Origin of the sequence: Enterobacter cloacae complex sp. CDL013, from assembly GCF_049238805.1 — a bacterium.
Classification (GTDB): Bacteria; Pseudomonadota; Gammaproteobacteria; order Enterobacterales; family Enterobacteriaceae; genus Enterobacter; species Enterobacter hormaechei_C.
The window spans coordinates 538414-594536 of record NZ_JBMKGT010000001.1 but is presented as its reverse complement, the minus strand read 5'-3'; the positions used below and the strand labels follow the sequence as shown (position 1 = coordinate 594536).

The following is a 56123-nucleotide window of genomic DNA, read 5'->3' as shown; positions in this document are numbered from 1 at the left end:
GCGGCGTGGCATTTGAGATGGTCAATATTGATCAGGTGCCCGACGCGGCAGACACCCTGCGGGCGCAGGGTTTCCGTCAGCTTCCGGTTGTGGTTGCCGGCGACACCAGCTGGTCTGGCTTCCGTCCGGACATGATCAACCGCCTTGCCGCTCAGGGCGTCAGTGCATGAGCACGCTGGTCTACTTTTCCAGCAGCTCGGAAAACACGCTTCGGTTTATGGAGCGTCTCGGGCTGCCCGCGATACGCATTCCGCTGAACGAGCGGGAGCGTATTCAGGTAGACGAACCCTACATTCTGGTGGTGCCCAGCTATGGCGGTGGCGGCACCGCAGGGGCTGTGCCTCGTCAGGTGATCCGCTTTCTGAACGATCCCCATAACCGACAGCTTATTCGCGGCGTGATCGCCGCAGGCAATCGCAACTTCGGCGAGGCCTTTGCCCGCGCCGGGGATGTCATCTCTCAAAAATGCGGCGTGCCGTATCTCTATCGTTTTGAACTGATGGGGACACAGCAGGACGTAGAGAACGTGCGTAAAGGAGTGAACGAATTTTGGCAACGACAACCGCAGAGCGCGTGATTCAGGCAACGCCGGATTACCACGCATTAAACGCCATGCTAAACCTCTATGACCGGGAGGGGCGCATTCAGTTTGATAAAGATCGTGAGGCGGTGGACGCCTTTTTTGCCGCTCATGTGCGCCCGAACAGCATCGTTTTTGGCAGCCAGCAGGAACGTCTCGACTGGCTGGTAAAAGAGGGTTATTACGAAGAGCGTGTCCTGACCCGCTACGACCGCGCCTTCGTGGTGGCATTGTTTGAACGGGCGCACGCCAGCGGTTTTCGCTTCCAGACGTTTCTCGGCGCGTGGAAGTATTACACCAGCTACACCCTGAAAACCTTTGACGGCAAACGCTATTTAGAAAGCTTTGAAGATCGGGTGGTGATGGTGGCGCTGACGCTGGCGCAGGGCGATGAAGTGCTGGCCGAAAGTCTCACGGAGGAGATCCTCTCCGGCCGCTTCCAGCCCGCCACGCCAACGTTCCTTAACTGCGGGAAAGCCCAGCGCGGCGAGCTGGTCTCCTGCTTCCTGCTGCGTATTGAAGACAATATGGAGTCGATTGGCCGTGCGGTAAATTCGGCGCTACAGCTTTCGAAACGCGGCGGCGGTGTGGCATTTCTGCTTTCGAACCTGCGGGAAGCGGGCGCGCCGATTAAGCGCATCGAAAATCAGTCCTCCGGCGTCATCCCGGTGATGAAGATGCTGGAAGATGCCTTTTCGTACGCCAACCAGCTTGGCGCGCGTCAGGGCGCGGGTGCGGTTTATCTGCACGCGCACCACCCGGACATTCTGCGTTTTCTGGATACCAAACGTGAAAACGCCGATGAAAAGATCCGCATTAAAACCCTGTCGCTCGGCGTGGTGATCCCGGATATCACGTTTAAGCTGGCTAAAGAGAATGCCGACATGGCGCTCTTCTCACCGTATGATGTTGAGCGGATTTACGGCAAAGCCTTTGGCGACGTGGCGATAAGCGAGCTGTACGACGAGCTGGTGGCCGACGATCGCATTCGTAAAAAAACCATCAACGCCCGGGATTTCTTCCAGACGCTGGCTGAAATTCAGTTTGAATCCGGTTATCCGTACATCATGTACGAGGATACGGTGAACCGCGCCAACCCGATTGGCGGGCGCATCAACATGAGCAATCTGTGCTCGGAGATTTTGCAGGTCAACAGCGCGTCCAGCTACGACGAGAACCTCGACTACGCGGACGTGGGCAAGGATATCTCCTGTAACCTCGGGTCGCTGAATATTGCCCACACCATGGACTCTCCCGATTTTGGCCGCACGGTAGAGACCGCCATTCGCGGACTGACGGCGGTATCAGACATGAGCCACATCCGCAGCGTACCGTCTATTGAAGCGGGCAACGCCGCGTCGCATGCCATCGGCCTTGGGCAGATGAACCTGCACGGCTATCTGGCGCGGGAGGGCATCGCCTACGGCAGCCCCGAAGGGCTGGATTTCACCAACCTTTATTTCTACACCGTCACCTGGCATGCGGTGCATACCTCGATGATGCTGGCGCGCGAACGCCACCAGCGGTTCGCAGGCTTTGAGCAGTCCCGCTACGCCAGCGGAGAGTATTTCAGCCAGTATCTGGAAGGCGACTGGCAGCCGAAAACCGAAAAAGTACGCGCGCTGTTTGCCCGCGCTGGCATCACCCTGCCGACGCGTGAGATGTGGCAACAGCTGCGTGAAGAGGTGATGCGCTACGGCATTTATAACCAGAACCTTCAGGCGGTGCCGCCAACCGGCTCCATTTCCTATATCAATCACGCCACGTCGAGCATCCACCCCATCGTGTCGAAGATTGAAATCCGTAAGGAAGGCAAAACCGGGCGCGTCTACTACCCTGCCCCGTATATGACCAATGAGAATCTGGCTCTGTACCAGGACGCCTATGAAATTGGCCCGGAAAAGATCATTGATACCTACGCCGAGGCGACTAAACATGTGGATCAGGGGCTGTCGCTGACGCTCTTCTTCCCGGACACCGCCACCACGCGGGATATCAACAAAGCGCAGATCTACGCCTGGAAGAAAGGCATCAAAACGCTGTACTACATTCGCCTGCGCCAGCTCGCGCTGGAAGGCACCGAAATTGAAGGCTGCGTGTCCTGCGCGCTGTAAGGAGAAAGGATGAAACTGTCACGCGTAAGCGCCGTTAACTGGAACAAAATTCAGGATGATAAAGACCTGGAGGTATGGAACCGCCTGACCAGCAACTTCTGGCTGCCGGAAAAGGTGCCGCTCTCCAACGATATTCCGGCCTGGCAAACTCTGAGCCATGCCGAGCAGCAGCTGACAATCCGCGTCTTCACCGGCCTGACGCTGCTGGACACCATTCAGAATACCGTGGGTGCGCCCGCGCTGATGAGTGATGCGCTGACCCCGCACGAGGAGGCGGTAATGTCGAATATCAGCTTTATGGAGGCGGTGCATGCCCGCTCTTACAGCTCGATTTTCTCCACTCTGTGCCAGACCAGGGACGTGGACGCCGCCTACGCCTGGAGTGAAGAGAGCGCGTCATTGCAGCGCAAGGCAGATCTGGTGCTGGAATATTACCGGGCCGACGAGCCGCTGAAGAAGAAGATCGCCAGCGTATTCCTGGAATCTTTCCTCTTCTATTCCGGCTTCTGGCTGCCTATGTACTGGTCGAGCCGGGGCAAGCTCACCAACACCGCCGATTTGATTCGCCTCATCATCCGCGATGAAGCGGTACACGGGTATTACATCGGCTATAAGTACCAGAAAGGACTGGAGAAAGCCACCCCGGAAAAACGCGAGGAACTCAAAGGTTTTGCCCTCGATTTACTGATGGATCTGTATGACAACGAGCTGAGCTATACCGAGGAGCTGTACGCCGGAACGGGCTGGGAAGAGGACGTAAAAGCCTTCCTCTGCTACAACGCCAACAAAGCGCTGATGAACCTGGGCTACGAAGCGTTATTCCCACCAGACATGGCGGAAGTGAACCCGGCGATCCTCGCGGCGCTGTCGCCCAACGCCGATGAAAACCACGACTTCTTTTCCGGGTCCGGTTCGTCGTACGTGATGGGTAAAGCGGTGGAGACGCAAGACGAGGACTGGGATTTTTAATGAATGAATTAACGTTCATTAATTAACTCTGCATTTCATTATTTCCAGCCAAATATTCCACCAGGTACTACACTGTAATTTCCCCATCATATTCGCCTGAAACACACCGATTCAGGCGAAATTTCCCCATGCAGCAGCAAAAAATTGAGAAAAATTCAAACCGCCCTCAGCCCTTTATTCATGGGAAATTCAGCCGTTTCGCTTGCGGCAAAATTCTGGCCTTCGGCTGGCCCAGGGTTGTCTCAGATTCTGAGTATGTTAGGGTAATGCCAGTTAACTATTTACCATGGTAATCATATCGACATAAACAAATAACAGGACACTCTCTATTGCATGGCAATTAAATTAGAAGTGAAAAATCTTTATAAAGTATTTGGCGAGCACCCGCAGCGTGCTTTCAAATATATTGAGAAAGGCCTTTCGAAAGAGCAAATTCTGGAAAAAACCGGGCTATCGCTTGGCGTTAAAGACGCCAGTCTGGCCATTGAAGAAGGCGAGATTTTTGTCATCATGGGATTATCCGGCTCGGGTAAATCCACTATGGTTCGCCTTCTCAATCGCCTGATTGAACCCACCCGCGGGCAGGTGCTGATTGACGGCGTGGATATCGCCAGAATATCCGACGCTGAGCTTCGCGAGGTGCGCAGAAAGAAGATTGCGATGGTGTTCCAGTCATTCGCGCTGATGCCGCACATGACGGTGCTGGATAATACCGCCTTTGGCATGGAATTAGCCGGTACGCCCGCTCAGGAACGTCAGGAAAAAGCCCTTGATGCGCTACGTCAGGTTGGGCTGGAGAATTATGCACATGCCTACCCGGATGAACTTTCCGGCGGTATGCGTCAGCGTGTGGGATTAGCGCGCGCATTAGCGATTAATCCGGATATTTTATTAATGGACGAAGCCTTCTCGGCGCTCGATCCCTTAATTCGCACCGAGATGCAGGATGAGCTGGTAAAATTACAGGCCAAACATCAGCGCACCATTGTTTTTATTTCTCACGATTTGGATGAAGCCATGCGTATTGGTGACCGTATCGCCATTATGCAAAATGGTGAAGTGGTGCAGGTCGGCACACCGGATGAAATTCTCAATAATCCGGCGAATGATTATGTGCGCACCTTCTTCCGCGGCGTGGATATTAGCCACGTATTCAGTGCGAAAGATATTGCCCGTCGAACACCAAACGGCATTATTCGAAAAACGCCAGGTTTTGGTCCGCGCTCCGCGCTGAAGCTGTTGCAGGACGAAGACCGTGAATACGGTTATCTGGTTGAACGCGGCAATAAATTTGTCGGCGTGGTCTCCATCGACTCCCTGAAAACCGCCCTGAGCGAAAACCAGGGAATCGATGCAGCGTTGATTGACGCTCCGCTTGCCGTGGACGCCGAAACGCCGCTCAGCGAGTTGCTCTCTCACGTGGGTCAGGCGCCGTGCGCCGTGCCGGTCGTCGGTGAAGAACAACAGTACGTTGGCATCATCTCAAAACGGATGCTGCTACAGGCTTTAGATCGCGAGGGGACAAACAATGGCTGATCAATCAAACCCATGGGGCACCACTGAAGCAGCGGACAGCGCGGCGCAATCTGCCGATGCGTGGGGTTCGACGCCTGCGCCTGCCGATGGCGGCGGCGCGGCAGACTGGCTCAACAGCGCACCAGCGCCTGCCCCAGAGCATTTCAATATTATGGATCCGTTCCACAAGACGCTGATCCCGCTGGATAGCTGGGTAACGGAGGGGATCGACTGGGTCGTTACCCACTTCCGTCCGGTGTTCCAGGGGATCCGCATCCCGGTGGATTACATCCTGAACGGCTTCCAGCAGCTGATGCTGGGCATGCCCGCGCCGGTGGCGATTATCCTGTTCTCGCTGTTCGCATGGCAGTTCGGCAGCGCGGGTATGGGGATCGCCACGCTGATCTCCCTGATTGCCATCGGCGCGATTGGCGCGTGGTCTCAGGCGATGATCACCCTGGCGCTGGTGCTGACCGCCCTGCTGTTCTGCGTGGCGATCGGCCTGCCGATGGGGATCTGGCTGGCGCGCAGCCCCCGGGCCGCGAAAATTATCCGCCCGCTGCTGGATGCGATGCAGACCACGCCAGCGTTCGTTTACCTGGTGCCTATCGTGATGCTGTTCGGCATCGGTAACGTACCGGGGGTGGTCGTGACCATTATCTTCGCCCTTCCGCCAATTATTCGTCTGACCATTCTGGGCATTAACCAGGTGCCTGCGGATCTGATAGAGGCATCGCGCTCGTTCGGCGCCAGCCCGCGTCAGATGCTGTTTAAGGTTCAGCTTCCGCTGGCGATGCCGACCATTATGGCAGGTGTTAACCAGACGCTGATGCTGGCGCTGTCGATGGTGGTGATCGCCTCAATGATTGCCGTTGGCGGGTTAGGTCAGATGGTACTGCGCGGCATTGGCCGTCTCGATATGGGGCTGGCGACCGTCGGCGGCGTCGGGATTGTGATCCTCGCCATCATTCTTGACCGCCTGACCCAGGCTGTCGGTCGTGATTCACGCAGTCGCGGCAACCGTCGCTGGTACACCACCGGCCCTGTCGGGTTACTCACCCGCCCATTCACAAAATAAGGAACAACGATGCGACATAACGTACTTTTTGCCACAGCGTTTGCGACCCTTGTCTCCACCAGCGCAGTTGCCGCTGACCTGCCGGGCAAAGGCATTACCGTGCAGCCGGTGCAGAGCACCATTTCGGAAGAGTCCTTCCAGACCCAGATTGTCAGCCGTGCGCTGGAGAAACTGGGCTATACGGTGAATACCGCCAGCGAAGTGGATTACAACGTGGGCTATACCTCCATTGCCTCCGGCGATGCCACCTTTACCGCCGTGAACTGGCAGCCGCTGCACGACGATATGTATGCCGCCGCAGGCGGTGACAAGAAATTCTACCGCGAAGGCACCTTTGTGACTGGCGCTGCGCAGGGATATTTGATCGACAAGAAAACCGCCGATAAGTATCACATCACCAATATTGAACAGCTGAAAGATCCGAAGATCGCCAAACTCTTTGATACCAACGGTGACGGCAAAGCCGACATGATGGGCTGCTCGCCGGGCTGGGGCTGTGAAGCGGTAATTAACCACCAGAACAAAGCCTTCGATCTGGCGAAGACCGTCGACGTGAGCCACGGCAATTACTCTGCGATGATGGCCGACACCATCGCCCGCTTTAAAGAAGGCAAGCCGGTGATCTACTACACCTGGACGCCGTACTGGGTGAGCGACGTGCTGAAGCCGGGCAAAGACGTGGTGTGGTTGCAGGTGCCCTTCTCTTCCCTGCCGGGCGAGCAGAAAGATATCGACACCAAACTGCCAAATGGCATGAACTATGGCTTCCCGGTGAATACCATGCATATCGTGGCGAACAAAGCCTGGGCCGAGAAAAACCCTGCGGCGGCGAAGCTGTTCTCGGTGATGAAACTGCCGCTGGCTGACATTAACGCCCAGAACGCGATGATGCACGCGGGTAAATCATCCGAAGCAGATATCAAAGGCCACGTGGATGGCTGGATCAAAGCCCACCAGCAGCAGTTCGATGGCTGGGTGAAAGAGGCGCTTGAGGCGCAGAAGTAAAGTACTTTCCCCTCACCCCAGCCCTCTCCCGAAGGGAGAGGGTGTTAGCGTTCCCTCTCCCTTCGGGAGAGGGTTAGGGTGAGGGGCTTAACCGCACAAACACACACATAACAATTCCCCAACATTCACCATCATTGGTTATTATGTTTCCGGAAAAATAATCACTTAACTCACGATTCCTGAAACTAATGACAAAAACAACTCAAGGGCTTAGCCCCGCACTCATCCTTTTAATGTCCGTGGCAACGGGTCTGGCCGTCGCCAGCAACTATTACGCACAACCACTGCTCGACACCATCGCACGCGCCTTCGATCTTTCAGCCAGCTCCGCCGGCTTTATTGTCACCGCAGCACAGCTCGGCTATGCGGCCGGGCTGCTGTTCCTGGTGCCATTAGGCGATATGTTTGAGCGCCGGATGCTTATCGTCTCCATGACGCTGCTGGCGGCGGGCGGAATGTTGATCACCGCCAGCAGCCAGTCGTTAACGATGATGATTATCGGCACCGCGCTGACGGGGCTGTTCTCGGTGGTGGCGCAAATTCTGGTTCCCCTCGCCGCGACGCTGGCTTCCCCGGAAAAACGCGGCAAAGTGGTCGGTACTATCATGAGCGGCCTGCTGCTGGGCATCCTGCTGGCGCGAACCGTTGCCGGGCTGCTGGCGAGCCTCGGCGGCTGGCGCACCGTTTACTGGGTGGCGAGCGTGCTGATGCTTATCATGGCGCTGGCCCTGTGGCGCGGCCTGCCAAAGGTGAAGCAGGAAAATCACCTGAACTATCCGCAGCTCCTCGCCTCCGTTTTCAGCCTCTTCACCCGGGATAAACTCCTGCGCACGCGCGCCATTCTGGGGTGTCTCACCTTCGCCAACTTCAGCATCTTATGGACGTCGATGGCGTTTCTGCTCGCCGCGCCACCGTTTAACTACTCAGAAGGCGTGATTGGCCTGTTCGGGCTGGCAGGCGCGGCTGGCGCACTGGGCGCGCGCCCGGCGGGTGGGCTGGCCGATAAAGGTAAATCTCATATGACCACCTCCGCAGGGCTGGTTTTACTCCTGCTCTCCTGGGCGGCCATCTGGTACGGACACGTCTCCGTGCTGGCGCTGATTGTCGGTATTCTGGTGCTAGACCTCACCGTGCAGGGCGTACACATCACCAACCAGACCGTGATTTACCGCATGAAGCCGGACGCCCGTAACCGTCTGACGGCCGGGTACATGACCAGCTACTTTATCGGCGGCGCGGCGGGCTCGCTCATCTCAGCCTCCGCCTGGCAGCATGCGGGCTGGACGGGCGTGTGCGCCATCGGCGCCATCGTCGCGGCGATAAATCTGCTGGTATGGTGGCGCGGCTATCACCGTCAGGAAGCAATTCACTAAGTTTTACATTGCTTTGGGCCCCCCGGGGTGTAAAGGGGGCCTGCATCTGTTAAGGTAACAGCAATCATTTATCCCAGAAATTTTACTGTGTGTGACATATTTACTACCGGCATGAATAGTTCAGACCCCTGTCCTCACATCCCCTCTTTCGCGGGTACACACCCCACACTCTCTGTGCTCACCGGGTCACGGATTTACCCGGCGCTTTCTGATGGTGACATACGTTTGGCGGATATAACCGCACAAATAATTCATTTACATTATTTGTCACTGTCGTTACTATATCGGCTGTAATTAATGAGGTTATGCCCAAAATGGATAGTTCGTTTACGCCCATTGAACAAATGCTTAAGTTCCGCGCCAGTCGTCATGAGGACTTCCCGTATCAGGAAATTCTGCTGACCCGCCTGTGCATGCACATGCAGGGTAAGCTGCTGGAAAATCGTAACAAGATGCTGAAAGCGCAAGGGATTAACGAGACGTTGTTTATGGCGTTGATTACGCTGGAGTCTCAGGAAAATCACAGCATTCAGCCATCGGAACTGAGCTGTGCGCTGGGGTCATCCCGTACCAATGCAACCCGTATCGCGGATGAACTGGAAAAGCGCGGCTGGATTGAACGCCGTGAAAGCGATAACGATCGCCGCTGCCTGCATCTGCAACTGACCGAGAAAGGTCACGAATTCTTGCGCGAAGTGCTGCCACCGCAGCACAACTGCCTGCACCAGCTCTGGTCTGCCCTCAGCACCGCCGAGCGCGACCAGCTTGAGCATATTACTCGCAAGCTGCTCACCCGTCTGGACCAGATGGATGAAGATGGCGTCATCCTTGAGGCGCTGCGCTAACGCGACGATCCGCTCAACATTCCAGATTGCTAAAAAGAAAAACTGACAGGCCAGCACGTGAAACTGCTGGCCTTTCTGACAACAGGTCGGCTCAGCCGATGTGAAAATAAAAAGATCGTGGAGAACAACAATGAGCGCAAATGCGGAGAACACCCCCCCGCAGCAACCGGTCAACAAAAAGGGCAAACGTAAGAGCGCCCTTATTCTGCTGACCTTGCTCTTTATTATTATTGCCGTGGCATATGGGATCTATTGGTTTTTAGTCTTGCGTCATGTTGAAGAGACAGACGATGCATACGTGGCAGGGAATCAGGTTCAAATCATGGCCCAGGTGTCAGGCAGCGTGACGAAAGTCTGGGCTGATAACACCGACTTTGTGAAAAAAGGCGATGTGCTGGTCACGCTCGATCCTACCGACGCCCAACAGGCTTTTGAAAAAGCACAGACGGCGCTGGCCTCCAGCGTTCGCCAGACCCGCCAGCTGATGATCAACAGCAAGCAGCTTCAGGCCAATATCGACGTGCAGAAAACGGCGCTGGCTCAGGCGCAGAGCGACCTCAATCGTCGTGTTCCTCTCGGCACCGCCAACCTGATTGGCCGTGAAGAGTTGCAGCACGCCCGCGATGCGGTGGCCAGCGCACAGGCGCAGCTGGACGTGGCGATCCAACAGTACAACGCTAATCAGGCGATGGTGCTGGGTACTTCTCTGGAAAACCAGCCGGCGGTGAAACAGGCGGCGACCGAAGTGCGTAACGCATGGCTTGCCCTGCAACGTACCAAAATCGTCAGCCCGATGACCGGCTACGTTTCCCGTCGTTCCGTACAGCCAGGGGCGCAGATTAGCACCACCACGCCGCTGATGGCGGTCGTTCCGGCGAACAATCTGTGGGTCGATGCGAACTTCAAAGAGACCCAGCTGGCGCATATGCGTATCGGCCAAACCGCAACTGTGGTCAGCGATATTTACGGCGATGACATCAAGTACACCGGGAAAGTGGTCGGTCTGGACATGGGGACCGGCAGCGCGTTTAGCCTGCTGCCTGCACAGAACGCCACCGGCAACTGGATCAAAGTGGTACAGCGCTTGCCTGTGCGTATCGAACTGGATCCTAAGCAGCTGGCAGACCATCCGCTGCGAATTGGCCTTTCCACGCTGGTGACGGTCGATACCGCCAACCGCGACGGTCAGATCCTCGCAAGCCAGGTGCGCAGTACGCCAGCTTATGAAAGTAACGCCCGTGAAATTAGCCTCGATCCGGTCAATAAGCTGATCGATGACATCGTGAAGGCAAACGCCGGTTAAGCCGAAGGTGAGCGTTATGCAACAGCAAAAGCCGCAAAAACCGCTGGAGGGGGCGCAACTGGTCATTATGACCATTGCGCTGTCGCTGGCGACATTCATGCAGGTGCTGGACTCCACCATCGCAAACGTGGCGATCCCTACGATCGCCGGGAACCTTGGCTCATCGCTGAGCCAGGGGACCTGGGTCATTACCTCGTTCGGGGTGGCGAACGCCATCTCCATTCCCATCACCGGCTGGCTGGCGAAGCGCGTCGGTGAAGTGAAGCTGTTCCTTTGGTCGACGATCCTGTTCGTGCTGGCCTCCTGGGCCTGCGGCATGTCCAGTAGCCTGACGATGCTGATTTTCTTCCGCGTCATCCAGGGGATTGTCGCCGGGCCGTTGATTCCGCTGTCGCAGAGTTTGCTGCTGAACAACTATCCGCCCGCCAAACGCTCCATCGCGCTCGCGCTGTGGTCGATGACGGTGATTGTCGCCCCAATTTGCGGGCCAATCCTCGGCGGCTATATCAGCGATAACTATCACTGGGGCTGGATCTTCTTCATCAACGTACCCATCGGTGCGCTGGTGGTACTGATGACGCTACAGTCTTTGCGTGGTCGCGAAACGCGGACTGAACAGCGGCGGATCGACGGCATCGGGCTGGCACTGCTGGTTGTCGGCATCGGCAGCCTGCAAATCATGCTCGACCGCGGCAAAGAGCTGGACTGGTTCGCCTCTACGGAAATCATCGTGCTGACGGTGGTCGCTGTGGTGGCCATCAGCTTCCTGATTGTCTGGGAGCTGACGGACGATAACCCGATAGTCGACCTCTCGTTGTTTAAATCGCGAAACTTCACCATCGGCTGCCTGTGTATCAGCCTCGCCTATATGCTCTACTTCGGCGCGATTGTTCTGCTGCCGCAGCTGTTGCAGGAGGTGTACGGCTATACCGCAACCTGGGCGGGGCTGGCCTCCGCGCCGGTGGGGTTAATTCCGGTTCTGCTGTCGCCGATTATTGGCCGTTTCGCCCATAAGCTCGACATGCGCAGGCTGGTGACGTTCAGCTTCATCATGTACGCCGTGTGCTTCTACTGGCGCGCGTATACGTTTGAACCGGGAATGGACTTTGGCGCCTCCGCGTGGCCACAGTTTATTCAGGGCTTCGCCGTAGCGTGCTTCTTCATGCCGCTGACCACCATTACGCTTTCCGGCTTGCCGCCTGAGCGGATGGCGGCGGCATCGAGCCTGTCGAACTTCACCCGTACGCTGGCGGGCTCCATCGGGACATCGATCACCACCACGCTGTGGACCAACCGGGAATCGATGCACCATGCTCAACTCACCGAAGCGGTGAACCCGTTCAACCCTAACGCTCAGCAGATGTATAGCCAGCTTGAGGGGATGGGGATGACGGAGCAGCAGGCGTCCGGCTGGCTTGCCCAGCAGATCACCAACCAGGGGCTGATTATCTCGGCAAACGAGATTTTCTGGATATCGGCGGGGATCTTTATCGTCCTGCTGGGGCTGGTGTGGTTTGCCAAACCACCGTTTGGGGCCGGTAGCGGGGGCGGTGGGGCGCATTAGCCCTCATTACAGGACGCCTTACCCGGCCTACGATCGTAGGCCCGGTAAGCGCAGCGCCACCGGGCAACTTCTACGGTTGTCCAAAACGCGACAGCGATTGTCAGTTCCGATAAAGCAGCGCGCCTGAAATCGATTCACGATAGTGAAAAGACAACAGGAGCGCACCATGCTGAACACACCCGCCGACAAATACCAGCCTTACCCCACCCTTTCGTTGCCCGACCGCCGCTGGCCGGAGCAGATTATCACCTGCGCCCCGCGTTGGCTCTCGACCGACTTACGCGACGGTAACCAGGCGCTGGCCGAGCCGATGGACAGCGCGCGCAAGCTGCAATTCTGGGATCTGCTGCTGACCTGCGGGTTTAAAGAAATAGAAGTCGCCTTCCCGTCCGCCTCGCAGACGGACTTTAATTTTGTACGTCAGCTGATTGAGGAGAACCGCATCCCGGATGACGTCACCATTCAGGTGTTAACGCAGGCGCGGGACGATCTTATCCATCGCACTTTCGACTCCCTGCGCGGCGCGAAGCAGGCCACCGTTCACCTGTATAACGCTACCGCCCCGCTGTTCCGCCGTCTGGTATTCGGCATGGAGAAAGCGCAAATCGTCGAGCTGGCGACGCGCGCGACGCGCCTGATTCGTCAGCTGTGTGAAGAGAACCCTGACACCCGCTGGCAGTACGAATACTCCCCGGAAACCTTCTGCTTTACCGAACCGGAGTTTGCGCTGGAGATTTGTGAAGCCGTGGCGGAGATCTGGCAGCCGTGCGCGGCGCGTCCGATGATCGTCAACCTGCCCGCTACCGTCGAAGTGAGCACGCCGAACGTCTATGCTGACCAGATCGAGTATTTCTGCCGCCACTTCAGCCGCCGCAGTGACGTCTGTATCAGCGTACATCCGCATAACGATCGCGGAACGGGCGTCGCCAGCGCGGAGCTGGCCGTCATGGCCGGGGCTGACCGCGTGGAGGGCTGCCTGTTTGGCAACGGTGAGCGCACGGGCAACGTCTGCCTGGTGACGCTGGCGATGAACCTCTACAGCCAGGGCATTAGCCCGAATCTGGATTTCAGCGATATGAATCGGGTGGTTGAAACGGTAGAAACCTGCAACCAGCTGCCCGTCCATCCGCGCCATCCGTGGGCGGGTCGTCTGGCTTACACCGCCTTCTCCGGCTCGCACCAGGATGCCATCAAGAAAGGTTTCGATGCCCGTAAGCCTGGCGAACGTTGGGAGATGCCCTATCTGCCCGTCGACCCGCAGGATATTGGCTGTACCTATGAAGCGGTGATCCGCGTGAACAGCCAGTCAGGAAAAAGCGGAAGCGCCTGGCTTATTGAGCAAAACCACGGCCTGAAATTGCCTCGCGCCCTGCAACAGGATTTTAGCCAGCACGTGCAGCAGGAAACGGATAACCATGGAAAAGAGATGACGCAGAATGCGCTCTGGCAGCTGTTCCGCGCCCGTTACGGCCTGGTGGCGAGCCCGCCATTAGCGCTGCAATCGTACCGCAGCGACAGCCAGCAGGACGGCCAGCTGCGGCTGACGGCAAGCGTCGCCACGCATGGGGGCACCCGCCAGCTGGAAGGCCAGGGAAACGGTTTGCTCTCCGCCGCCGCTCACGGCTTAAGCCGCTGGATCAACGCGTCGTTTGTGATCAAGGATTATCACGAACATACGTTAGGCGAACGCAGCGACAGCCGCTCGGTGGCCTATATCCGCTGCCTGTTCCAGGATGGGACCAGCCGCTGGGGCGTGGGCATCGACAGCGACGTGGCACGCGCGTCGATTCAGGCGCTTTTTAACGCGGTCAGTCGTTCCTGAAGTAATCGCTGGGTGAGAGACCCATTACCCGGCGAAACATTGCCGTAAAGGCGCTGTGGCTGCCATACCCCAGATCCAGCGCCACGCGTAATACCGGCTGGCCCTGCGCCAGCCGCACTAAGGCTTCCAGCAGTCGCGCCCTTCTCACCCATTCGCCGTAGCTCAGGCCTGTCTGCTGCTGAAAATGACGGTTCAGCGTGCGTTCGCTCATCCCCACAATACCTGCGGCCTGGGCGCTGCTCCAGCTTTCTCCCGGGGCCATTCGAATCTGCTGGCAGAGATGGCGCAGCGCTTCGCTTTCCGGCTCGGGCAGGTGAAACGGCAGCACCGGCATGAGACGAATTTCATCGAGGATCAGCTCATAAACACGTTCATCGCGGCTTCCGGGTGCGTAAGATTCAGGAAGCGTAAGGGAGGTCAGGATCAGCTCGCGCAGCAGGGGCGAGATCTGCACGATCTGGCAGGTCGCCGGGAGATCGGCGCGCGCCAGCGGGTCGATAAACAGCGTGCGGGCGGCAACGTTGCCGGTGATGCGCAGGGCGTGCTGCGTACCCGCAGGTAGCCAGACGCCGCGACCGGGCGGCACCACCCAGCAGCCGGATGCGGTATCCACCCGCACGACGCCGGTGAGGCTGTGCAGGAGCTGCGCGCAGTCGTGCTGATGCCACGGCTCGCTGTCGCCATGAGCATAATCATGCGAAAACGGCACAAGCGGGCGATGGGTAAAGGAGAAGGTGGTGGTTGTCGTCATCAGGATTGTAGGCCCGGTCAGCGAAGCGCCACCGGGCATCCACAGGCACGATACTAAATGTGCAGTTCCTGAAGTTTTTCTTTTGGCAGGGCCAGCTCGTCGTTGCTGTTTACACGAACATCACGTTCGATGATATGACGGGCAATCTCCTGAGCTTCTTCCAGAGAGTGCATCTGGTAAGTGCCGCACTGGTAAACGTTCAGCTCAGGGATCTGGTTCTGCTCTTTCACCTTCAGCACGTCTTCCATCGCCGCTTTCCACGCATCCGCGACGCGTTTTTCTTCAGGCTGACCAATCAGGCTCATGTAGAAACCGGTGCGGCAGCCCATCGGAGAGATATCGATGATCTCCACGCCGTTGCCGTTCAGGTGGTCGCGCATGAATCCGGCGAACAGGTGTTCCAGTGTGTGAATGCCTTTCTCTGGCATCACTTCTTTATTCGGCACGCAGAAGCGCAGGTCGAAAACGGTGATCGTGTCGCCGTGCGGCGTGTTCATGGTCTTCGCCACGCGGACTGCTGGTGCTTCCATACGGGTATGGTCGACAGTAAAGCTATCTAATAACGGCATACGTCACCTCCGATAGTGATTTTTTTTAAAATAAACTGAACTCTTCTACAGAATGCGCGTCTGAGTATATGAAAGACGCGCATTTGTTATCATCATCCCTGAATTCAGAGATGTATATTTTGGCCACAGCGATGTGGCCTTTTTCTTTTGGTTCAGGCCTGCTTCGCCAGAAACGCCTCAAACGACTCAGTATCTGCCGCTTCGACCTCTTTCTGACGCACAACGGACGCATCGCGCTCTGCCACAAAATCCGCTTCGCTCAGGATCTCTAACGGCTCCTGCATCAGCATCTCACGGTACTCCGCTGAGAGTGAACGCCCTGTGCCACCAATTCCCTGCTCAATCATAGAACGCAGAATACGTGCTGAGAATGTCCGTTCCGGGTTATCAAAGCTTTCAACCAGTTCGTCGCAGACCTTCTGGTAAGCTTCGCCGCCGTACACGCTATCCAGCGTCTGGGCTACGCGCTTCAGGTCATGGAACAGATCCTTCCCTACCTTAGACAGTGGGAACTGAGCCGTTTCACAGCCAATACCTAACGTCAGGCCCGGCTTGCGCCCTTCCAGAATCACGCGATTCCAGTTGGCACGGGTACACAGCAGTTCGTCGGAACTCATTTCCGGCGCATCCGCCAGTACGCACCAGACCATAAACAGGTCAAGGAAACGAACCTGCTGCTCGTCAACGCCAATCGGTGAGAACGGGTTGATATCCAGCGAGCGCACTTCAATGTATTCGATCCCGCCGCGCTGTAGCGCATCCGACGGCGTTTCACCGCTGCGCGTCACGCGCTTCGGACGAATCGGCGCATACAGTTCATTTTCAATCTGCAACACGTTGGTGTTAATTTGCAGGCGTTTGCCGTCTTTTTCGAGGCCGATTTTTTCGTACTCTTCCGACGGGGTTTTTATCGCCCGCTTCAAGCCTGCCACATATTCGTGCAGATCGTTAAACGTAATTCCGAGATTGCTTTGCGATTTATTGGTATAGCCAAGGTCGCTCAGGCGCAGGGAGGTCGCGTATGGCAGGTAATACATGCCACATTCGGTCTTCTCGAACGGTAGCGTGGTCGGTTTCCCTTGCAGGAACGATGAACAGATAGCCGGGGACGCGCCGAACAGATACGGAATAACCCAGCCAAAACGGTAGTAGTTGCGGATCAGGCGGAAGTAGCCCGCGGAGATCGCTTCTTTATCCGTTTCACCGCACTTCGCCTGCCAGAACGCCATCGGCAGAGAAAAGTTGTAGTGCACGCCAGAGATCGTCTGCATCAGTGCGCCGTAGCGGTTTTTCAGTCCTTCGCGATACAGCGTTTTCAGCCGACCAATATTCGAGGTACCGTACTGCGCCAGCTCGATATCCTGCCCCTGCTCGATATAGCACGGCATGCTGAGCGGCCACATACGCTCGTCGCCGAGGTTGCGGGCGGTGAAGCGATGCACGTCGCGCATGATCGTCAGCATATGATCAATATCACCGTCTACTGGCGTGATGAACTCCAGCAGCGCTTCGGCGAAATCGGTTGTGATCCATTTATGTGTCAGCGCCGAGCCTAACGCCTTCGGGTGTCCCGTAGTCGCTAAGCTACCATCCGCATTTACGCGCAGCGTTTCGCGCTCAAGCCCACGCTGAATCCCCTTCAGTGCCTGAGGGTGATTTTCCAGCCAGGCCAGCGCCTGTGATACGTCCGGGATCAATTTGACCTCCCGCCTGTCAAAAAATTGTCACTCAGCATAATTGTAATGGTTGACGATTGAAGGTCGCGAATTCATTCCACCAATTAGTGCCACCACGTCATACCCTGTAGTGTTACCCATGCCAGTAAAACATAGCGTAACGCCTTGCCAAGGCACAAAAAAAAGAGCACCGGTCCCCAGGAGATGCGCATCCATCCCGCCAGCAGACACAGTAAATCGCCTATTACAGGCATCCAGCTTAATAACAGCGTGGCAGCGCCATAGCGTTTTAGCCAGCCCACTGCCTTTTCCTGCCAGCGAGATTTTTCGCGTAGCGGAAAGAAACGTCCAAGAATAACGTTAGTCAGCCCTCCAAGGCTATTACCCATTGTTGCTATTAAGACCAGCAACCAGGGCTGACTTACGCCGGACAACAGCATCGCCACCAGCACCACTTCCGAATTCCCCGGTAAGAGGGTGGAGCTTAAAAAACTGCTGGCGAATAATGAAGCGAGTGACAGCGCGTCACTCACAGTAAGCGAACGTCCACCGCCGCCATTCCGGCATCACGCGCGGCCTGAATACCAAAATCAGCATCTTCAAACACCACGCATTTTGCAGGTGGAACACCCATTAATTCTGCACAGAGCAGGAAGGTATCCGGTGCGGGTTTATGATGTTTAACATGATCGGCGGCAACGACGGCAGAAAAATAGTGGCGCAGGCCAAGGTGATTGAGTAGCGCTTCAGCAATCGCGCTCTCGCTGCCCGTACCGACAGACATAGGACGACGGCCGTGCCACTCCTTGACGACGTCAATGAGTGGTAAAGGCTGCACGGTGTCTAACAGCATGGCTTTTACCGCGTCGGTTTTTTCACGCGCGAGCTGATGAGGGTCGAGATCGGCCTGATTCAGCTCAATCACGGCCTGTGCGATACGCCAGGTGGGCGATCCGTTGAGGGCAATCATCGCCTGTAAATCGAAACGCATACCGTAACGGCCCAGGACTTCGGTCCAGGCCTGACGATGCGTGGGTTCGGTATCCAGGAGGGTGCCGTCCATGTCGAAGATCAAACCGTCATACTGTGCGTACATCGTGCTCTCGCTAAACGATTAACAAAGCATTACTTTATCGTAAAAGGGGATTTTTGTCGCTGACAGAGAGCGTGATTGCTGACGGAACGTCGAAGGAATAAACAAAGGGGGGAGAAGATGGTGCATCCGGGAGGATTACTCGGCTTACGCCTCGCCCTGCGGGCCGTTGCTAAAGCAACGTTATCCTCCCTGGTGCTTGCGATTAACTCGCATACCTTAAAACAACAGCATCGCTGTTATCCAGGAGAATATGGTGCATCCGGGAGGATTCGAACCTCCGACCGCTCGGTTCGTAGCCGAGTACTCTATCCAGCTGAGCTACGGATGCATCGGGATTTACTACTGTTACTGCTGATACTCGGTATCGCTTCAAAAGCAACACAAAGTAAAATATGGTGCATCCGGGAGGATTCGAACCTCCGACCGCTCGGTTCGTAGCCGAGTACTCTATCCAGCTGAGCTACGGATGCATCGGGATTTACTGCTGTACTTCTCGATACTCATATCACTTCAAAAGCAATATGAAGTAAAAAATGGTGCATCCGGGAGGATTCGAACCTCCGACCGCTCGGTTCGTAGCCGAGTACTCTATCCAGCTGAGCTACGGATGCATCGGGATTTACTACTGTACTGCTCGATATTCATATCACTTCGAAAGCAATATGAAGTAATAGATGGTGCATCCGGGAGGATTCGAACCTCCGACCGCTCGGTTCGTAGCCGAGTACTCTATCCAGCTGAGCTACGGATGCAAAATGGCGGTGAGGCGGGGATTCGAACCCCGGATGCAGCTTTTGACCGCATACTCCCTTAGCAGGGGAGCGCCTTCAGCCTCTCGGCCACCTCACCACACAACGCCTCTTTCGAGTGCTTCGAGCAACTCGTTAAGAGCTTCTCGTCGCTGCGTGGCGCATATATTACTTTCTGGGACTTATAAGTCAAACAATTTTCCACATGCTTTTTTCGTTTGCACAATTCGCACGCAATTCGCATGTAAAAGCCGCAAAGAGAGTGTTTTATAAGCGGATTTTGCAGACATCTTCACAGAATTCTGTTGAGAGAAGCGCGTCATTTGGATGAGATAAGGTTATGAGAGTGGTCAAAAACGAAGCGTTTGAAATAGAACGGTAACTTTATGCAGGAAAAATAACAGGAGGGTTGCGTCTCGCCCGACAGCGAGACGCGACAATATCAGTAACTGGACTGCTGGGATTTTTCAGCCTGGATACGCTGGTAGATCTCTTCACGGTGGACAGATACTTCTTTAGGAGCGTTAACACCAATACGTACCTGGTTACCCTTTACCCCTAAAACTGTCACGGTGACCTCATCCCCAATCATGAGGGTCTCACCAACTCGACGAGTCAGAATCAGCATTCTTTGCTCCTTGAAAGATTAAAAGAGTCGGGTCTCTTGTATCCCGGCATTATCCATCATATAACGCCAAAAAGTAAGCGATGACAAACACGTAAAGTGTAAGCAGTCACGGCATCACATTCTGTTAAACGTAAGTTTAGCCGATATACACAAACTCAACCTGACTTTATCGTTATCGATAGCGCAGTGAGCAAGACGCCATAACGTTACCGCTATGGCGTCTGCTTGTGCTTTGTAGTTATTACAGTTTCGCGCTTACCCAGCTTTCAACGCTGGCTAATGCCGCGGGAAGTGCCGCCGCATCCGTACCACCGGCTTGCGCCATGTCCGGACGACCGCCACCTTTGCCACCCACCTGCTGGGCGACCATGCCAATCAGTTCCCCTGCTTTGACACGATCCGTCACATCCTTAGAGACGCCCGCAATCAGAGAAACCTTACCCTCTGCGACCGTTGCCAGCACGATAACCGTCGAACCAAGCTGGTTCTTCAGATCGTCGACCATGGTACGCAGCATCTTAGGCTCAACGCCCGCCAGATCGCTGACCAGCAGTTTGACGCCCTTAATGTCTACCGCTTTGCTGGAGAGGTTTGCGCTCTCCTGCGCCGCAGCCTGTTCTTTCAGCTGCTGGAGTTCTTTTTCCAGCTGACGGGTACGATCCAGCGCGACACGCACTTTTTCGCCCAGGTTCTGGCTATCGCCTTTCAGCAGCTGCGCGATCTCGTGTAGCTGGTCGCTCTGCGCATGCAGGCTGTCAATTGCGCCTTCCCCGGTCACCGCCTCAATACGACGCACGCCTGCCGCCGTCCCCGACTCGGAAACGATGCGGAACAAGCCGATGTCACCGGTGCGGGATGCGTGAGTACCGCCACACAGTTCGGTAGAGAAGTCGCCCATGCTCAGCACGCGAACGCGGTCGTCATATTTCTCGCCAAACAGCGCCATCGCACCTTTCTTCTTCGCTGCCTCGAGATCCATGATGTGGGTTTCGATTGGCAGGTTACGGCGGATCTGGGCATTCACCAGGTCTTCCACCGCACGAATTTCAGATGGCTTCATCGCTTCAAAATGTGAGAAGTCGAAACGCAGCACTTTGTCATTAACCAGAGAACCTTTCTGTGCAACGTGCGTACCCAGCACTTCGCGCAGGGCTGCATGCATCAGGTGGGTTGCCGAGTGGTTCAGACGAATGCGCGCGCGGCGAGCTTCGTCAACGTTGGCCTGAACGCCCTCGCCCACTTTCAGAGAACCGGAAACCAGTTTGCCCTGGTGACCAATCGCCTGACCGTATTTCTGGGTATCGCTTACGCTGAAGCTGAAGCCATTGCCTTTCAGTTCGCCTTTATCGCCAACCTGACCGCCCGATTCCGCATAGAACGGCGTTTTATCCAGGATAACAACCGCGTCCTGACCCGCGCTAATGCTGTCTACGGCTTTACCGTCAACAAACAGCGCGGTTACGTTGCTGGTCAGGGCCAGCTCTTCGTAGCCTTTAAATTCAGACGCGCTATCAACGCGGATCATCGCGTTGTAGTCTGCGCCAAAACCGCTGGATTCACGCGCACGACGACGCTGCTCTTCCATTGCGGCTTCAAAGCCTGCTTCGTCAACTTTGATGTTGCGCTCGCGGCAAACGTCCGCCGTCAGGTCAACCGGGAAGCCGTAGGTGTCGTACAGGCGGAAAGCGGTTTCGCCATCCAGCGTGTCGCCCTTGAGTTTCGCCAGCTCGTCGTCCAGCAGCGCCAGACCGCGCTCCAGCGTACGGGCAAACTGCTCTTCTTCGGTTTTCAGAACCTGTTCAACCTGCGCCTGCTGGCGTTTCAGCTCGTCGCCGGCAGAGCCCATCACGCCAATCAGTGGCCCAACGAGTTTATAGAAGAAGGTGTCCTTCGCGCCCAGCATGTTGCCATGGCGGATCGCACGACGAATGATACGACGCAGCACATAGCCACGGTTTTCATTTGACGGGATAACGCCGTCAGCAATCAGGAACGCACAGGAACGAATATGGTCTGCGATAACGCGCAGTGATTTGTTGCTCAGATCGGTTGCGCCCGTTACCTCAGCAACGGCTTTGATCAGGGTGCTGAACAGGTCAATCTCATAGTTGGAGTTAACGTGTTGCAGAACGGCCGCGATACGCTCAAGGCCCATACCGGTATCTACGGACGGTTTTGGCAGCGGCTCCATGGTGCCGTCGGCCTGACGGTTGAACTGCATGAAGACGATGTTCCAGATCTCAATATAGCGATCGCCATCTTCTTCCGCGCTTCCCGGAGGGCCGCCCCAGATGTGGTCGCCATGATCGTAGAAGATCTCGGTGCACGGACCGCAAGGGCCGGTGTCGCCCATCTGCCAGAAGTTATCAGACGCGTAAGGCGCGCCTTTGTTGTCACCGATACGGATGATACGTTCGCGAGGGATACCCACTTCTTTTTCCCAGATGTCGAACGCTTCGTCATCGGTCTCATACACGGTCACCCACAGACGCTCTTTCGGCAGATTGAACCAGTTTTCACCGGTCAGCAGTTCCCACGCGTATTGAATGGCGTCGTGTTTGAAGTAGTCGCCGAAGCTGAAGTTACCCAGCATTTCGAAGAAGGTGTGGTGGCGCGCGGTGTAACCGACGTTTTCCAGATCGTTGTGTTTACCGCCCGCACGCACGCAACGCTGTGAGGTTGTGGCGCGGGAATAATTACGCTTGTCGAGACCAAGGAACACATCCTTGAACTGGTTCATCCCGGCGTTGGTAAACAGCAGAGTCGGGTCATTGTTCGGTACCAGGGAGCTGCTGGCAACAACCTGGTGTCCCTTACTATGGAAAAAATCGAGAAACGCCTGACGGATCTCAGCGGTGCTCTTGCTCATAATTATCCTGAAATCAAGCTAACGAAATGTCGCAGCAGATCTGTATCTGTAAACAGTTGGACGGACCAGCTACTGGAAAAAGTGGGAATAAGATAAGTTTTCTTTAGTGGGAAGTAAAATCCCGCATGCGTTCAATCGGTAAAATTACGCCAGATATCCTGAATATCTTCCATCAGGAAGCCGCGGTAGAGCAAAAAGCGCTGGATTTTAACTTTTTCTGAAAATTCACGCGGCAGCGGCTCACCGTACTTTCGTACCGCCTGCTCACGCGCCAGTTCGCACCAGTCAATTTCACTTTCGCGCATGGCTTTTTCAATCGATTCACGGGCAACGCCTTTCTGGTTCAGCTCCTGGCGGATACGCGCTGGCCCATAGCCTTTACGACCACGGCTGGCAAGAAAGCGAGCGGCAAAACGGCCGTCATCCAGATAGTGATGCTCGTAGCACCAGGCAACCACGCGGTCATAATCTTCCGCGGTGGCATCAATGTCTTCCGGACCGTTTTTGCTCATGACGGGCGCTGACAGTTTCCGCCGCAGCTCCTGTTCGCTATGGTCACGCACGGCAAGAATACGCACGGCCCGATCCAGCAAGCGTGAGTAGGCTGGTCGGCGTGATGTCGGTTCACTCATAAAAAACCTGTCGATTCAGAAATGCAAAAAGGGCCGCATCAGCAGCCCTTCATTTTTATCCGAGAGGATTAAAAGTCTTCGTTGGTTTCTTCAGCATCCGCGCCGTCGACCACGAAATCAGGTTTAGAGTCCTGGTTGTTCAGCAGGAGTTCACGCACCTTCTTCTCAATCTCTTTCGCCGCCGCCGGGTTCTCTTTCAGCCAGGAGATAGCATTCGCTTTACCCTGACCAATCTTGTCACCGTTGTAGCTGTACCATGCGCCCGCTTTTTCAATCAGCTTCTCTTTCACGCCCAGGTCAACCAGCTCGCCGAGGAAGTTGATACCTTCGCCGTAGAGGATCTGGAACTCAGCCTGTTTGAACGGTGCTGCGATTTTGTTCTTCACAACCTTCACGCGGGTTTCGCTACCGACTACGTTATCCCCCTCTTTCACCGCGCCGATACGGCGGATATCCAGACGGACAGAAGCGTAGAATTTCAGAGCGTTACCGCCGGTGGTAGTTTCCGGGTTACCGAACATTACACCAATTTTCATACGGATCTGGTTGATGAAGATCAGCAGCGTATTGGACTGCTTCAGGTTACCCGCCAGCTTACGCATCGCCTGGCTCATCATACGTGCCGCGAGGCCCATGTGAGAGTCACCGATTTCACCTTCAATTTCCGCTTTTGGCGTCAGCGCCGCAACGGAGTCGACGATGATCACATCAACCGCACCTGAGCGCGCCAGCGCGTCACAAATTTCCAGTGCCTGCTCGCCGGTGTCCGGCTGGGAGCACAGCAGGTTGTCGATATCAACGCCCAGTTTACGGGCATAGACCGGGTCCAGCGCGTGCTCGGCATCGATAAACGCACAGGTTTTACCTTCGCGCTGTGCCGCCGCAACAACCTGCAACGTCAGGGTGGTTTTACCCGAGGATTCCGGACCGTAGATTTCTACGATACGGCCCATCGGCAAACCGCCAGCGCCCAGTGCGATATCAAGAGAAAGCGAACCAGTGGAGATAGTTTCCACATCCATGGAACGGTCTTCACCCAGGCGCATGATGGAGCCTTTACCGAATTGCTTTTCGATCTGGCCCAGTGCTGCCGCCAACGCTTTCTGTTTGTTTTCGTCGATAGCCATTATTACTCCTGTCATGCCGGGAGAAGCAACTGCGCTTCACCATGGACTTCTGTTCTGTTGAGGCAATTATACTGTATAGTCATACAGTATCAAGTGTTTTGTAGAAATTGTTGCCAGAGCGTTTTTAACGCGTATTCCGTTGCCTGACGACGCACGCTTTCGCGATCGCCGCTAAAGCATTCCCGGCGGGTGATCCCTTCACCTTTTGAGGTGGCAAAGCCAAACCAGACGGTGCCGACAGGCTTCACGTCGCTGCCGCCGTCCGGCCCCGCGATACCGCTGATGGAGATAGCGTAATCTGCGCGCGCCTCTTTCAGCGCGCCAATCGCCATCTCGATCACCACCGGTTCGCTGACCGCGCCATGCTGCTCAAGCGTAGCTTCACGCACGCCAATCATCTGCGCTTTAGCCTCGTTACTGTAGGTCACAAAGCCGCGTTCAAACCAGGCGGAACTGCCAGCAATATCGGTAATTGCTTTCGCCACCCAGCCGCCGGTGCAGGATTCTGCGGTCGTGAGAGTCGCGCCGCGCTGTTTCAGCGCCAGCCCCACCACTTCGCTTAACTGCATCAATTCATGGTCAGTCATTCTCGCTCCAGGCCTTAGAAAAACATGCAGCACAAGATAGCACTTTCTCATCAAATATGGGGATGCGCGTCGGGTTTTACGAGGGGGCTTCAGAAAAAAGCCGATGCGGGCGCACCGGCCAGAGAGACGCTTATTTCATGCTGTTAGCGAGGGTGTCCACATTGTGGCGAAACGCCTTGACGTAGGTGTCCGCCACGCCGCCCTTCGCGGACAGCGCTTCCGGGTAAAGTTCACCGCCCGGCTGGGCGCCCGTGGCGGTCGCAATCTGCTTCACCAGGCGCGGGTCAAGCTGGTTTTCCATGAACCAGGTTTTCACGCCGTCAGCTTTAATCTGGTTGATGATCTCCGCTACCTGCGCCGCGCTGGCTTCACTCTCAGACGACAACCCCTGCGGCGCCATAAACGTCACGCCGTAGGCGCGGCTGAAATAGCCGAAGGCGTCGTGGCTGGTCAGCACTTTGCGCTTCGCCTGTGGGATGTCGCTGAAACGCTTTTTAGCCCAACCGTCCAGCTGAGAGAGCTGCGCAATATAGGGTTTACCGGTAGCTTCAAGCGCCGCCGTATCTTCAGGATCGGCCTTCACCAGCCCTGAGAGAATATTTTGCGCATACAGCGCGCCGTTCGCCGCGCTGTTCCACGCGTGCGGATCGGTCACGGTTTTACCGTCCTCTTCCAGCGTGTGCGTTTTCACGCCGTCCGAAGCAACCACCAGCTGGCCTTTGAATCCAGAAGCTTTTACCAGACGGTCGAGCCAACCCTCCAGCCCCAGCCCATTGACCACCACCACGTCAGCTTTACTCAGCGCCGCGCTGTCTTTGGGCGAGGGTTCGAAAGTATGGGGATCACCGTCCGGCCCCACCAGCGTCGTCACCTTCACACGATCGCCGCCAACCTGCTGCGTGATGTCTCCCAGGATGGAAAAGCTGGTCACCACATTAAGCGTTTTCGCCATTACGCCGTGCGTCATCATGCCGAGCGCGAGCGCCACGGCTAACCCTGTACGTTTCATCGTTTCCCCTTGCGTTAAAAAAGCGCCCGCAGGCTATCCGCCAGCCTGCTGCGCGTGCCAAATAAAACTGAAATAAAGAACAATGCGCTGGCGGTCAGCACAATGGAGGGCCCTGCGGGCAGACTCACTGCCCAGGAAAGACTTAAGCCCAGCCACGCGCAAAAAATACCGCTGATACCCGCCATCAAAAGTAATTCTGGCAGTGTGCGCACCCAGCAGCGTGCCGCCACGGCGGGTAACATCATCAGCCCGACGGCCATCAACGTGCCGAGTACCTGAAAACCGGCCACCAGGTTGAGCACCAGCAGCGCCAGAAACAGACCGTGTAACATCCCGGGCAGCCAGCGCGCGTTCACCTGCAACCACGCAGTATCGAACGCTTCACTGACCAGCCCACGATAAAAAATCGCCAGCGTGAGGAGCGTGAACATGCAGACCCCCGTCACGAACAGGGCTGACGCGCTATCCACGGCGAGAATGGAGCCAAACAGAAGATGAAGCAGATCGACATTTGAACCGCGCAGCGACACCAGCGTGACGCCCAGCGCCAGGGAACCCAGGTAAAACCCCGCGAAGCTGGCATCCTCTTTAAGAGGTGTACGGCGGCTGACCAGCCCGGCCACCAGCGCAACGGCGATACCGGCAATAAACCCGCCGACAGTCATTGCCAGCAGCGACATTCCGCTGAGCAGATAGCCCACCGCGACACCCGGCAAAATGGCGTGAGAAAGGGCGTCCCCCATCAGGCTCATCCGACGCAGCTGAAGGAATACACCCAGCGCAGTGGTGCTGACGGAGAGCGCCAGGCAAACCACCAGCGCGCGCCGCATAAAGCCGTACTCAATAAACGGCTGGAAGAAGAGATGCCAGATCATGCCACCCTCACCCGCTCGGTTTTCCAGTGCGGCGTATCAGCGTCCAGCCGCAACGTTTGTGGGAAGTGGCGCGAGACGCGTTCGCTGTCGTGCAGTACCGCCAGCAGAGTCTGCCCCTGCATATACATCTCCAGCATCAGATCCATCAGCACGTTGCAGGTCGCTTCATCGACGCCAGTGAAGGGTTCGTCCAGCATCACCAGCGGTGCCTGCTGCACTAAAACGCGGGCAAACAGCATGCGCTGGAATTGCCCGCCGGAAAGTTCATCAATAGTGGAGAACGCCATGGACTCCAGCCCCACGCGCTCCAGCGCGCCGGCAATGCGCATGCGGGCATCCCGACGAAAACCGGCAAACAGAGAGATTGCTGGCCAGCAGCCCATGCTCACCACGTCCTGCACGGTCAGAGGAAATTGCGCCTCCAGCGCGTGACGCTGCGCCAGCCAGCCCACCACCGGACGTCTCCCCTGCCAGCGAAACGTACCGCTGACGGGCGGAATAAAGCCAGCGAGCGTTTTCAGCAGCGTGGATTTGCCGCAGCCGTTGGCCCCGACGATGGCGGTCATGCTCCCGCGTTCAATCACGCCGGACAGCGCGCGCGTAACGGGCTGGCGATCGTAACCCGCCACCAGGTCGTTCATCACGATCATGGCAACGCCACCGCCCAGCGCACGGCCAGGCCGAGAAACAGAATGAGCACCAGCGCCAGCAGCAGCCGAAGCGAGGATGAGAGAGAAAACAGGGACATGGATATCTCAATTCAATAATGTTATAACATAACAATAATGAAAGGCGATTGAGATGTAAACGGCGGGAGTTAAATGGGAGTGTGGCGAAATGTTTCTGCGGGAAACAGGTGCGGGCGGGTGCCCTCACCCCAGCCCTCTCCCACAGGGAGAGGGAGGCATAAGGGGACTTACTGGCTAAACGGTGACGCTGCTGGCACACGCGCCTGAGACACCGCCAGCCCCAGCTGCCACACCGCCATCGCATAGTGCGTGCTGTGGTTGTAGCGGGTAATGGTGTAGAAGTTCGGCAGCCCGAACCAGTACTGATAACCGGTTCCGACATCCAGGCGCAGCAGGCTCACCTGGTCAACATTGCCCAGCGGCTGAGACGGCGTTAAGCCTGCCGCTGCCAGCTGCGCCACGCTGTATTTGGTTTTAAATCCGTTTTCCAGACCAAACGCTTCGCCGTTCGCCTGTACCGCCACCTGGCCGCCCGGCGTCCAGCCATGCGCTTTGAAGTAGTTGGCCACGCTGCCAATAGCGTCTTCGGGATCCCACAGGTTGATGTGACCATCCCCGTTAAAATCTACCGCGTACTGCTTATAGGAGGACGGCATAAACTGGCCGTAGCCCATCGCACCGGCGAACGACCCTTTCAGATCTAACGGATCGTCCTGTTCGTCTCGCGCCATCAGCAGGAAGGTTTCCAGCTCGGAAGAGAAATACTCCGCGCGACGCGGGTAGTTGAAGGAGAGCGTCGCCAGCGCATCGAGGATGCGGGTTTTACCCATAATGCGTCCCCAGCGGGTCTCAACCCCAATAATACCGACGATGATCTCCGGCGGCACGCCATAGACCTGCCACGCGCGGTTCAGGGCGTCTTCATACTGATTCCAGAACACCACGCCATTTTGCACGTTGTCCGGGGTAATAAACTGTTTGCGATAACGCAGCCACGCCCCGTTTGGCCCGGTCGGCACCTGGGCCGTCGGCGCCTGCCTGTCCATCAGGCGCAGCACGTAGTCCAGACGCTTCGCCTGAGACAAAATGGCATGCAGCTGCTGGCGATCAAAACCGTGCTTGCTCACCATTTTATCGATGAACTGTTCGGCCGCAGGGTTATTCGCGAAGTCGCCTCCCATCTGCATCATATTGTGCTGCGGCTCCAGCAGGAATCCTCCGGAAGGCGCGCCCGCCGTTGGCTGAACGGCTTCGGTCTTGGGTTTGCTACTACAGGCGGACAGGAGAATAAGCGCAGGCAACAGCGCTGCATAACGACGCTTGAACATGTGGCATCCATTTAACGAGTTCGGTAAGAACCCAGTATGGTAAAGCATCCCCAACTCCTCAAGGAAGCGGTACGCACCTCCCCAACGCAAATCCGTGCCTTTTTCCACCAAAAATTATTCACCTCACCAATAAACTTTCAAAATAATACATTTTTCTTTCATTGTGAGATCTAACTAACACTTTAAAACCTTTCAAAGTGATTATTATTAGCCGCAGATAGACAAAAACAAACGCCCTACAGGAGAGAAGAATGATAGAAACCATCACCCATGGCGCCGAGTGGTTCATCGGGCTGTTTCAGAAAGGCGGAGAAGTGTTCACTGGCATGGTGACCGGGATCCTGCCCCTGCTGATCAGCCTGCTGGTGATCATGAACGCGCTGATTAACTTTATCGGCCAGCAGCGCATCGAGCGCTTCGCCCAGCGCTGCGCCGGAAACCCGCTGTCCCGCTACCTGATACTGCCCTTTATCGGCACCTTCGTGTTCTGCAACCCGATGACCTTAAGCCTCGGCCGCTTTATGCCAGAGAAGTACAAGCCGAGCTATTACGCCGCCGCCTCCTACAGCTGCCATTCCATGAACGGCCTGTTCCCGCACATCAACCCCGGCGAACTGTTTGTCTATCTCGGGATCGCCAGCGGCCTGACCACGCTTGGCCTGCCGCTCGGCCCGCTGGCGGTGAGCTACCTGCTGGTCGGTCTGGTGACCAACTTCTTCCGCGGCTGGGTGACTGACCTCACCACCGCCATTTTCGAGAAAAAAATGGGCATCCAGCTTGAACAGAAAGTCCATCTTTCAGGAGCCACAGCATGAACCGGATCCGCATTGAGAAAGGCACGGGCGGCTGGGGCGGCCCGCTGGAGTTCGACGCCACCGAAGGCAAAAAGATTGTGTACATCACCGCGGGCACGCGCCCGGCGATCGTCGACAAGTTGCGCGAGCTGACCGGCTGGGAAGCGGTCGACGGCTTCAAGGAAGGCGAACCGCCGGAAGCGGAAATCGGCGTGGCGGTGATCGACTGCGGCGGCACGCTGCGCTGCGGCATCTATCCGAAGCGCCGCATTCCGACGGTAAATATTCACTCCACCGGGAAATCCGGCCCGCTGGCGCAGTACATCGTTGAAGATATTTATGTGTCAGGCGTGAAGGAAGACAACATCACGCTGGTGAATGGCACATCTGCGCCGCAAAAAGCGGCCCCGCGCGAGTACGACACCAGCAAAAAAATCACCGAGCAGAGCGATGGCCTGCTGGCGAAGGTCGGGATGGGGATGGGGTCCGCCGTGGCGGTGCTGTTCCAGTCCGGGCGCGACACCATCGACACGGTGCTGAAGACCATTCTGCCGTTTATGGCATTCGTCTCGGCGCTGATCGGCATCATCATGGCCTCAGGCCTGGGCGACTGGATTGCCCACGGCCTCGCCCCGCTTGCCAGCCACCCGCTCGGCCTGGTGACGCTGGCGCTGATCTGCTCCTTCCCGCTGCTGTCGCCGTTCCTCGGCCCGGGCGCGGTGATTGCTCAGGTTATCGGCGTGCTGATTGGCGTGCAGATTGGTCTGGGGAATATTCCTCCGCACCTCGCCCTGCCCGCCCTGTTTGCCATTAACGCCCAGGCAGCGTGCGACTTTATCCCCGTGGGGCTGTCGCTGGCGGAAGCACGCCAGGAGACCGTGCGCGTGGGCGTGCCGTCCGTGCTGGTCAGCCGCTTCCTGACGGGCGCGCCGACGGTGCTGATTGCCTGGTTTGTTTCCGGCTTTATTTATCAATAAGAGGTGCCTGCCATGACTGTGATTTACCAGACAACCATTACCCGCATCGGCCAGAGCGCGGCGGATGCGCTGAGCGACCAGATGCTGATCACCTTCCGCGAAGGCGCCCCGGCAGATATCGAAGAGTTTTGCTTTATCCACTGCCACGGCGAGCTGAACGGCGAGCTAAAGGCAGGGAGCCAGCTACAGCTGGGCGAGGCGCGCTATGCCGTGACCGCCGTCGGCGACGTCGCCGAGCAAAACCTGCGCGAGCTGGGGCATATCACCCTACGTTTCGACGGCCAGCCGCAGGCGGAGTATCCCGGTACGGTTCACGTAGTGGGCCCGGTTCCGCAGGCTGTCACCCCAGGCTGCACGTTAAAATTTATTTCGTAATAAAGGAGAGACACATGAGTCAGGTTGCCGTTGTCATTGGTGGGGGACAAACCTTAGGCGAGTTCCTCTGCCATGGGCTTGCCGCAGAGGGCTACCGCGTGGCGGTCGTGGATATTCAGAGTGAGAAAGCCGCCCGCGTAGCGGACGCCATCAACACCGAGTTTGGCGAAGGGATGGCGTACGGATTTGGTGCCGACGCCACCAGCGAGCAGAGCGTGATGGCGCTGGCCCGCGGCGTGGACGAGATATTTGGGCGTATCGACCTGCTGGTCTACAGCGCGGGGATTGCGAAAGCGGCGTTTATCAGCGATTTCGAGCTGGGGGATTTTGACCGCTCGTTGCAGGTGAATCTGGTGGGCTATTTCCTCTGCGCCCGCGAATTTTCCCGTCTGATGATCCGCGACGGTATTCAGGGTCGCATCATTCAGATCAACTCAAAATCGGGGAAAGTGGGCAGCAAGCACAACTCCGGCTACAGCGCGGCGAAGTTTGGCGGCGTCGGGCTGACGCAGTCTCTGGCGCTGGATCTGGCCGAATACGGCATTACCGTTCACGCGCTGATGCTGGGTAACCTGCTGAAATCCCCGATGTTCCAGTCCCTGCTGCCGCAGTACGCCGCCAAACTTGGCATCAAAGCTGAAGAAGTGGAACAGTACTACATCGACAAAGTGCCGCTCAAGCGCGGGTGCGACTATCAGGACGTGCTGAACATGCTGCTGTTTTACGCCAGCCCGAAAGCCTCGTACTGCACCGGACAGTCGATTAACGTCACCGGTGGGCAGGTGATGTTCTGATCGAGCAGGGTGATGCCCTCACCCTCCCCCTCTCCCACCGGGAGAGGGAATATAACAAGGAGCCGATATGGTAACCGCACTCATCACCGTCGCCGCCCTCGCCTGGATCTGCCAGATGGCGTTTGGCGGCTGGCAGATCTACCAGTTTAACCGCGCCTTTGATGCGTTGTGTCAGAAGGGACGCGTCGGCGTCGGGCGTTCCGGGGGGCGCTTTAAGCCGCGCGTGGTGGTTGCCGTTGCGCTGGATGAACACAACCGGGTGAGCGATTCCCTCATCATGCGCGGCGTAACGGTGTTTGCCCGTCCGACCAAAATTCAGGCGATCAACGGCATTTCGCTGCATGAATTACAACCTGATGTGATCTTCCCCCATGATTCACTCTGTCAGAATGCACTATCATTAGCGCTTAATCTGAAACATAGATAATTTCGTTGTGAAAGTTATAAACTTGCGGAATTATCATTTCGCAACGTAAGGAACGAAGCGCCTATGAAACCACGTCAGCGGCAGGCGGCCATACTTGAGCATCTGCAAAAGCAGGGAAAGTGCTCGGTAGAGGATCTGGCCCACTACTTTGACACCACCGGCACGACAATACGCAAGGACCTGGTGTTGCTCGAAAACTCCGGCGCCGTCATTCGTACCTACGGCGGCGTGGTGCTCAATAAAGACGAAGCCGACCCGCCTATCGACCACAAAACGCTGATCAATACTCACCAGAAAGCGCTGATTGCCGAAGCCGCCGTCAAATTTATCCATGACGGCGATTCCATTATCCTCGACGCAGGCAGTACTGTCCTACAGATGATCCCGCTGCTCAGCCGCTTTAATAACATCACCGTGATGACCAACAGCCTGCACATCGTCAATGCCCTGTCAGAGTTCGATAGCGAGCAGACCATCCTGATGCCCGGTGGCACCTTCCGTAAAAAATCGGCGTCGTTTCACGGGCAGCTGGCGGAGAATGCCTTCGACCACTTCAGCTTCGATAAGCTGTTTATGGGCACCGACGGCATCGACCTCAACGCGGGCGTGACTACCTTCAACGAGGTGTTCAGCGTCAGCAAAGCGATGTGCAACGCCGCACGGGAAGTGATTTTGATGGCGGACTCGTCGAAGTTTGGCCGTAAAAGCCCCAACATTGTCTGTAGCCTTGAAAGCGTCGATAAGCTGATTACCGACGCAGGTATCGATCCGGCGTTTAAAAAAGCGCTGGAAGCGAAGGGCATCGACGTGATCGTAACCGGAGAGAAAAATGAGTGATTTTCTGTTAAACGCAGGCCGTCAGACCCTGCTGCTGGAGCTACAGGAAGCCAGCCGCCTGCCGGAGCGTCTGGGTGAGGATTTTGTTCGTGCAGCCAACACCATTATCCACTGCGAGGGTAAAGTGATCGTGGCGGGTATCGGTAAATCCGGTCATATCGGCAAGAAGATTGCCGCGACGCTTGCCAGCACCGGCACCCCGGCGTTCTTTGTGCATCCTGCCGAAGCGCTGCACGGCGATCTGGGGATGATCGAAAGCCGCGACGTGATGCTGTTTATCTCCTACTCCGGTTCAGCCAAAGAGCTGGATCTCATCATCCCTCGCCTGCAAGAAAAATCGGTGGCCCTGTTAGCGATGACCGGCAAATCCCGATCGCCGCTGGCGCTGGCCGCGAAAGCAACGCTGGATATTTCCGTTGAGCGCGAAGCCTGTCCGATGCACCTGGCACCGACCTCCAGCACCGTCAACACCCTGATGATGGGCGACGCGCTGGCAATGGCGGTGATGCAGGCGCGCGGTTTTAATGAGGAAGATTTCGCCCGCTCCCATCCTGCGGGCGCGCTTGGGGCACGTCTGCTCAACAAGGTTCACCACCTGATGCGCACCGACGATGCCATTCCTCAGGTCAAACTCGACACCAGCGTGATGGACGCCATGCTGGAGCTGAGCCGCACCGGGCTGGGGCTGGTTGCGGTATGCGACAATGACCGCCAGGTGAAGGGCGTCTTCACCGACGGCGACCTGCGCCGCTGGCTGGTGGGCGGCGGCAAGCTGGAGGCGCGGGTATCCGAAGCAATGACCCAGGGCGGACTGACGCTGAATGCCGACAGCCGCGCCATTGAAGCCAAAGAGGTGCTGATGAAGCGCAAAATCACCGCCGCGCCGGTGGTGGACGAGCACGGCAGGCTGTGCGGCGCGATCAACCTGCAAGACTTCTACCAGGCGGGGATTATTTAACCCTTCAGCCCCAGACGTTTCGCCAGCCTGTGGAGGTTGGCGACGTCCATCTCCAGCGCCCGCGCGCACGCCGCCCAGCTGCGGTTATTCTGCTCCAGCGCGCGGGTGATCATCTGACGCTGGAACGCATTCGTCGCCTCGCGCAGGTTTTCGTTCACGCTCTCAGGTATCACCGGCTTCACGGACGGCGTCGTTTCCTCATGCAGCGCGAAATGGCGCGCATGAATTACCACTTCATCCCCCGAACGCGTAGCCCGCGCCAGCACCACCGCGCGGTGAATCGCATGTTCCAGTTCACGCACGTTACCTGGCCAGCCGTAGCTCAGCAGGTGCGTCCTCGCACCGGGGCTTAGCACCACGCGGGAAAGCCCCATTTTGAGCCGACACTGTTCGCAGAAAAAGCCCGCCAGCAGCACCACATCCTCGCCCCGCTCGCGCAGCGGCGGCACCGTGAGCGGGAACACGCTCAGACGGTGGAACAGATCGGCGCGGAAATTCCCCGCCAGCACCTCTTCGCGCAGATCGCGGTTCGTCGCCGCCAGCACGCGCACATCCACGCGTAAGCTGCGATCGTCTCCCACGCGTTGAATATCGCCATACTGCAACACCCGCAGCAGTTTGGCCTGGAGCGAAAGGGAGAGTTCGCCAATTTCATCGAGGAACAGCGTGCCGTTATCGGCCATTTCGAACTTGCCGCTGCGGTTGCTGATCGCCCCGGTAAAGGCCCCTTTGACGTGTCCGAACAGCTCACTTTCCGCCACGCTTTCCGGCAGCGCCGCGCAGTTGAGATAGACCAGCGGATTCACCGCACGGGGCGAGGCTTCGTGGATCGCTTTCGCCACCAGCTCTTTACCGGTGCCGGTCTCCCCGAAGATCAGCACGTTCAAATCAGACGCGGCGACAATCTCAATCTCTTTTTTGAGCTGCGCCATGCCTGGCGAAAGGCCGATCATTTCGGTGTGCGCCACCTGCTCAAACGCCGTCGGGCTACCCGGAAGAATATTCTGGCTCTCCAGCTGTTCTATCAGCAGGGCGTTGTTCAGCGCCCCGGCCGCCAGCGCAGCAATCAGCCGTAGCTCTTCGTCGCTGAAGGTATCGAACTGATCCGGCGACATGCCGTCGAGGGTTAACGCACCAATCAGGTTCTGCCCGGCAAACAGCGGCAGGCCGATACAGGCGTGCACCTTCAGGCTCTCCTGCCCGGGGATCAGGCCGTCGTAAGGGTCGGGCAGATCGCTGTCCGCCGGGAAACGCACCACGTCACCCGCACGGGCGATGGTTTCCAGACGCGGGTGGCCCTCCAGGGTAAAGCGCCGCCCGAGTACGTCCTTCGCCAGACCGTCGATAGCCAGCGGAATAAACTGCCGCCCTTCGTAACGCAGCAGCGCCGAGGCATCGCAATCCAGCACGTGACGCAACGTGGAGATCAGCCGCTGAAAGCGGTCCTGATGACCAATACCGGTTTGCAGTTCTATAGCGATCTTCGCCAGCACATCTACGGAAAAGCTCATCTCTGCCTCACTGTCATTTTGACAATACATAGTGTCATATTGACAATTTTTAAGATAGTCAAAATGACTACCTATTTGGGAGCATCAAAATATAAATCCATTATTTTCAATAATTTAAAAAGTTGGCACGCAACTTGATATATGACAGTCATCTTATTTGAAAACGCCGTATTAAGTTGAGGTTGCTATGTCTATTCTGGTTAAAAATAACATTCATTGGGTGGGTCAACGTGACTGGGAAGTACGTGATTTTCACGGGACGGAATACAAAACGCTGCGCGGTAGCAGCTACAACAGCTATCTCATTCGTGAAGGTAAAAACGTCCTGATCGATACCGTCGATCACAAATTCAGCCGCGAGTTCGTGCAGAACCTGCGCAGCGAAATCGATCTGAATGAGATCGACTACATTATCATCAACCACGCGGAAGAGGATCATGCCGGGGCGCTGACCGAGCTGATGTCCCACATTCCGGATACCCCGATCTACTGCACCACTAACGCCATTGACTCCATCAACGGCCACCACCACCATCCGGAGTGGAACTTCCACACTGTGAAAACCGGCGACACGCTGGATATCGGCAACGGCAAACAGCTGATCTTCGTGGAAACCCCAATGCTGCACTGGCCGGACAGCATGATGACCTACATGACCGGTGACGCGGTGCTGTTCAGTAACGACGCCTTCGGCCAGCACTACTGCGACGAACGTCTGTTCAACGACGAAGTGGATCAGACCGAGCTGTTCGAACAGTGCCAACGCTACTACGCCAACATCCTGACCCCGTTCAGCCGTCTGGTCACGCCAAAAATCACCGAGATCCTCGGCTTCAACCTGCCGGTGGATATGATTGCCACCTCCCACGGCGTGGTATGGCGTGAAAATCCAACCCAGATTGTCGAACTGTACCTGAAGTGGGCGGCGGATTATCAGGAAGACCGCATTACGATCTTCTACGACACCATGTCCAACAACACCCGCATGATGGCGGACGCCATTGCCCAGGGCATCAACGAAGTTGACCCGAACGTGGCGGTGAAAATCTTCAACGTGGCGCGCAGCGATAAAAATGAGGTATTGACCAACGTCTTCCGCTCCAAAGGCGTGCTGGTGGGTACCTCCACCATGAATAACGTGATGATGCCGAAAATTGCCGGACTGGTGGAAGAGTTGACCGGCCTGCGCTTCCGTAACAAACGCGCCAGCGCCTTTGGTTCACACGGCTGGAGCGGCGGCGCGGTAGACCGTCTCTCCACCCGTTTACAGGATGCCGGTTTTGAGATGTCCCTGAGCCTGAAGGCGAAATGGCGTCCGGATCTCGACGCGCTGGAAATCTCTCGCCAGCACGGTCGCGACATTGCCCGCCAGTGGGCGCTTGCGCCACTGCCGGAAACCGCACCCGCCGCGGCTGTTGCGCCGGAAGCCGTAGCAGAAGCCGCTCCTGCCGCTGCCGACCTCGGCCCTTGCATGCAGTGCAGCGTCTGCCAGTGGATTTACGATCCTGAGCTGGGCGAGCCGTTGCAGGATGTCGCGCCGGGTACGCCATGGAGCGAGGTGCCGGACAACTTCCTCTGCCCGGAATGTTCCCTCGGGAAAGACGTCTTTGATGAACTGGCAACGGAGGCAAAATGAGCCACGGCATCGTCATTATCGGCTCGGGCTTTGCCGCCCGCCAGCTGGTGAAAAATATCCGCAAACAGGATGCTAACGTGCCGTTGACGGTAATCGCCGCCGACAGCATGGATGAGTACAACAAGCCTGATTTAAGCCACGTCATTAGCCAGAATCAGCGCGCCGACGATCTCACCCGCCAGACGGCGGGGGAGTTTGCAGAACAGTTTAACCTGCGTCTGTTTCCGTACACCTGGGTGACCGATATCGACGCCGACGCCCACGTGGTGAACGCGAAAGATAAAACCTGGCACTACGACAAGCTGGTGCTGGCGACGGGGGCATCGGCGTTTGTGCCGCCGGTTGAGGGCCGCGAACTAATGGTCACGCTCAACAGCCAGCAGGAGTATCAGGCCAGCGAGACCCTGTTACGCGACGCCACGCGGGTGATGATTGTCGGCGGCGGGCTGATTGGCACCGAGCTGGCGATGGACTTCTGCCGGGCGGGAAAATCCGTCACCCTGGTTGACCACGCGGCCAGCATTCTGTCAGCGCTGATGCCAGCAGAAGTAAGCAGTCGCTTACAGCATCGTCTGACCGACATGGGCGTGCATCTGCTGCTGAAATCGCATTTGCAGAGCCTGAGCAAAACCGAAACCGGCATTTGTGCGACGCTCGACCGCAACCGCAGCGTGGAAGTGGATGTGGTAATTGCGGCGACGGGGTTGCGCCCGGAAACCGCGCTGGCGCACCGCGCGGGCGCAGAGATCAATCGCGGCGTGAAGGTGGACAGCTACCTGCAAACCACCCAGCCGGATATTTATGCCCTGGGCGACTGCGCGGAAATTAACGGCCAGGTGCTGCCGTTCCTGCAACCGATTCAGTTAAGCGCCATGTTCCTGGCGAAAAACCTGCTCGGCGGCAACGCCCCGGTGAAATTACCCGCCATGCTGGTGAAGGTAAAAACGCCGGAACTACCGCTGCATCTCGCAGGTGAAACGCAGCGTCAGGATCTGGACTGGCAGATTGCCCTTTCGCCTCAGGGCATGGTGGCGCGCGGCACCGATACTGCCGGTCAGATGCGCGCCTTTGTGGTCAGCGAAGACAGAATGAAGGAGGCCTTCGCGCTGCTGAAATCGTTACCTGCTTAACCCTCGTCATGCCGGGCGGCGCTCCGCTTACCCGGCCTACAGTACTGCCACGCTTACTTAACCTTTGGATTTTATTGTCCACCGCCCCGATGTCCCGGGGCTTTTTTTATGGCTACCCTTTCAGCGTCAGGAGCGCACCACCAGCGCGTCATAACCGCGCCAGCGGTAGTTCGCCATCGAGATCAGCCAGCAGGCGACAAACAGCCCGACCACCACAAATCCGGCATCGCCCAGGTTATCGTTCACCGCGCCAATCAGATCCCACACGCCGCCGCTGAGGGAGAACTTGTCCATCAGCAGACCCAGCGCTTCCAGGCCGCCGATAAACAGCGCCACTACCACCGAAGTGCCGGTGATGGTCATGTTGTAGTACAGCTTGCGCTGCGGCTTGTTAAACGCCCAGCCGTAGGCACCCACCATCAGCAGGTTATCGAGCGTATCCACCAGCGCCATGCCGCTGGCGAAGAGCGCCGGGAAGATCATGATCGACCACACCGACATCCCGCTGGAGGCGCTGGCGGCGGAGATCCCCAGCACGCCGATTTCGGTGGCCGTGTCAAAGCCGAGGCCAAACAGGAAACCGACCAGGTACATCTGCCAGCTTTTATTGACGAGGCGGAAGGTTTTGCCGAACAGCCAGTTCATGACGCCACCCTGTGCAGGCAGCGTGATGTCGCCCTGCGCCGGCCTGCCGTGTTTCAGTGCCTGAAAACTGCGCCAGACGCCGCGCAGGATCACCATATTCACCAGCGCCATCGCCAGCAGGAAGGTGGCGGAGACGGCGGTGCCAATCAGGCTGCCGGTTTCGTGGAACCATGCCATGTTTTTCTGAAACGCCGTGGCGGTAGCGGCGATAGCAATGGAGGCCAGCACCACGATGGTGGAGTGTCCGAGGGAAAACCATGCGCCCACGCCGGACGGGCGCTTGCCCTGCTGCATCATCTTACGCGTCACGGTATCAATCGCGGCGATATGGTCGGCATCCACCGCATGACGCAGTCCGTAACACCAGGCCAGCAGGCTGGCCGCCATCAGCGCCGTACTGTCGCTAAAGGTGTGCCACGCCAGCCCCCAGGCCAGCAGGTTAGCCATCCCGAGAGCCAGCAGCAGGCACGCTGCACGAGGTTCATTGCGTAACAGTCGTAACATTTTAAGTCCTTTGTAAACATGATCGGGAGGCAGCAACCACCGCCTGCCCGAAGGAGATCGCTCCGTCACCTGCGGGCAGGCGCGAAGGAAAAAGAAGCGTGAAATCAGAAAGGTAATGACGAAGGCGCGCGCGCAGCAGGCGGTTGTGAAGGACGCCGCCGCTGAAGCACACCGTAGAGAGCGACCGTCGGCGGGCATGCGTTGCCGCCAGTTCGCTCAGCCCTTTTGCCAGCGCATCGTGAAAGGCCCAGGCGCGCTCGCCGGGCTCCGCCCGCCAGGCCAGCCACTGCTGCCAGAACAGCGCAAGGTTATCCGTCTGGAGCGTCACCGGATGATCAACCCCTGCACAGCGTTCGGCCAGCGCCTCCAGCCGGCACGCGGCTTCGCCCTCATAGCGTTGCGTTTCAATGCCCAGCGCACAGGCCACGGCGTCGAACAGACGACCACAGGAGGAGGCCCGCGGCGCATTGATACCGCGCGACACCGCCGTTGCCAGCAGCGGCCAGTTTTGACGCTGTACCACCTCAGTTTCCGGGTACTGCTGCCAGTCAGGTACGAACGCCAGACAGTGGGCGAGCAAATTGCGCCACGGCTGTTTTGCCGCCAGATCGCCCCCCGGCAGCGCAACGGCTGGCAGACCGCCCAGCCGTTCGCAGTCGCGATAGTTCACCCGCAGGCACTCGCCGCCCCACAGCGCGCCGTTCTCGCCCATGCCGATCCCGTCCAGCGTCAGGGCAATAACATCCCCGCCGTCGAGCGGCCAGCCGTTCTCCGCCAGACACGCTACCGCATGCGCATGATGATGCAGCACGGTCTCAACGGGCAGCGCTTGCGTCCGGGCCCACTGTCGGGCGTGGTATCCCGGATGGGCATCGCACACCACACGCTCTGGCTGGAAAGCGTAGATCTCCTGCATCGTCGAGAGCGCGCTGCGCCACTGCGCCTCTACGCCCTCGTCGCTCAGATCGCCAAAATGCTGGCTCAGCACCGCCTGGTTGCCACGTACCAGGCAGAAGGTATTTTTCATCTCCGCGCCGGTGCATAACATGGGCGGGATGTCACGGAATCCGGCGGGCAATGTGATGGCATCCGGCACAAAACCGCGTGAGCGACGCAGCATCGTGCCCTCCTGGTCCATCACTGAATCATCCATCCGTTGCAGGATGTCGCGGTTGTGCAGCAGGAAGCCGTCAGCGATGTCACTGAGTTCTTCCAGCGCCTGCTGGTTGCTTATGGCGGGTGGATGGCCACTGAGGTTGGCGGAGGTCATCACCAGCGGACGCTGACAGTCCAACATCAGCAAATGCTGGAGCGGGTTCGCAGGCAACATCACACCAACCGTATTCAGCCCCGGCGCAATCTCCTCAGGAAACGCTGGAAGGCAGGCTTTTGGCGTCAGCATAATCGGCGCAGCGGGTGAACGTAACAGCGTCTGGATGGTCTTCGGCAGACCGTTCGCATGCGGGATCATCACCGCCAGCGGCCTGGTCGGGCGCTGCTTGCGTGCCCGCAATTTCCGAATCGCCTGCGGGTTAAGCGCGTCGCAGACCAGGTGAAAACCGCCCAGCCCTTTGACCGCCACAATCCCGCCGCCTTTCAGCATCGCCACCGCCGCGCTTAACGCCGATTCGCGGGTGGCGGTAGCCTCCCCGGCTCGCCACTCCAGCTGCGGCCCGCAATCCGGGCAGGCCACCGGCTGGGCGTGAAAACGCCGGTCAGCCGGGTTGCGGTACTCCGTTTCACAGGGCACACAGAGCGGGAATGGCGCCATTGACGTGGCCGGGCGGTCATAGGGCATAGCGCGGATAATGGTAAACCGCGGCCCGCAGTGGGTGCAGTTGATAAAGGGGTAGCGGTAGCGACGTTCGCGGGGATCGCGCATCTCCGCCAGGCACGCGGGACAGGTGGCGGCATCCGGGACGATTTGCGTGTCCATCGCCCCACTCTCGCTGTGGCGGATGACAAACTCGTCCGGCAGCGTATTCCAGCTGTACGGCTGCGTTTCAACGCGATCGATGCGCGCCAGCGGTGGGCAGTCCTGGCGCAGTCTCGCGGTAAAGTCACCCCCACTACCCGCGAGACGCACCAGGACACCCTCTCCGTCGTTGCAGACATCGCCCGCCAGCCCCAGCTGGTGTGCAAGTTGCCAGACGAAGGGACGAAACCCCACGCCCTGCACCTTGCCGCGCACCCGCAGCTGAACGCCGTTGCTGCTCATACGGTTCAGAACAGCAGTGATGACGAGGTGTCGAACGCCGCGCGACGGCGCTTTTCGGCGCTCATCTGCTCAAGCTTGTCGCGATCGACGCAGACCAGCGCATGCGTCGGACAGGCTTCCATACACGCCGGACCGGCGTCGCGGTGGTAGCAGAGGTCACATTTATTGGCTTCGGCTTTCTCCGCGCGCACGCTCAGCCCGATACCGCTGTTGCGAACCACCGGGCGAACCACCACCTCCATCGCGCCATACGGACACGCCACCACACAGGTTTTGCACCCGATGCAGCGCTCCTGCATCACATGCACGAAGCCTTTCTCGCGCTTAATCGCCCCGTTCGGACAGACGTTGGCGCACGGCGCGTCTTCACACTGGCGACAGATAGCGGCGGTAGAAATATTCACGCCTTTAATGACGTGGATGCGCGGCAGAAAGGTATCAGGGGTGAGAGAGGCGCAATCCTGCTCTGCCTGATGGGACACCACGCACGCCACTTCACAGGTACGGCAACCAATGCATTTGCTGGCATCGGCCATAATAAAACGGTTCATCTGCTTCTCCGGCATAACTGTTATGCGCGAAGCTATTCATAAACCGTGCCAATATTTAATGCGTTGATTTTAAAGCGAAATAAAAAGAAGTAGTTCTGTCATCGTCATTAGTGACGATGACAGATGTCGACGTCAGCGATGCGGGCCGTCAATAACGGAGTCGCGCAGGATAAGCTCGCCGGAGAAGGTTTGCTGAAGCTTAAACTCACCGCCGTCGAGCATGAAAATCAGGCGGCTGATGGTCTCCTGGATCATCTCCGTTACCTGAATACGCACGCTGGAGAGGGACGGCACGATATAGGGCGCGATTGCCACGTCGTCAAAGCCGATGACGGACACCGCGCCCGGCGTGGCGACGCCGCTCTCGTGCAACTGCCTGATGGCGCCAATCGCCATATCGTCGTTACTCGCCACCAGCGCGGTAAACGCTTCGCCGCGGGTGAGCAGCTGAGAGACCGCCGCCGCGCCGCTAGCCGGGCTCCACTTCCCTTCGGCGATCAGCGCGTCACGAACTGCAATCCCGTGCTGCGCCAGCGCGTCCTTGTAGCCGGAAAGACGCTCCACCCCGGTGGGGGAATCCAGCGAACCGGTGATAAACGCAATCTCCCGGTGGCCTTTCGCGATCAGCTGCGATACCGCGTCCTGACACGACGCTTTATGATCGGACCAGACGCTGTGGCTGCTGTTTTTCCGCAAACGGCGGTTGAGCACCATAATCGGCTGCTCGCATTTCTCAATAATTTCGTCCAGCGCTTCCACGCTCAGAAAACGCGGGTAGATGATTACCGCGTCGCAGCGCATGTCGAGCAGGTACTGGATCGCCTCGCGCTCCTCTTCGGCGCTGTGCTTGCCGTCCGCCAGGATCAGCTGACGCCCCTTCTCTTCCGTCATCCGCGCGGCGTTAAACAGCAGCTCGCTAAAGTAGACCCCATGGTACAGGGTGTTTGTCACCACCAGCCCCAGGGTCTGGGTGCGTTTGGTCGCCAGGTTTCGCGCCAGCAGATTGGGGCGATACCCACTCTCTTCGATGGCCTGAAACACGCGGTCTTTCGTCTCCTGGCTGACGTAACCGTTCCCCGACAGCACCCGCGAGACCGTCGCTTTTGACACGCCTGCCCGCTTCGCCACTTCCAGCATCGTGGTCATAGTGTTATTCCATTCAAAACTGATGAGCCGCAGTGTACTTCACCGCAGAAAAATTGTCGCAGCGGCGTTATCACGCTTTTTACGGCCACGAGTGATCGTCATCACGAAACGAAAAAATGCATAAAAAGTGGTCTTGTTTCATTAAAAGAAACTCATGATGATTATGTGAAACCGGTTTCCTACACTTCTCACAACGATAACAGGATCACATCCGATGGCAAAAAATTACGCTGCGCTGGCAAACGACGTTGTTAGCGCGCTGGGCGGTAAAGAGAACATCGTCGCCGTCACCCACTGCATGACGCGCCTGCGCTTCGTTCTGAAAGACGAAAGCCTTACCGACACCGCGCGCCTGAAAAGCATCAGCGGCGTGCTCGGCGTGGTGCGCAACGACAACCAGTGCCAGGTAATCATCGGCAACACCGTGTCCCAGGCATACCGTGAAGTGGTGAGCCTGCTGCCCGCTAACCTGCAACCTGCCGTAGCGGAAGGTCCACAGAAGCTCACGCTGCGCCGGATTGGCGCCGGGATCCTCGACGCGCTGATCGGCACTATGTCTCCGCTGATCCCGGCGATCATCGGCGGGTCGATGGTCAAGCTGCTGGCGATGATCCTTGAGATGACCGGCGTGCTGGGCAAAGGTGACCCGACGCTGACGATCCTGACCGTTATCGGCGATGGCGCGTTCTTCTTCCTGCCGCTGATGGTGGCGGCGTCCGCGGCGGTGAAGTTCAAAACCAACATGTCCCTGGCGATAGCCATTGCGGGCGTGCTGGTTCACCCGAGCTTTATTGAGCTGATGGCCAAGGCCGCGCAGGGCGAGCACGTTGAGTTCGCGTTCATTCCGGTGACGGCGGTGAAATACACCTATACCGTTATCCCGGCGCTGGTGATGACCTGGTGCCTGTCGTACATCGAACGCTGGGTGGATCGCATTACCCCGGCGGTGACGAAAAACTTCCTCAAGCCGATGCTGATCGTGCTGATTGCCGCCCCGCTCGCCATCGTACTGATTGGCCCGCTGGGGATCTGGATCGGCAGCGCCATCTCCGCGCTGGTCTACACCATTCACGGCTATCTGGGCTGGCTCTCCGTTGCCATTATGGGCGCGCTGTGGCCGCTGCTGGTGATGACCGGGATGCACCGCGTGTTTACGCCGACCATCATCCAGACCATTGCCGAAACGGGCAAAGAAGGGATGGTGATGCCGTCGGAAATCGGCGCCAACCTGTCGCTCGGCGGTTCATCGCTGGCGGTAGCGTGGAAAACCAAAAACCCGGAGCTGCGCCAGACGGCGCTGGCCGCGGCGGCCTCCGCCATCATGGCGGGGATCTCTGAACCGGCCCTGTACGGCGTGGCGGTACGCCTGAAGCGTCCGCTGATTGCGAGTCTGATCAGCGGCTTTATCTGCGGCGCGGTGGCAGGAATGGCCGGTCTTGCCAGCCATTCGATGGCGGCGCCGGGGCTGTTTACCAGCGTGCAGTTCTTCGACCCGGCCAACCCGATGACCATCGTCTGGGTGTTTGGCGTGATGGGTCTGGCAGTGGTGCTGTCGTTTGTGCTGACCCTGCTGTTAGGGTTTGAGGATATCCCGGTAGAAGACGAAGCCGAAAAAGCACGCGCCCTGCAAACCGCACCGGTACAGAACAAAGCAGCAGAAGCATAAACTGAAAGCGAGGTAAGAATGTCTGTTTTTCCACAAGGATTTTTATGGGGCGGCGCGCTTGCCGCCAACCAGAGTGAAGGGGCTTGCCGTGAAGGCGGCAAAGGACTGACGACGGTCGATATGATCCCCCACGGCGCAAACCGCCTGGCGGTAAAAGTCGGCAAGGAAAAACGGTTTTCGTTGCGGGACGACGAATTCTACCCGAGCCACGAGGCGATTGATTTTTACCATCGCTACAAAGAAGACATCGCCCTGATGGCGGAGATGGGCTTTACGGTGTTCCGCACCTCGATTGCCTGGAGCCGCCTCTACCCGAACGGCGACGAACCGCTGCCGAATCAGGAAGGCATTGCCTTCTACCGCGCGGTGTTCGAGGAGTGTAAAAAGTACAACATCGAGCCGCTGGTCACGCTCTGCCATTTCGACGTGCCGATGCACCTGGTGACGGAGTACGGCTCCTGGCGCAACCGTAAGATGGTGGATTTCTTCGCCCGCTACGCCCGCACCTGCTTTGAAGAATTTAACGGGCTGGTGAAATACTGGCTGACCTTCAACGAAATCAACATCATGCTGCACAGCCCGTTCTCCGGCGCGGGGCTGGTGTTTGAGGAAGGTGAAAACGAAGATCAGGTGAAATACCAGGCTGCGCACCACGAGCTGGTGGCGAGCGCGCTGGCGACCAAAATTGCCCACGAGGTAAACCCGGAAAACCAGGTCGGCTGCATGCTGGCGGGCGGCAATTTTTACCCCTGGTCCTGCAAGCCGGAAGACGTGTGGATGGCGCTGGAGAAAGACCGCGAGAACCTGTTCTTTATCGACGTGCAGGCGCGCGGCAGCTATCCGGCCTACTCCGCCCGCGTGTTCCGCGAGAAAGGCGTGGTGATTGTCAAAGACCCGGGCGACGATGAACTGCTGAAAAACACCGTCGACTTTGTCTCGTTCAGCTATTACGCCTCGCGCTGCGCGTCGGCGGACATGAACGCGGGCAACACCAGCGCGGCGAACATCGTGAAGTCCCTGCGTAACCCACACATTCAGGTGAGCGAGTGGGGCTGGGGCATCGACCCGCTCGGCCTGCGCATCACCATGAACATGATGTACGACCGCTACCAGAAGCCGCTGTTCCTGGTGGAAAACGGCCTCGGGGCGAAGGACGTCATTGATGAAAACGGCGAGATCAACGACGACTACCGCATCAGCTACCTGCGCGAGCATATCCGCGCGATGGGCGACGCGATTGAGGACGGCGTACCGCTGCTGGGCTACACCACCTGGGGCTGCATTGACCTTGTCTCGGCCTCAACGGGGGAAATGAGCAAGCGCTACGGGTTTGTATACGTCGACCGGGACGACGCCGGGAACGGCACGCTGGACCGCAGGCGTAAGAAATCGTTCTGGTGGTATAAGAAGGTGATTGCGAGTAACGGGGGGGATCTCGAGTAGCCTGTTGCCCTCACCCCAGCCCTCTCCCACAGGGAGAGGGAGATGGGTTTGGTAGGCCGGGTAAGGCGAAGCCGCCACCCGGCACTGCTCAGAGCGGAGAAAAACCTCCATCCCCAACCCACCCTGCAAGCCGTGAATACACCCCCTCCACCGCCTCTTTCACCGGCGGCGTCATCGGGTAATAAAACCCGACAATATCCGGCTGAATGCCCAAAAACAGCACCTCGCCCACGTCGTCTTTGATCTGATCCACCAGGTAGTTCAGCGGCATATTGTGGGTGGTCATCATAAACATCTCGGCGATGTCGTCCGGGTCAATCAGGCGGATCTCGCCGGGGTTAAGCCCCATATCGGTGGCATCGACGATTAACAGCCTGTCCGGATGCAGTTCACGGATGGCGACCACGTCGTTTTCCGGCGCGCTGCCGCCGTCAATCACCACCCAGTTGCCCGGCGGGTTTGCGGCGCACAGTTCCGCCAGCAGCGGACCCGCGCCGTCGTCGCCCATCATGCTGTTGCCGACACACAGTAAAACGTCAGTCACGTAATCTCCTCACCATCAGGTAGATGGCGCTCTCCTGATGAATATCGTGCAGCATGCCGAGCAGCGTTTTGCTCCACGCCTGCTGCGCCGGGGTTTGTACGCTCAGCGCCGCGTCAAAGGCGTTAGCGAGCATCGCAATGTGGTTGGCGTCGATGACGATCTCGCCATACTTCGGCACGCCCTCCATCTTGCGCCGCGCCGTACTGCCCTCCTCCAGCGTGGCGATCCACGCCAGGTATTCCGGCCACGGGCAGGTTAACGCCGCCTCCAGGCAGTCGATCACCCCGAGGTGGTGCCCAATCGCCAGGCTGTAATAGACCACCTGCTGCGCCGCATCCGGCGTGGCATCGTTCTCATCAATAAACTTACGGCTCAGCTGGCTGAACACCACCGTTTCACTCATCGGATACGCGCCTCATCCACAATGTTGTTCAGGTTCGCCACGATCTCATTGAGACGCGGATCGTTCTCGGCCTCCAGCCAGCGCGCTACCTGATGGTCGCCCTGGCTGAGCAGACGCAGATAATCGTCGGCAATCTGGCGTCCGTAGCGGTAGCCCGCCAGCCTGCGTGCCGTGCGGTCGATCTTCACCCGCAGCGGTTGCACCATATCCGGGTGCAGGATAGTGGCTGGCTGGTTGTCCAGCTCGCCTGGCTCGCGGGCGTGGATCTTCTGCTCCAGCAGGCCGAGCGCCATGGCAAAACCGTACAGCGTGGCGGCGGGCGTCGGCGGGCAGCCCGGAATGTAGACGTCCACCGGCACGATTTTGTCGGTGCCGCCCCAGACGCAGTAAAGATCGTGGAAGATGCCGCCGCTGTTGCCGCAGGCGCCGTAGGAGATGCAGATTTTCGGATCCGGCGCAGACTGCCAGGCGCGCAGCGCAGGCGAGCGCATCGCGCGGGTGACCGCGCCGGTGAACAGCAGGATATCCGCGTGGCGCGGGGACGGCACCACCTTGATGCCGAAGCGCTCGGCGTCAAACAGCGGCGACAGCGTAGCGAAGATCTCAATCTCGCAGCCGTTGCAGCCACCGCAGTCCACGCGATAGACGTAGGCCGAGCGTTTGATTTTTTTCAGCAGCGACGCCTTCATGCTGGCGATGGACTCCTCCACCGTCAGCGGCACCGGAATGCCGTTAGCGTCGCGCGGGCCGAGTAAGTTTTCCATCAGCTGGCCTCTCTCATATGGCGGGTTAAATCGATGCGGTCAGACGGCAGCAGGCATTTCTGACGCTTGCACTCCGGGCAGGTTTCGAAGCTTTCACGGTGATGCTCCGCGCGGACGTCGCCGTTGTGCTTCAGCAGCGCGATGGCGTAGTCGATCTCTTTTTGCACGGCGAACGGACGCTTGCAGACGCGGCAGTTGCACAGCGCAAAGCGCGATTGCTGGAGGAAGTCCTCTTTTTTCCACACCGCCAGCTCGTACTCCTGAGACAGGCGAATGGCGACCGTCGGGCAGACCTCCTCGCAGCGGCCGCAGAAGATGCAGCGCCCGAGGTTAAACTGCCAGGCCAGCTCGCCGGTTTTCAGGTCCGTTTCCACCGTTAAGGCATTCGACGGGCAGGCGTTGACGCAGGCCGCGCAGCCGATGCACTGCTGCGGGTTGTGCTCCGGCTTGCCGCGAAAGTTTTTATCAACCGGGATCGGCTCCAGCGGATAACTGCTGGTCTGCGCGCCGGTTTTGATCACTTTTTTGATAAAGGTAAACATGGCGAATCCTTATTTCAGCGGCGAGTTCTTACGCTCGATGCTGTAGCGCTCAAGCTCTTTGTACGGCACCACCTGGCTTTTCTTCTTGCGCACGTCCACGACGGTCATGCGGTCGGTGCAGGAGTAACACGGGTCGAGGCTGCCGATGATCAGCGGCGCGTCGGAGACCGTGTTGCCGCGAAGCATGTAGCGCAGGGTTGGCCAGTTGGCGTAGGTCGCCGCACGGCAGCGCCAGCGGTAGAGCTTCTGGTTGTCGCCGGTCATGCTCCAGTGGATGTCGTCCCCGCGCGGCGCTTCGGCAAAGCCGAGGGCAAAGCGGTTTGGAATGTAGGTGAAGCCTTCCACCATCAGCGGGCCGCCCGGCAGGTTATCGAGGCCGTAGTCGATCATGTTCAGCGCGGTGAATACCTCGTTGATGCGCACCTTCAGACGGGAGATGACGTCGCAGCCCTGCTCGCTGTGCACGGTCATCGGCAGCAGGCCGTAGCCGACGAACGGGTGATCGGCGCGGGTATCGCGGGCGTGGCCGCTGGCGCGCACCATCGGACCAACGTTACTGAAGTCGCGGGCGATTTCCGGGTCAAGACGACCAATCCCGACGGTGCGCTGCTCAATGTTGGGCGTGCTGAGCAGCATATCCACCAGCTCCTGAACGTCCCGGCGCATCTGCTGCGCCAGCTGGCGGGTCTGGATCATGTCGTCTTTCAGCAGGTCGCGGCGGATCCCGCCGATCAGATTCAGGCCGTAGGTTTTACGCGCCCCGGTGAGGATCTCCGCCATCTTCATTGATGCCTCGCGCACGCGGAAGAACTGCATAAACCCGGAGTCAAATCCGACGAAATGGCAGGCCAGGCCGAGGTTCAGCAGGTGCGAGTGCAGGCGCTCCACCTCCAGCAGAATGGCGCGGATCATCTGCGCGCGTTCCGGCACCACGATCCCCATGCCGTTTTCCACCGAGGTGGTGTAGGCGGTGCTGTGGGCAAAGCCGCAGATGCCGCACACGCGGTCAGAAAGAAACGTCACTTCGTTGTAGCCCATGCGGGTCTCCGCCAGCTTCTCCATGCCGCGGTGGACGTAGAACAGGCGGTAGTCGGCGTCGATAATGTTCTCGCCGTCGACGAACAGGCGGAAGTGGCCCGGTTCGTCAGAGGTAACGTGCAGCGGGCCAATCGGCACCACGTTATTCTTCTTGCTGCCCAGCTCGTTGATGAACTCGTAGGTTTCGCTGTCGGTGGTTGGGGCCGGGCGCTGGCGGTAGTCCATGCTGTCCTTGCGCAGCGGATAGAGTTCATCCGGCCAGTCGTCCGGCAGCACCAGGCGACGCTCGTCAGGCAGGCCAACCGGCACCAGGCCGTACATGTCGCGCACTTCGCGCTCGCCCCAGACGGCGGCAGGCACGCGCGGCGTGACGGACGGGTATTCCGGTTTATTCGGGTCGACCTCGACGCGCACGGTGATCCAGCACTTCTCGCCCTGCTCCATCGACATCACGTAGTACACCGCGTAACTGCCGCACAGCTGGCGCTCGTCGTTACCGAACAACACCGACAGCCAGCCGCCCTGCTGGTAGTAGAGAAACTCCACCACTTCCGGCAGATAGTTCACCTTAATGGTGACGGTGATCTGGTCTTTGGTTTGCCAGGACTCCTCCAGCACCACGCCCGGGAAAGCCTGATGCAACGCGGCGAGATACTGCTGACCTTTCTTTTCTTCAGACATAAACACTCTCTTTAATCACGCCACCAGCAAGGAGACGAACGCTAAAAATGCAAAACCAAAACCAGCCCAGGTAATGCGTGACGTTTCGACAAAACGCAGGCGCGCCATGCTGTTTTCAAACAGGGCAATGACCAGCACGCCGATAAGCAGCTTGAGCACAGCCACCACCACGGCCAGCAGCAGGCCGCCCGCAGAGAAGTGCGTCATCTGCCCCCACGGGAAGAAAACGCCGACGAACATCTGCAACACCACCAGCTGCTTGAGGCTGATGCCCCACTTCAGCACCGCAAAGCCGTAGCCGCTGTACTCGGTGAGCGGCCCCTCCTGTAATTCCTGCTCCGCTTCCGCGAGATCGAACGGCAGCTTGCCCATCTCGATAAACGTGGCGAACGCGCAGGCGCAGAGCGCCAGCACCAGCGGTAGCGAACGTGAAACCGGCCAGTGGTAAACGGTGTCGGTGATGAAACTGATGTGGGTCGAGCCTGCAACCTGCGCGGCGATCCACAGCCCCAGCAGCAGAATTGGCTCAACCAGCACGCCGAGCATCGCCTCGCGGCTGGCACCGATACCCGTAAACGGGCTGCCGGTGTCCAGGCCCGCAATCGCAAAGAAGAAACGCGCGATGGCGAAGAGGTAGATCAGCGTAATCAGATCGCCCAGCACCGGCAGCGGCGACGCCACCGTCACCACCGGCAGCGCGGTGGCGATGGTCAGCATCACGCCCACCATCACAAACGGCGTCAGGCGGAACACCCAGCCCGCGGCATCCGGCGCGACGCTCTGACGGGAGAGCAGTTTGAAGAGATCGCGGTACTCCTGGAGCACGCCAGGTCCGCGACGGTTGTGCAGCCGGGCGCGCGCCACGCGCGTGATGCCCGACAGCAGCGGCGCGGCGGCGAACAGCACCAGCGCCTGAAGAATTGCCAGTAACAGACTCATGTCAGGCTCCTCGTGAAATGACAATCACCACCAGCACCGCCAGCTCGATCAGCGCCAGGCGGCGGAACAGTACGGGCACGGCGGCCCCCTGCCAGCCCGGCACCCAGCCCACCGGGTTCAGCCAGTGGCGCAGCTTCAGCACGGCGGCAAAGTTCTCTTTCACCGGCATGGCGAAACCGTGGGCGGTGATAACCATCGACTGCTCGTGTTCGTAGCCGCAGGCCCACGCCGCGCCGCGCGAGCGGGAGGCGAGACGGTCGCGTCTGAAGAACAGCATCAGCACGAACGGCAGGAGCGGCGCGGCAATCAGCAGCAGCGCCATCATCGGCTGGGAAACGACGCTATGCGCCGTGACCAGCGGCAGCGGAATGGCGTGGCCCAGCTGCGGCAGCAGCCACGGCGCGGCAACCCCGCCCGCGATGCAGCACAGCGCCAGCGCGACCACGCTGGTGGTCATCAGTACCGGGGCGCAGCAGGCGTTTTCCGCTTCTCGGGTGCGCGGCGCGCCCAGGAAGGTGACACCGTAAACTTTAGCCATACACATCACCGCCAGCGCGCCGGTGATCGCCAGGCCCACCGCCAGCAGCGGGCCGAGTAAACGCCCGATAAACGCCTCGCTCTGGCCGAGGGCGAAGAAGGATTGATAAATCACCCACTCGCCGGCAAAGCCGTTCAGCGGCGGCAGCGCAGCCATCGCCATCAGCCCGACCAGCATCGCCAGCGAAATGACGGGCATTTTTTTGCCAATCCCGCCGAGCTTCTCAATATCGCGGTGCCCGGTGCGGAACCAGACGCTGCCCGCGCCGAGGAACAGGGTGCTTTTAAACAAGCTGTGGTTGATAAGGTGATACAGACCGCCAATAAACCCGGCGGCAATCAGCGCCGGCTGGTTGAGCGCCAGCCCGGTGACGCCTGCGCCCATGCCGAGCAGGATAATCCCGATGTTCTCCAGGGTGTGGTACGCCAGCAGACGCTGGATGTTGTGCTCCATCAGCGCGTAGAGGCCACCGACGAACGCGGTGATCATCCCCGCAATCAGCAACGCCACGCCCCACCACAGCGGCGGCTGATCGCCCGTCAGGGTTATCGTCAGGATGCCGAACAGACCGACCTTCATCACCACGGTGGAGAACAGCGCAGCGGCCGGGGCTGAGGCATTGGCATGCGCCTGCGGCACCCAGCCGTGCAGCGGGATTATCCCGGCCAGCAGGCCAAAACCGACTACGCTCAACAGCCAGACGTCGTTGCCCAGCGGCTGGCCGTTAAGCGCGGCGAAATCCAGCGTGCCGAAACGCTGCCACACCAGCCAGCAGGCCAGCGCCAGCAGCAGCGTGCCGAGACGTCCGAGCGCAAACCACAGCTTGCCGGAGGCGCTGCATCCGGTCAGGAACACGCCGCACAGGGCCATGATTTCAGCCATCACCACCAGCGCGCCGAGGTTGCTGGCGACAACGGTACAGACCGCGGCGGCCATCAACAGGTTAACCAGCAGGCCGTTGGCTTTGGTGTGCTGATGGCGGTGCCAATCGATATTAAACAGGCTGATAAACAGCCCGCACAGGCCAAAGGTTATCAGCCAGATGGCGTTCAGCGGCGTAAGCTCAACGGCGTGGTGAATCAGCGGGATGAGGGTGTCGACGGATTGCCCGTCGATCAGGACAACCCCGCCCGCCGCCAGCGTCATCAGGCTGCCGACCGCCCCGCCGATACCGGCGATCACGCCGCTCAGCGTTTTATGGAAGGCGAGGAGCAGCGCCAGGACAGCGGCGGCGGCAAACCAGGCCACGCCGCTGGTCATCATAACTATCGCGTTCATTTCGCCCCCTCGTTAAGCGCCCGCAGCAGCGAAAGATCGCCGACGTCGGTATTGATGGTCAGCTCACGCTTGCGTTTGCTGGTGCGAGCGATGTCGCGGATGTTGACCAGGACCAGCGCCCGGGTCGGGCAGGTCCGCACGCAGGCCGGACCCTGCTCATCGAAGCTGCACAGGTCGCACTTCACCGCAACGGCGCGAATGCCCGGCACCCAGTCCAGCAGCGTGCTCACACGTGCCGGAGCCGGTGGCGCAGGCGGCGCTTTCGGGGTATTGGCATTCGCCGGAATATGCAGCGGACGGCTGCCGGAAAACTCAATGGCGCCGAACGGACAGGCGATGCCGCACAGCTTGCAGCTCACGCACAGGCTTTCGTTCAGCTGTACCGCGCCGTCAACGCGGGTGATGGCATTGACAGGACAAACGCCCGCGCACGGGGCGTCTTCACAGTGGTGACAGAGCTGCGGGGCAGACTCTTTCTCATTACGCATGACGCGCAGGCGCGGCATGGACTGTAGCCCGTGCAGGCGGTGCGTTTCCGAGCACGCCGCCTCACAGGTCCGACAGCCAATACAGACCGTCGAGTCAGCAATTACAAAACGGTTCACCGGGTCATCCTCTGGTGATGGTCATTTTTGACGAAAAAAAACTGTCTTATCGACACTTCTCGACACTCGCTTTTCAGGCCACGTTCGCGGAGGATTTTCCGTCGATCAGCTGTTTCAGGTTGATCGGCTGATCGTGCTCAACGGCGGCGTAGAGGCCGTTATAAACCGGCGCTATTTTCTCCAGATAGTGCTCCAGCACCTGCTGGCGATCGCGGTTGCTGACGTGACCGTCCACCATGCCGTCGGCCATCAGTTGAGCTTTCGCAATACACTGTTTTTCACCCTCTTTTGTCTCAACGTAATACTCAATGGTGTGGCTGTTGAAGCTCTCCGCCAGGGTGACAAAAATCGTGAAGTGACCAAACAACACAAAGCGCATGTCCCCCTGCGCCGCGCAGCTCATGGCATGGTGCAGACGGGCTTTTGACAGGGTGATCCCCTGAATCAGAGAGTTGCAGTAGAGGTGCCACTGATCCTGAAGCTGCTGATGACGTTGCGCGATGTAATCCGCTTTTTCGCTAATTTCCCAAATAGTCATAAAAGGTATCCGGTTAATGGAGTTAGCGGCTGTTAAGCAGTTTTCGTGCCAGTTTTTAAACTTTTGATTTACATAGCTTTTAACAAGAGACGTACTGTCACCGCCGCGGTGTCGACGTGTCATTTCGACAGCGTTGACATCGTCACGCCGTAACGCAAATCAAGCTGGCACTGTTATTGCATTGAAGGGGCAATTCATTAAGGAGGCGTCATGCACGAAATCACCCTCTGCCAGCGGGCACTGGAACTTATCGAACAGCAGGCTGTGCAGAACCATGCGAAGCGCGTGACCGGCGTCTGGCTGAAGGTCGGGGCGTTTTCCTGCGTCGAGACCAGCGCCCTCACCTTCTGTTTTGAGCTGGTGTGCCGCGGCACGCTGGCGGAAGGTTGCGCACTGCATATCGAGGAGCAGCAGGCGGAGTGCTGGTGCGAACAGTGTCAGGAGTACGTCACGCTGTTGTCATCGAAGGTACAGCGCTGTCCGCAGTGCCAGAGCAGCGGGCTGCGCATCGTGGCGGATGACGGTATGCAGATCCAACGCCTCGAAATCGAGAAGGAGTAAAGTATGTGTAGTACCTGCGGTTGCGCTGAAGGCAACCTGTATATCGAAGGGGATGAACACCGCCCCCACTCCGCGTTTCGCTCCGCGCCCTTTTCCCCTGCCCCGCGTCCCGCGGCGGCACTGACCGGCATCACCTTCGCGCCGCAGCGTTCCGACGCGGGTGACCTGCATTACGGCCGCGGCGAAGCGGGCACCCACGCGCCGGGCATCAGCCAGCGCCAGATGCTGGAGGTGGAGATTAACGTGCTGGATAAAAACAACCAGCTCGCCGTCCGCAATCGCGCCCGCTTTGCCGCGCGCGAACAGCTGGTGCTGAACCTGGTCTCCAGCCCCGGCTCCGGTAAAACCACGCTGCTGACCGAAACCCTCAAACGGCTGAATAAACGTGTCTCCTGCGCCGTTATCGAAGGTGACCAGCAAACGGTAAACGACGCCGCGCGCATCCGCGAAACCGGTACGCCTGCGATTCAGGTCAACACCGGGAAAGGGTGCCATCTGGACGCGCAGATGATTGCCGACGCCGCCCCGCGCCTGCCGCTGGCGAACAACGGCATCCTGTTCATTGAAAACGTCGGCAACCTGGTCTGCCCGGCAAGCTTCGACCTCGGCGAGCGGCATAAAGTGGCGGTACTCTCCGTGACCGAAGGGGAAGACAAGCCGCTGAAATATCCGCATATGTTTGCCGCCGCCTCCCTCATGCTGCTGAACAAAGTCGACCTGCTGCCGTACCTGAATTTCGACGTGGATAAGTGCCTGGCTTACGCCCGCGAAGTGAACCCGGACATTGAGATCCTGCTGGTTTCCGCCACGCGCGGCGACGGGATGGACGCCTGGCTGAACTGGCTGGAGAACGAACGATGTGCATAGGCGTCCCCGGACAAATTCATTCCATCGACGGCAATCAGGCCAAAGTGGAGGTATGCGGCATCCTGCGCGATGTCGACCTGACGCTGGTAGGCAGCCACGATGAGACCGGCGCATCGCGTCTCGGCCAGTGGGTGCTGGTCCACGTAGGTTTTGCCATGAGCGTGATTAATGAGGAAGAAGCCCGCGACACGCTGGACGCGCTACAGAATATGTTTGACGTCGAGCCGGACGTGGGCGCCCTGCTGTATGGGGAGGAACGATAACACATGCGTTACGTTGATGAATATCGCGCGCCTGAGCAGGTGTTGCAGCTTATCGATCGCCTGAAGTCCCGCGCGTCGCTGCTGGACTACACGAAAGAAAAACCGCTGCGGATCATGGAGGTGTGCGGCGGACACACCCACGCCATCTTTAAATTTGGCCTCGACCAGCTGCTGCCGGAGAACATCGAATTTATCCA

55 protein-coding genes and 5 tRNA genes (2 of these 60 only partly in view) are annotated in these 56123 nt (G+C 58.3%); 27 read left to right on the top strand and 33 right to left on the bottom strand.

Translation table 11 applies throughout. The features are described from left to right. From nrdH to leuA, 12 genes are all read left to right on the top strand, one after another. On the top strand, window positions 1-170 hold the 3' portion of the coding sequence (gene nrdH, locus ACOTXD_RS02870) for a glutaredoxin-like protein NrdH (RefSeq protein ID WP_017382770.1). It extends 70 nt beyond the left edge of the window; 170 of the gene's 240 nt are visible here — the last part of the coding sequence; the start codon falls outside the window, past its left edge; it ends in the stop codon at window positions 168-170. Then, a complete protein-coding gene (nrdI, locus tag ACOTXD_RS02865) occupies window positions 167-577 on the top strand; it encodes a class Ib ribonucleoside-diphosphate reductase assembly flavoprotein NrdI (protein ID WP_003862188.1) in 411 nt (136 codons plus the stop codon). Before nrdH ends, nrdI begins: the two co-directional genes overlap by 4 nt. Then, window positions 550-2694 carry a class 1b ribonucleoside-diphosphate reductase subunit alpha gene (gene nrdE, locus ACOTXD_RS02860; protein WP_061856240.1) on the top strand — a complete coding sequence of 715 codons (2145 nt, stop codon included), beginning with the start codon at window positions 550-552 and terminating at the stop codon, window positions 2692-2694. Before nrdI ends, nrdE begins: the two co-directional genes overlap by 28 nt. A 9-nt stretch (window positions 2695-2703) precedes the next feature. Then, window positions 2704-3663, top strand: a complete 960-nt coding sequence (nrdF, locus tag ACOTXD_RS02855; protein WP_061856241.1) for a class 1b ribonucleoside-diphosphate reductase subunit beta — start codon at window positions 2704-2706, stop codon at window positions 3661-3663. 333 nt (window positions 3664-3996) lie between these two features. Then, window positions 3997-5199: a glycine betaine/L-proline ABC transporter ATP-binding protein ProV gene (gene proV, locus ACOTXD_RS02850; protein WP_022649131.1), complete on the top strand. Its 1203-nt coding sequence runs from the start codon at window positions 3997-3999 to the stop codon at window positions 5197-5199. Then, complete coding sequence (proW, locus tag ACOTXD_RS02845; protein ID WP_061856242.1) at window positions 5192-6256, top strand: glycine betaine/L-proline ABC transporter permease ProW; 1065 nt, start codon at window positions 5192-5194, stop codon at window positions 6254-6256. Before proV ends, proW begins: the two co-directional genes overlap by 8 nt. 9 nt (window positions 6257-6265) lie before the next feature. Next, window positions 6266-7261, top strand: coding sequence for a glycine betaine/L-proline ABC transporter substrate-binding protein ProX (gene proX, locus ACOTXD_RS02840; protein ID WP_017382774.1), 996 nt, complete (start codon window positions 6266-6268; stop codon window positions 7259-7261). 188 nt (window positions 7262-7449) lie between these two features. Then, a complete protein-coding gene (locus ACOTXD_RS02835; protein ID WP_032610002.1) occupies window positions 7450-8634 on the top strand; it encodes an MFS transporter in 1185 nt (394 codons plus the stop codon). Between the two features lie 314 nt (window positions 8635-8948). Then, the gene (gene emrR, locus ACOTXD_RS02830) at window positions 8949-9479 is read left to right on the top strand and encodes a multidrug efflux transporter EmrAB transcriptional repressor EmrR (protein WP_017694792.1); all 531 of its coding nucleotides are present in this window, start codon (window positions 8949-8951) and stop codon (window positions 9477-9479) included. Window positions 9480-9609: 130 nt separating this feature from the next. After that, window positions 9610-10782, top strand: coding sequence for a multidrug efflux MFS transporter periplasmic adaptor subunit EmrA (emrA, locus tag ACOTXD_RS02825; RefSeq protein WP_022651722.1), 1173 nt, complete (start codon window positions 9610-9612; stop codon window positions 10780-10782). A gap of 16 nt (window positions 10783-10798) precedes the next feature. After that, on the top strand, window positions 10799-12346 hold the full coding sequence (gene emrB / locus ACOTXD_RS02820) for a multidrug efflux MFS transporter permease subunit EmrB (RefSeq protein WP_006811709.1): 1548 nt from the start codon (window positions 10799-10801) through the stop codon (window positions 12344-12346). A 166-nt stretch (window positions 12347-12512) separates the two neighbouring features. Then, window positions 12513-14168, top strand: coding sequence for a 2-isopropylmalate synthase (gene leuA / locus ACOTXD_RS02815; RefSeq protein WP_032610003.1), 1656 nt, complete (start codon window positions 12513-12515; stop codon window positions 14166-14168). Here leuA and ACOTXD_RS02810 read toward each other — a convergent pair. The 19 genes from ACOTXD_RS02810 to mltB all read right to left on the bottom strand — a co-directional run bounded on the left by ACOTXD_RS02810 (window position 14155) and on the right by mltB (window position 28753). Further along, entirely contained in the window at window positions 14155-14919 is a 765-nt protein-coding gene (locus ACOTXD_RS02810; RefSeq protein ID WP_003862181.1) for an AraC family transcriptional regulator, read from the bottom strand. The genes leuA and ACOTXD_RS02810 overlap by 14 nt on opposite strands. A 53-nt stretch (window positions 14920-14972) precedes the next feature. Then, complete coding sequence (luxS, locus tag ACOTXD_RS02805) at window positions 14973-15488, bottom strand: S-ribosylhomocysteine lyase (protein ID WP_003862180.1); 516 nt, start codon at window positions 15486-15488, stop codon at window positions 14973-14975. Window positions 15489-15640: 152 nt separating this feature from the next. Then, window positions 15641-17185, bottom strand: a complete 1545-nt coding sequence (gshA, locus tag ACOTXD_RS02800) for a glutamate--cysteine ligase (RefSeq protein WP_023314710.1) — start codon at window positions 17183-17185, stop codon at window positions 15641-15643. Between the two features lie 83 nt (window positions 17186-17268). Then, entirely contained in the window at window positions 17269-17697 is a 429-nt protein-coding gene (locus tag ACOTXD_RS02795; protein ID WP_017692791.1) for a YqaA family protein, read from the bottom strand. Next, window positions 17694-18260, bottom strand: coding sequence for a fructose-1-phosphate/6-phosphogluconate phosphatase (yqaB, locus tag ACOTXD_RS02790; RefSeq protein WP_045335677.1), 567 nt, complete (start codon window positions 18258-18260; stop codon window positions 17694-17696). Before yqaB ends, ACOTXD_RS02795 begins: the two co-directional genes overlap by 4 nt. A 251-nt stretch (window positions 18261-18511) precedes the next feature. After that, window positions 18512-18588 (bottom strand) — tRNA-Arg (locus tag ACOTXD_RS02785). A gap of 65 nt (window positions 18589-18653) precedes the next feature. Continuing rightward, window positions 18654-18730 (bottom strand) — tRNA-Arg (locus ACOTXD_RS02780). Window positions 18731-18794: 64 nt separating this feature from the next. Next, window positions 18795-18871 (bottom strand) — tRNA-Arg (locus tag ACOTXD_RS02775). Window positions 18872-18935: 64 nt separating this feature from the next. After that, window positions 18936-19012, bottom strand: a tRNA-Arg gene (locus tag ACOTXD_RS02770). Between the two features lie 4 nt (window positions 19013-19016). After that, window positions 19017-19109: transfer RNA gene (locus ACOTXD_RS02765), tRNA-Ser, on the bottom strand. Window positions 19110-19451: 342 nt separating this feature from the next. Beyond that, window positions 19452-19637, bottom strand: coding sequence for a carbon storage regulator CsrA (gene csrA / locus ACOTXD_RS02760; RefSeq protein ID WP_000906486.1), 186 nt, complete (start codon window positions 19635-19637; stop codon window positions 19452-19454). A 241-nt stretch (window positions 19638-19878) separates the two neighbouring features. Next, on the bottom strand, window positions 19879-22506 hold the full coding sequence (gene alaS, locus ACOTXD_RS02755; RefSeq protein WP_058647817.1) for an alanine--tRNA ligase: 2628 nt from the start codon (window positions 22504-22506) through the stop codon (window positions 19879-19881). 131 nt (window positions 22507-22637) lie between these two features. Next, a complete protein-coding gene (recX, locus tag ACOTXD_RS02750; RefSeq protein WP_017382782.1) occupies window positions 22638-23138 on the bottom strand; it encodes a recombination regulator RecX in 501 nt (166 codons plus the stop codon). Window positions 23139-23206: 68 nt separating this feature from the next. Beyond that, window positions 23207-24265 carry a recombinase RecA gene (gene recA / locus ACOTXD_RS02745; protein WP_015571667.1) on the bottom strand — a complete coding sequence of 353 codons (1059 nt, stop codon included), beginning with the start codon at window positions 24263-24265 and terminating at the stop codon, window positions 23207-23209. An 89-nt stretch (window positions 24266-24354) separates the two neighbouring features. Further along, entirely contained in the window at window positions 24355-24852 is a 498-nt protein-coding gene (gene pncC, locus ACOTXD_RS02740; RefSeq protein WP_003862172.1) for a nicotinamide-nucleotide amidase, read from the bottom strand. Between the two features lie 130 nt (window positions 24853-24982). Further along, window positions 24983-25861 (bottom strand): metal ABC transporter substrate-binding protein, encoded by an 879-nt coding sequence (locus ACOTXD_RS02735; RefSeq protein ID WP_022649141.1) that lies wholly within the window; start codon window positions 25859-25861, stop codon window positions 24983-24985. Window positions 25862-25875: 14 nt separating this feature from the next. After that, entirely contained in the window at window positions 25876-26736 is an 861-nt protein-coding gene (locus ACOTXD_RS02730; protein WP_058652605.1) for a metal ABC transporter permease, read from the bottom strand. Then, window positions 26733-27386 carry a metal ABC transporter ATP-binding protein gene (locus tag ACOTXD_RS02725; protein ID WP_023323655.1) on the bottom strand — a complete coding sequence of 218 codons (654 nt, stop codon included), beginning with the start codon at window positions 27384-27386 and terminating at the stop codon, window positions 26733-26735. Before ACOTXD_RS02725 ends, ACOTXD_RS02730 begins: the two co-directional genes overlap by 4 nt. 266 nt (window positions 27387-27652) lie before the next feature. Beyond that, the gene (mltB, locus tag ACOTXD_RS02720; RefSeq protein ID WP_057979986.1) at window positions 27653-28753 is read right to left on the bottom strand and encodes a lytic murein transglycosylase B; all 1101 of its coding nucleotides are present in this window, start codon (window positions 28751-28753) and stop codon (window positions 27653-27655) included. 251 nt (window positions 28754-29004) lie between these two features. Between mltB and srlA the strand changes: the two genes are divergently transcribed. The 7 genes from srlA to gutQ all read left to right on the top strand — a co-directional run bounded on the left by srlA (window position 29005) and on the right by gutQ (window position 33915). Further along, entirely contained in the window at window positions 29005-29568 is a 564-nt protein-coding gene (gene srlA / locus ACOTXD_RS02715) for a PTS glucitol/sorbitol transporter subunit IIC (protein ID WP_003862164.1), read from the top strand. Then, window positions 29565-30524 (top strand): PTS glucitol/sorbitol transporter subunit IIB, encoded by a 960-nt coding sequence (gene srlE / locus ACOTXD_RS02710; protein WP_032610009.1) that lies wholly within the window; start codon window positions 29565-29567, stop codon window positions 30522-30524. The genes srlA and srlE overlap by 4 nt, the downstream gene beginning before the upstream one ends. Window positions 30525-30536: 12 nt before the next feature. After that, window positions 30537-30899: a PTS glucitol/sorbitol transporter subunit IIA gene (gene srlB / locus ACOTXD_RS02705; RefSeq protein ID WP_022651730.1), complete on the top strand. Its 363-nt coding sequence runs from the start codon at window positions 30537-30539 to the stop codon at window positions 30897-30899. Between the two features lie 14 nt (window positions 30900-30913). After that, window positions 30914-31693, top strand: a complete 780-nt coding sequence (gene srlD, locus ACOTXD_RS02700) for a sorbitol-6-phosphate dehydrogenase (RefSeq protein WP_003862162.1) — start codon at window positions 30914-30916, stop codon at window positions 31691-31693. 67 nt (window positions 31694-31760) lie between these two features. After that, a complete protein-coding gene (gutM, locus tag ACOTXD_RS02695; RefSeq protein WP_023314714.1) occupies window positions 31761-32120 on the top strand; it encodes a transcriptional regulator GutM in 360 nt (119 codons plus the stop codon). 63 nt (window positions 32121-32183) lie between these two features. Continuing rightward, window positions 32184-32957 (top strand): glucitol operon DNA-binding transcriptional repressor SrlR, encoded by a 774-nt coding sequence (gene srlR, locus ACOTXD_RS02690; RefSeq protein WP_022651731.1) that lies wholly within the window; start codon window positions 32184-32186, stop codon window positions 32955-32957. Then, a complete protein-coding gene (gutQ, locus tag ACOTXD_RS02685; RefSeq protein ID WP_015571677.1) occupies window positions 32950-33915 on the top strand; it encodes an arabinose-5-phosphate isomerase GutQ in 966 nt (321 codons plus the stop codon). The genes srlR and gutQ overlap by 8 nt, the downstream gene beginning before the upstream one ends. Here the strand turns inward: gutQ and norR are convergent. Next, entirely contained in the window at window positions 33912-35426 is a 1515-nt protein-coding gene (gene norR / locus ACOTXD_RS02680; protein ID WP_032610014.1) for a nitric oxide reductase transcriptional regulator NorR, read from the bottom strand. The genes gutQ and norR overlap by 4 nt on opposite strands. A 187-nt stretch (window positions 35427-35613) precedes the next feature. On the opposite strand from norR, the gene norV reads away from it, so the two are divergent. Together norV and norW are read left to right on the top strand one after the other, a co-directional pair. Continuing rightward, a complete protein-coding gene (norV, locus tag ACOTXD_RS02675) occupies window positions 35614-37062 on the top strand; it encodes an anaerobic nitric oxide reductase flavorubredoxin (RefSeq protein ID WP_061856244.1) in 1449 nt (482 codons plus the stop codon). Further along, window positions 37059-38192, top strand: a complete 1134-nt coding sequence (norW, locus tag ACOTXD_RS02670; RefSeq protein WP_032660112.1) for an NADH:flavorubredoxin reductase NorW — start codon at window positions 37059-37061, stop codon at window positions 38190-38192. Before norV ends, norW begins: the two co-directional genes overlap by 4 nt. 126 nt (window positions 38193-38318) lie before the next feature. On the opposite strand, the gene ACOTXD_RS02665 is transcribed toward norW, so the two are convergent. The 4 genes from ACOTXD_RS02665 to ACOTXD_RS02650 form a co-directional block, all read right to left on the bottom strand. Beyond that, a complete protein-coding gene (locus ACOTXD_RS02665; protein WP_023314717.1) occupies window positions 38319-39341 on the bottom strand; it encodes a HoxN/HupN/NixA family nickel/cobalt transporter in 1023 nt (340 codons plus the stop codon). A 1-nt stretch (window position 39342) separates the two neighbouring features. Next, window positions 39343-41559 carry a carbamoyltransferase HypF gene (gene hypF, locus ACOTXD_RS02660; protein WP_096946738.1) on the bottom strand — a complete coding sequence of 739 codons (2217 nt, stop codon included), beginning with the start codon at window positions 41557-41559 and terminating at the stop codon, window positions 39343-39345. Window positions 41560-41564: 5 nt separating this feature from the next. Then, window positions 41565-42110 (bottom strand): electron transport protein HydN, encoded by a 546-nt coding sequence (gene hydN / locus ACOTXD_RS02655; protein WP_017382793.1) that lies wholly within the window; start codon window positions 42108-42110, stop codon window positions 41565-41567. 132 nt (window positions 42111-42242) lie between these two features. Further along, a complete protein-coding gene (locus ACOTXD_RS02650) occupies window positions 42243-43256 on the bottom strand; it encodes a LacI family DNA-binding transcriptional regulator (RefSeq protein WP_421766366.1) in 1014 nt (337 codons plus the stop codon). 214 nt (window positions 43257-43470) lie between these two features. On the opposite strand from ACOTXD_RS02650, the gene ascF reads away from it, so the two are divergent. After that, a complete protein-coding gene (gene ascF, locus ACOTXD_RS02645; protein ID WP_023314719.1) occupies window positions 43471-44922 on the top strand; it encodes a PTS cellobiose/arbutin/salicin transporter subunit IIBC in 1452 nt (483 codons plus the stop codon). A gap of 18 nt (window positions 44923-44940) precedes the next feature. After that, window positions 44941-46365 (top strand): 6-phospho-beta-glucosidase, encoded by a 1425-nt coding sequence (locus ACOTXD_RS02640; protein ID WP_061856248.1) that lies wholly within the window; start codon window positions 44941-44943, stop codon window positions 46363-46365. An 88-nt stretch (window positions 46366-46453) separates the two neighbouring features. Here the strand turns inward: ACOTXD_RS02640 and hycI are convergent, their stop codons facing one another. The 9 genes from hycI to hycA form a co-directional block, all read right to left on the bottom strand. Further along, window positions 46454-46909, bottom strand: coding sequence for a hydrogenase maturation peptidase HycI (gene hycI / locus ACOTXD_RS02635; protein WP_003862145.1), 456 nt, complete (start codon window positions 46907-46909; stop codon window positions 46454-46456). After that, on the bottom strand, window positions 46902-47312 hold the full coding sequence (locus ACOTXD_RS02630) for a formate hydrogenlyase maturation HycH family protein (protein WP_003862143.1): 411 nt from the start codon (window positions 47310-47312) through the stop codon (window positions 46902-46904). Before ACOTXD_RS02630 ends, hycI begins: the two co-directional genes overlap by 8 nt. Further along, window positions 47309-48076 carry an NADH-quinone oxidoreductase subunit B family protein gene (locus ACOTXD_RS02625; protein ID WP_003862141.1) on the bottom strand — a complete coding sequence of 256 codons (768 nt, stop codon included), beginning with the start codon at window positions 48074-48076 and terminating at the stop codon, window positions 47309-47311. The genes ACOTXD_RS02630 and ACOTXD_RS02625 overlap by 4 nt, the downstream gene beginning before the upstream one ends. Beyond that, window positions 48076-48618: a formate hydrogenlyase complex iron-sulfur subunit gene (locus tag ACOTXD_RS02620; RefSeq protein ID WP_003862138.1), complete on the bottom strand. Its 543-nt coding sequence runs from the start codon at window positions 48616-48618 to the stop codon at window positions 48076-48078. Before ACOTXD_RS02620 ends, ACOTXD_RS02625 begins: the two co-directional genes overlap by 1 nt. A 9-nt stretch (window positions 48619-48627) precedes the next feature. Next, complete coding sequence (gene hycE / locus ACOTXD_RS02615) at window positions 48628-50337, bottom strand: formate hydrogenlyase subunit HycE (protein ID WP_022651741.1); 1710 nt, start codon at window positions 50335-50337, stop codon at window positions 48628-48630. A gap of 15 nt (window positions 50338-50352) precedes the next feature. Then, window positions 50353-51276, bottom strand: coding sequence for a respiratory chain complex I subunit 1 family protein (locus ACOTXD_RS02610; protein WP_061856249.1), 924 nt, complete (start codon window positions 51274-51276; stop codon window positions 50353-50355). Window position 51277: 1 nt separating this feature from the next. Continuing rightward, a complete protein-coding gene (hycC, locus tag ACOTXD_RS02605; protein ID WP_045335698.1) occupies window positions 51278-53092 on the bottom strand; it encodes a formate hydrogenlyase subunit 3 in 1815 nt (604 codons plus the stop codon). Next, a complete protein-coding gene (locus ACOTXD_RS02600; RefSeq protein WP_017692772.1) occupies window positions 53089-53697 on the bottom strand; it encodes a 4Fe-4S dicluster domain-containing protein in 609 nt (202 codons plus the stop codon). Before ACOTXD_RS02600 ends, hycC begins: the two co-directional genes overlap by 4 nt. A gap of 73 nt (window positions 53698-53770) precedes the next feature. Further along, entirely contained in the window at window positions 53771-54235 is a 465-nt protein-coding gene (hycA, locus tag ACOTXD_RS02595; protein WP_022651744.1) for a formate hydrogenlyase regulator HycA, read from the bottom strand. A 210-nt stretch (window positions 54236-54445) separates the two neighbouring features. On the opposite strand from hycA, the gene hypA reads away from it, so the two are divergent. The 4 genes in view from hypA to hypD are tightly spaced (at most 3 nt apart) and all read left to right on the top strand, a layout consistent with a single transcriptional unit that may run on beyond the window. Next, the gene (hypA, locus tag ACOTXD_RS02590; protein WP_022651745.1) at window positions 54446-54796 is read left to right on the top strand and encodes a hydrogenase maturation nickel metallochaperone HypA; all 351 of its coding nucleotides are present in this window, start codon (window positions 54446-54448) and stop codon (window positions 54794-54796) included. Window positions 54797-54799: 3 nt separating this feature from the next. Beyond that, the gene (gene hypB / locus ACOTXD_RS02585) at window positions 54800-55663 is read left to right on the top strand and encodes a hydrogenase nickel incorporation protein HypB (RefSeq protein ID WP_023323665.1); all 864 of its coding nucleotides are present in this window, start codon (window positions 54800-54802) and stop codon (window positions 55661-55663) included. Further along, window positions 55654-55926 carry a HypC/HybG/HupF family hydrogenase formation chaperone gene (locus ACOTXD_RS02580; RefSeq protein WP_003862132.1) on the top strand — a complete coding sequence of 91 codons (273 nt, stop codon included), beginning with the start codon at window positions 55654-55656 and terminating at the stop codon, window positions 55924-55926. Before hypB ends, ACOTXD_RS02580 begins: the two co-directional genes overlap by 10 nt. 3 nt (window positions 55927-55929) lie before the next feature. Next, window positions 55930-56123: the start of a hydrogenase formation protein HypD gene (gene hypD, locus ACOTXD_RS02575; RefSeq protein ID WP_045331298.1), read on the top strand. It continues 928 nt past the right edge of the window; only the first 194 of its 1122 coding nucleotides appear in the window; it begins with the start codon at window positions 55930-55932; its stop codon lies off the right edge, out of view.

What these genes read in the sequence shown, in the direction of transcription:
- hypF (WP_096946738.1), bottom strand. Translation starts at nt 41,559, where the DNA reads ATGAGCAGCAACGGCGTTCAGCTGCGGGTGCGCGGCAAGGTGCAGGGC.
- srlA (WP_003862164.1), top strand. Translation starts at nt 29,005, where the DNA reads ATGATAGAAACCATCACCCATGGCGCCGAGTGGTTCATCGGGCTGTTT.
- proW (WP_061856242.1), top strand. Translation starts at nt 5,192, where the DNA reads ATGGCTGATCAATCAAACCCATGGGGCACCACTGAAGCAGCGGACAGC.
- proV (WP_022649131.1), top strand. Translation starts at nt 3,997, where the DNA reads ATGGCAATTAAATTAGAAGTGAAAAATCTTTATAAAGTATTTGGCGAG.
- recX (WP_017382782.1), bottom strand. Translation starts at nt 23,138, where the DNA reads ATGAGTGAACCGACATCACGCCGACCAGCCTACTCACGCTTGCTGGAT.
- emrR (WP_017694792.1), top strand. Translation starts at nt 8,949, where the DNA reads ATGGATAGTTCGTTTACGCCCATTGAACAAATGCTTAAGTTCCGCGCC.
- ACOTXD_RS02835 (WP_032610002.1), top strand. Translation starts at nt 7,450, where the DNA reads ATGACAAAAACAACTCAAGGGCTTAGCCCCGCACTCATCCTTTTAATG.
- yqaB (WP_045335677.1), bottom strand. Translation starts at nt 18,260, where the DNA reads ATGTACGCACAGTATGACGGTTTGATCTTCGACATGGACGGCACCCTC.
- ACOTXD_RS02725 (WP_023323655.1), bottom strand. Translation starts at nt 27,386, where the DNA reads ATGATCGTGATGAACGACCTGGTGGCGGGTTACGATCGCCAGCCCGTT.
- norR (WP_032610014.1), bottom strand. Translation starts at nt 35,426, where the DNA reads ATGAGCTTTTCCGTAGATGTGCTGGCGAAGATCGCTATAGAACTGCAA.
- pncC (WP_003862172.1), bottom strand. Translation starts at nt 24,852, where the DNA reads ATGACTGACCATGAATTGATGCAGTTAAGCGAAGTGGTGGGGCTGGCG.
- srlR (WP_022651731.1), top strand. Translation starts at nt 32,184, where the DNA reads ATGAAACCACGTCAGCGGCAGGCGGCCATACTTGAGCATCTGCAAAAG.
- srlE (WP_032610009.1), top strand. Translation starts at nt 29,565, where the DNA reads ATGAACCGGATCCGCATTGAGAAAGGCACGGGCGGCTGGGGCGGCCCG.
- norV (WP_061856244.1), top strand. Translation starts at nt 35,614, where the DNA reads ATGTCTATTCTGGTTAAAAATAACATTCATTGGGTGGGTCAACGTGAC.
- hycE (WP_022651741.1), bottom strand. Translation starts at nt 50,337, where the DNA reads ATGTCTGAAGAAAAGAAAGGTCAGCAGTATCTCGCCGCGTTGCATCAG.
- proX (WP_017382774.1), top strand. Translation starts at nt 6,266, where the DNA reads ATGCGACATAACGTACTTTTTGCCACAGCGTTTGCGACCCTTGTCTCC.
- ACOTXD_RS02810 (WP_003862181.1), bottom strand. Translation starts at nt 14,919, where the DNA reads ATGACGACAACCACCACCTTCTCCTTTACCCATCGCCCGCTTGTGCCG.
- ACOTXD_RS02630 (WP_003862143.1), bottom strand. Translation starts at nt 47,312, where the DNA reads ATGAGTGAAACGGTGGTGTTCAGCCAGCTGAGCCGTAAGTTTATTGAT.
- ACOTXD_RS02640 (WP_061856248.1), top strand. Translation starts at nt 44,941, where the DNA reads ATGTCTGTTTTTCCACAAGGATTTTTATGGGGCGGCGCGCTTGCCGCC.
- leuA (WP_032610003.1), top strand. Translation starts at nt 12,513, where the DNA reads ATGCTGAACACACCCGCCGACAAATACCAGCCTTACCCCACCCTTTCG.
- nrdI (WP_003862188.1), top strand. Translation starts at nt 167, where the DNA reads ATGAGCACGCTGGTCTACTTTTCCAGCAGCTCGGAAAACACGCTTCGG.
- ascF (WP_023314719.1), top strand. Translation starts at nt 43,471, where the DNA reads ATGGCAAAAAATTACGCTGCGCTGGCAAACGACGTTGTTAGCGCGCTG.
- mltB (WP_057979986.1), bottom strand. Translation starts at nt 28,753, where the DNA reads ATGTTCAAGCGTCGTTATGCAGCGCTGTTGCCTGCGCTTATTCTCCTG.
- alaS (WP_058647817.1), bottom strand. Translation starts at nt 22,506, where the DNA reads ATGAGCAAGAGCACCGCTGAGATCCGTCAGGCGTTTCTCGATTTTTTC.
- hycC (WP_045335698.1), bottom strand. Translation starts at nt 53,092, where the DNA reads ATGAACGCGATAGTTATGATGACCAGCGGCGTGGCCTGGTTTGCCGCC.
- norW (WP_032660112.1), top strand. Translation starts at nt 37,059, where the DNA reads ATGAGCCACGGCATCGTCATTATCGGCTCGGGCTTTGCCGCCCGCCAG.
- hycA (WP_022651744.1), bottom strand. Translation starts at nt 54,235, where the DNA reads ATGACTATTTGGGAAATTAGCGAAAAAGCGGATTACATCGCGCAACGT.
- ACOTXD_RS02580 (WP_003862132.1), top strand. Translation starts at nt 55,654, where the DNA reads ATGTGCATAGGCGTCCCCGGACAAATTCATTCCATCGACGGCAATCAG.
- hypA (WP_022651745.1), top strand. Translation starts at nt 54,446, where the DNA reads ATGCACGAAATCACCCTCTGCCAGCGGGCACTGGAACTTATCGAACAG.
- srlD (WP_003862162.1), top strand. Translation starts at nt 30,914, where the DNA reads ATGAGTCAGGTTGCCGTTGTCATTGGTGGGGGACAAACCTTAGGCGAG.
- ACOTXD_RS02610 (WP_061856249.1), bottom strand. Translation starts at nt 51,276, where the DNA reads ATGAGTCTGTTACTGGCAATTCTTCAGGCGCTGGTGCTGTTCGCCGCC.
- csrA (WP_000906486.1), bottom strand. Translation starts at nt 19,637, where the DNA reads ATGCTGATTCTGACTCGTCGAGTTGGTGAGACCCTCATGATTGGGGAT.
- ACOTXD_RS02730 (WP_058652605.1), bottom strand. Translation starts at nt 26,736, where the DNA reads ATGATCTGGCATCTCTTCTTCCAGCCGTTTATTGAGTACGGCTTTATG.
- emrA (WP_022651722.1), top strand. Translation starts at nt 9,610, where the DNA reads ATGAGCGCAAATGCGGAGAACACCCCCCCGCAGCAACCGGTCAACAAA.
- gutQ (WP_015571677.1), top strand. Translation starts at nt 32,950, where the DNA reads ATGAGTGATTTTCTGTTAAACGCAGGCCGTCAGACCCTGCTGCTGGAG.
- srlB (WP_022651730.1), top strand. Translation starts at nt 30,537, where the DNA reads ATGACTGTGATTTACCAGACAACCATTACCCGCATCGGCCAGAGCGCG.
- ACOTXD_RS02735 (WP_022649141.1), bottom strand. Translation starts at nt 25,861, where the DNA reads ATGAAACGTACAGGGTTAGCCGTGGCGCTCGCGCTCGGCATGATGACG.
- recA (WP_015571667.1), bottom strand. Translation starts at nt 24,265, where the DNA reads ATGGCTATCGACGAAAACAAACAGAAAGCGTTGGCGGCAGCACTGGGC.
- gutM (WP_023314714.1), top strand. Translation starts at nt 31,761, where the DNA reads ATGGTAACCGCACTCATCACCGTCGCCGCCCTCGCCTGGATCTGCCAG.
- ACOTXD_RS02620 (WP_003862138.1), bottom strand. Translation starts at nt 48,618, where the DNA reads ATGTTTACCTTTATCAAAAAAGTGATCAAAACCGGCGCGCAGACCAGC.
- ACOTXD_RS02625 (WP_003862141.1), bottom strand. Translation starts at nt 48,076, where the DNA reads ATGGAAAACTTACTCGGCCCGCGCGACGCTAACGGCATTCCGGTGCCG.
- emrB (WP_006811709.1), top strand. Translation starts at nt 10,799, where the DNA reads ATGCAACAGCAAAAGCCGCAAAAACCGCTGGAGGGGGCGCAACTGGTC.
- hydN (WP_017382793.1), bottom strand. Translation starts at nt 42,110, where the DNA reads ATGAACCGTTTTATTATGGCCGATGCCAGCAAATGCATTGGTTGCCGT.
- ACOTXD_RS02650 (WP_421766366.1), bottom strand. Translation starts at nt 43,256, where the DNA reads ATGACCACGATGCTGGAAGTGGCGAAGCGGGCAGGCGTGTCAAAAGCG.
- nrdF (WP_061856241.1), top strand. Translation starts at nt 2,704, where the DNA reads ATGAAACTGTCACGCGTAAGCGCCGTTAACTGGAACAAAATTCAGGAT.
- hypB (WP_023323665.1), top strand. Translation starts at nt 54,800, where the DNA reads ATGTGTAGTACCTGCGGTTGCGCTGAAGGCAACCTGTATATCGAAGGG.
- luxS (WP_003862180.1), bottom strand. Translation starts at nt 15,488, where the DNA reads ATGCCGTTATTAGATAGCTTTACTGTCGACCATACCCGTATGGAAGCA.
- ACOTXD_RS02665 (WP_023314717.1), bottom strand. Translation starts at nt 39,341, where the DNA reads ATGTTACGACTGTTACGCAATGAACCTCGTGCAGCGTGCCTGCTGCTG.